This window comes from Alteromonas sp. KUL42, assembly GCF_006538325.1.
GTDB lineage: Bacteria > Pseudomonadota > Gammaproteobacteria > Enterobacterales > Alteromonadaceae > Alteromonas.
This window is the reverse complement of the sequence record NZ_BJKK01000019.1, coordinates 1-57,671: the sequence shown is the minus strand read 5'-3', so window position 1 is coordinate 57,671 and position 57,671 is coordinate 1. Positions and strand designations below refer to the sequence as shown.

The window sequence follows — 57,671 nt, the reverse complement described above, 5'->3', positions numbered from 1 at the left end:
ACAACAACACCCACAGGTACAACACGTAACGTTTTCACCACGCGTTCATGTACGGTATGATCACTCATTATGTGTTACTGCCCTTTTTGCAATAATTTCACAAAGTATCTCTACTATGCGCGCTTACTGTGAACAATGCCACTATCCAATAAATACATGCGTCTGTAAGCATATCAAAAACATTTCAGTCCCTTTGAATGTCATTATCATTCAACACCCAAAAGAAGCCACTCACGCTAAGAATACCGCGCGGCTTGTGACTATGTGTATTCCTTCAGCATGTGTTGTTTTGTCAGATAATGCTGACGCCATGCACACACTTGCGCAATCTTCTTGTAAACAAACCACCGCGTTGATTTACCCAAGCGAAAACAGTACTGCGCTAGAAGACTTGCCTAGAACACAAAAACAACACTATAGAACACTAATTCTCATTGATGGCAGCTGGAAGCAAGCTTTCGGTATAGTAAAGCGATCTCCTTGGTTACAAACGTTACCGTCTTATCATTTTTCTAATGCAACACCTTCTCAATACGCCATTCGCCATACTTCATTACCCCATGCGCTTTCTACACTAGAGGCGGCGGCACATAGCATTTCATGTATCTGCCAACGTGATATGTCTGCACTCTACGACTTACAAACTGCTATGCAGGAACACTGGCAAGGACCGATATCTCATCGAAGAAAGACCTGAGTATTACCAGTACTAGCTTTCCATAGGAACAAACCCATTTTGCTCCCGTATTAAGCTAAGCCAATTCCGAACAGCAGGGTAGGCAGACAAATCAAAGCCTCCTTCATGCGCAACATGGGTGTATGCAAACAATGAAATATCGGCTAAAGACAATCTGTCGCCAAGTAGAAAAGGCGTTTGTTTTAGTTGTTGTTCCATAACAGCAAGTGCGCGGTAACCACCAGCTTGCTTAGATTCAAACTCTTGTTTTCTGTCTTCGGGCAAACCTAAATACACATTAATGTATCGGGCAACCGCGATATAGGGCTCGTGACTGTATTGTTCAAAGAACTGCCATTGCAAAAGCTTCGCATGAGAAAAAGAAGAGGATGGAATTAGTGGGGTGCTATCAGCCACATAGTGCATAATGGCATTTGATTCACTAAGCGTCCTGCCGTCATCTAACTCCAGTATAGGAATTTTACCGTTTGGAGACTTTTCTAGAAATGCCGCAGTTCTTGTCTCACCTTTCATAATATCGATATCAACCCACTCACAGTTCTTATCCAGTAAAGCCAGTAATAACTGAAGTTTGTAGCAATTACCTGAGCGTTTGTCGCCGTATATTCTCACAATGAAACCTAAAGTCTGAATTGTAGACAATTACCTTATCAGTGCTTTTCATTCTGAACAATATTATTCATCGTACTGAACCAGCCGTCGCTTTAGCTAGTTTAAGAAAGCTTACCACAACACTCTTTAGCAACACTTAATAAGACTATTTAAAAGGGAGTGGTTTATAGAAGGCACACACAGGTACGTACTAATGATAGAGGGGAAATTGAATTATCCATTCAATAATTATCAGTACTACCCAAGAGATTGGTATAAGTAAGACACACGCAGCCACTCTCGCTTTATCTTTTAGCGCAAATGCACTACGTGTAATCTGGGAAATTCGTTCTTTCTCGGTTTCCATACTCTCAAGAGAACTGCTTGATGCCGAAGTTATGTTCTTGGCATATTGTTTAATGCCTTTGTTAATATCTTCTTCTAAGTGCTCAAGCGCCAGTTGTTGTTCAGTAATTAGAAGACCTCTCAATTTGAAAACTGGAAGAAATAGATACAGAGCAACTACGCCCGTAAAGAATGTGACGACGAGAACATCAATAGAAGGGATATCCTTTTTAAGCCAAAAAATGGGGAATATCGCTAACGCCCCCATCGCAAAAATGCTATTAGTAGTGCCTAATTTGAGTATCGTCATAATCGACTTTAATCTATCACTGTCACTAACAGCGCTGGGTAAAACATTTTTGGTTAGGTAATTAATGTTAGATGAAATCTGAAACAAGAATAAGAATATGAGAAACCAAAATGGCACAGCAGTAGCGGTAAGAAACAACACGTGAACTTCTTGCTTCGTCGCAATTAAACCTTCAATGACGCAATAAACAACCGTTACCATAATAGAGATTATCATGGCATTAAAAATATGATGTTTAAATTGCGCAGAGAGCTGCTGACGGTGCGCAGTAAATTGACTTAACTGATTGGCCTTTACCAGCAACGAAATAAGTGTACTAGCTACATTTTGATGCATAAGACGCAAAGCAAACCAGAAATAACCTGTTATAACTGACATACCTACAGCCGAATTAAAATCTCGCTGAGCTCGTATATCGCCAACATCCGGCCATGTAAGCGCACCTGTAAAGTAGTGCACTGACAATAATATCAATGTGGTAAGTAGTGGGAGAAATCCAACAGCAGCACCTTTGTGCATATTGGAATAGGCATTAAACGTCATTATTCTCTTCGTTTACGCAATGACTGAGGCGCATCAAATCGTAAAGCTGAATCGTCATCGTTGTTTCAAACTGCCTAACCATAAGCTATTAGATGGTTAATAAGCAATACTATTAAACGTAAGAAGATGTGAATGAGTGTTTTTCGCACTTAAAATAAAAAACCCGCTGAAAGGCGGGTTTTTTCAAATTAGCTGCTCGCTTATTTACGTAACTTCTGAATAAGACGAAGTTGCGCAATTGCTTCGGCAAGCTCAAGAGCTGCTTCTGCATAATTAAAGTCAGCGCCTGGGTTGGCGATGTGCTCTTCAGCACGTCGTTTGGCTTCTTCTGCCGCCTGCTCGTCAAGATCTTCAGCTCGAACCGCAGTATCAGCAAGAACGGTGACGTTACCAGGTTGTACTTCTAGTACACCACCAGCAACATAGATCATTTCTTCTTCACCGTGCTGTTTAACCAAACGCACCATACCAGGTTTAATAGCAGAGATAAGTGGCGCATGGCCTGGGTGAATACCCAGTTCACCTTCGCTACCTGTAACTTGAATCGATTCAACGCGACCTGAGAAGATTTGCTTCTCTGCGCTTACTACGTCCAAATGTACTGTCATTGCCATGTGAACCTCCTGATTAGGTACGTTAGCATGATGGAAGGCTAGCTAGTGCTAGCCCTTTCATTATGCTTTCTTGGCTTTCTCTAGCGCTTCGTCAATTGAACCAACCATGTAGAAGGCTTGCTCTGGAAGGTGATCATACTCACCGTCTAGAATGCCTTTAAAGCCACTGATTGTATCTTTAAGCGCAACGTATTTACCTGGCGCACCAGTAAATACTTCTGCTACGAAGAACGGCTGAGAAAGGAAACGCTGAATTTTACGAGCACGTGATACCACTTGCTTGTCTTCTTCAGACAATTCATCCATACCTAGGATCGCGATGATGTCTTTAAGTTCTTTATAACGCTGAAGAACTGTCTGTACACCACGAGCTACGTCATAGTGCTCTTGACCAATTACTAGAGGGTCAAGCTGACGAGACGTTGAATCTAGAGGGTCTACCGCAGGGTAGATACCAAGAGACGCGATATCACGAGAAAGTACAACTGTTGCATCTAAGTGAGCAAACGTTGTAGCAGGTGATGGGTCAGTCAAGTCATCCGCAGGTACGTATACCGCTTGGATTGAAGTGATTGAACCAGTCTTCGTTGACGTAATACGTTCCTGAAGTACACCCATTTCTTCTGCAAGTGTTGGCTGATAACCTACCGCAGATGGCATACGACCTAGAAGTGCAGATACTTCAGTACCCGCTAGCGTGTAACGATAGATGTTATCTACGAAAAATAGTACATCACGACCTTCGTCACGGAACTTCTCAGCCATTGTTAGACCAGTAAGAGCAACACGTAGACGGTTGCCCGGTGGCTCGTTCATCTGACCGTAAACAAGCGATACTTTATCAAGTACGTTTGAGTCGTTCATTTCATGATAGAAGTCGTTACCTTCACGAGTACGCTCACCAACACCAGCGAATACAGAGAAACCACTGTGTTCGATAGCGATGTTACGGATAAGCTCCATCATGTTTACTGTTTTACCTACACCGGCACCACCGAATAGACCAACTTTACCACCTTTAGCAAACGGGCATACCAAGTCGATTACTTTGATACCTGTTTCTAGTAGTTCTACTGAGCTAGACTGATCTTCGTAGCTTGGCGCTTCACGGTGAATAGACATACGCTCTTCTTCACCAATTGGGCCCGCTTCGTCGATTGGGTTGCCCAATACGTCCATGATACGACCTAGTGTCTTCGTACCAACTGGAACCATGATTGGGTTACCGGTATTTTCTACTGCAAGACCACGTTGTAGTCCGTCTGTAGTACCTAGTGCGATGCCGCGAACAACACCGCCACCTAATTGCTGTTGCACTTCCAGGGTTAGACCTGACAAGTCACCTTGGGTAACTCGTAGTGCGTCATAAACTCTTGGTACCGCATCTTGTGGAAACTCAATGTCCACAACGGCGCCAATGATTTGGACGACCTTACCTTGACTCATAATTTGTCCTCGTTATCTTTTTTAAACCTTTGCCTACACCGCTGCGGCACCGCCAACAATCTCACTAATTTCTTGTGTGATTGCAGCTTGACGCGCTTTGTTATATACCAGTTGTAACTCATCAATAAGGTTACCGGCATTGTCGGTTGCTGCCTTCATGGCAACCATTCGCGCAGCTTGTTCTGACGCCGCGTTTTCTACAACACCCTGATATACCTGAGACTCAATGTAACGAACCATTAGTGCTTCCAAAATTTCTTTTGGATCTGGCTCGTAGATGTAGTCCCAACGATGCTTGTATTCTTCGTCTTGAGACTTTGGCAAAGGCAATAACTGATTGATCACAGGTTTCTGTGTCATGGTGTTAACGAAGTCATTGAATACCAAGAAAACTCGGTCAATTTTACCTTCGTCATACGCATTAAGCATAACGCGCACAACACCTACTACATCGCTCACAGTCGGCTTGTCACCTAAACCTGATTCAGCAGCTAACAAAGAGCCACCAAAACGGTTGAAGAACGAGCACGCTTTCGAACCTAATGCAGCAAAATCCACTTCTACACCCTGATCACGCCATTTTTTGACGTCTTGGGTGACAAGCTTAAATTCGTTGGTGTTCAAACCACCACATAAGCCTCGGTCAGTGGAAATCACGATGTAACCGACTCGCTTGACTTCACGCTCTTCCAAATAAGGGTGGCGATATTCAAGGTTACCGTTTGCAATGTGACCAATCACTTTAAGCATATTTTGTGCGTATGGACGACCAGAGGCCATGCGTTCCTGCGCCTTTTTCATTTTAGACGCAGCAACCATTTCCATCGCACTGGTAATTTTTTGAGTATTTTTGATACTCCCAATCTTACCTTTTATTTCTTTACCGCTGGCCATGACTATCTCTCCGATTACTCAACGTATTGCGCTGGTGGTTAAACACCAGCGCCATTGATTACCAAGTTTGTGTCGCTTTAAATTTAGTTAAAGCGTCGCTCAACTGAGAGGCAATCTCGTCGTTGTAGTTACCTGATTCGTTGATAGTCTTCATCAGCTCAGCATGTTCACTGTTCATGTAAGAGTGAAGAGCAGCTTCAAAATCTAGGATTTTTGGAAGCTCGATATCCTTAAGGAACCCTTTCTCAACAGCAAACAATGAAACACCCATGTCAGCGATTGATAGTGGCGTGTACTGTTTCTGCTTCATAAGCTCAGTTACGCGCTCACCGTGTTCTAGCTGTTCACGAGTTGCATCATCAAGGTCAGACGCAAACTGCGAGAACGCCGCTAGTTCACGATACTGAGCAAGGGCTAGACGGATACCGCCACCCAACTTCTTGATGATTTTAGTTTGTGCAGCACCACCAACACGAGATACCGAGATACCAGCGTTAACCGCTGGACGGATACCTGCGTTGAACAAGTCAGTTTCTAGGAAGATCTGACCGTCAGTAATCGAGATTACGTTAGTAGGTACGAATGCTGATACGTCACCTGCTTGCGTTTCGATAATTGGAAGCGCAGTAAGTGAACCAGTTTGACCTTTAACTTCACCGTTAGTGTAACGCTCAACGTATTGCTCGTTTACACGTGCAGCACGTTCTAGTAGACGCGAGTGAAGATAGAAAACGTCACCTGGGTAAGCTTCACGGCCTGGTGGACGCTTAAGTAGTAGTGAGATTTGACGGTAAGCAACAGCTTGCTTAGACAAATCATCATATACGATTAGTGCATCTTCACCGCGGTCACGGAAGTATTCACCCATAGTACAACCAGAGTAAGGCGCTAGGTATTGAAGCGCTGCAGACTCAGAAGCAGAAGCAGCCACAACGATTGTGTGTGCAAGTGCACCGTGCTCTTCTAGCTTACGTACTACGTTAGCGATAGTAGACGCTTTCTGACCAACCGCTACGTACACACACTTAATGCCTGTACCTTTTTGGTTGATGATAGCGTCAACAGCCATAGCTGTTTTACCACACTGACGGTCACCGATGATAAGCTCACGCTGACCACGACCTACTGGGATCATGGCATCAACTGACTTATAACCAGTTTGGATTGGTTGATCTACTGATTGACGCTCGATTACACCAGGTGCAATTTTTTCAACTGGTTCGAAACCAGCAGCGTCGATAGAACCCTTACCATCGATAGGCTCACCAAGGGTGTTTACAACACGTCCTAGTAGAGCGTTACCAACTGGTACTTCAAGGATACGACCCGTAGATTGTACTTTTACGCCTTCTTGTAGGTCAGCGTATGGACCCATTACAACTGCACCTACTGAGTCTCGCTCAAGGTTTAGTGCAATTGCGTAACGGCTTCCAGGAAGCTCGATCATCTCACCTTGCATTACATCTGCAAGGCCATGAATGCGGATAATACCGTCAGTTACTGCGACGATAGTACCTTCATTGCGTGCTTCACTGGTTACATTGAACTGTTCAATTCTTTTCTTGATCAGTTCAGCTATTTCAGTGGAATTAAGTTGCATGCTCTTATCCCCGTTATGCTTGCAACGCGTCTGCTAGACGGTTCAATTTCGACTTTACGGAACCATCAATGACTGTATCGCCGGCTTTAATAACCATTCCAGCGATAAGGGCAGGGTCCACGTTACAATTAAGCTTCACTTTACGTGCCAAACGTTTTTCCAAAGATGCAACCAACTCATTTTGTTGTGCATCTGTCAGCGTAGATGCTGAGGTTACGTCCACTTCTACTTCTTTGTCGTACTCTGCTTTAAAAGCATCGAACAAAGTAGAAATTTCAGGCAACGCGGCTAAACGTTTATTTTCGGCCAATACCTTTACTAGGTTTTGACCGTGTTCATCGAGTTGCTCACCACAAACATTGTTAAAAATGTCGGCGAGAGTATCGGCTGCAACAGCACCAGATAATAACTGGTGCATGTCTTCATTCGCAGCTACCGCACCCGCGAAGGTGAGCATTTCTTGCCATTTCGCAATGGCGTCTTTCTCGACAGCAAAATCGAAAGCAGCTTTAGCATAAGGACGAGCAACGGTTGTCAATTCAGACATGGCTCTTCTCCCTATTAAAGCTCAGCGACAAGTTTTTCAACAATGTCGTTTTGTGCATTAGCATCGATTTCACGTTGTAAGATTTGCTGTGCGCCAGCTACTGCAAGAGCAGAAACCTGCTTGCGCAAATCTTCTTTGGCACGATTGCGTTCAGCTTCAATCTCGGCATAACCAGAAGCGACGATTTTCTCGCGTTCCGCATGGCCTTTTTGCGTTTCTTCGTCAACCAATTGGTTGGCACGCTTTTTAGCCTGCTCGATAATTTCAGCTGCTTGCGCTTTCGCATCTTTAAGCTGCTCAGTGGCTTTCGCTTGAGCTAGCTCTAGGTCTTTCTCTGCACGTTCAGAAGCTTCAAGGCCATCGGCAATCTTCTTCTGACGTTCTTCAATCGCTGCAATCAGCGGCGGCCACACAAATTTCATGCAGAACACCACGAACACAGCGAAGGCGATCAATTGACCAATAAAAGTGGCGTTAATATTCACTATCGCCTCTCCTCATAAAAGTTCGCTAGAGTATGAATTAAAGTAGGTACTGAGGTGGAGCGAACAATAGGAATAGTGCGATACCAACACCGATCATCGCGATAGCATCGATTAGACCTGCTACGATGAACATTTTAACTTGTAGTTGTGGTGCAAGTTCTGGTTGACGAGCAGCAGACTCTAGGAATTTACCACCTAGAAGACCGAAGCCGATAGCGGTACCAAGAGCACCCATACCAATTAGGATAGCAACTGCGATTGCAAGCATGTTTAAATCTCCGATTTAAAGTTTAGTTAAGGTTAATGTTTAAAATAAAACTCGGTTAAAAACGGTACCGACTTTACTGACATCGGTACCCGTTGATTCCTAGTGATCTTCAGCTGCAAGGCTTAAGTACACGATGGTTAGCATCATGAAAATAAACGCTTGAAGTGGAAGAACCAAAATATGGAACACAGCCCACATAAAGTGCAGTGGAAGCTGGAAGTAGCCAATCGTCGCGATAAGGATAAAGATTAGCTCACTCGCGTAAAGGTTACCGAACAAACGCAGTGCTAGTGAAAGCGGACGCGCAAGCAATGTAACCGTCTCAAGAATGAAGTTCACAGGGATAAACAGTGGGTGACCAAAAGGCTGCATAGTCAGCTCTTTAGTGAAACCACCAATGCCTTTCATCTTGATAGAGTAGAAAAGAATTAGGATGAACACACCTGCAGCTAGTGCAAATGTTAAGTTAAGGTCAGTGGTTGGCACTGCCTTCATGTATACATCATGCGGGTCCATACCAAACGCAGAAGAACCAATAAGACCAGCAATAGTAGGTAGTACGTCAACTGGGATAAGGTCCATCAAGTTCATTAGCAATACCCATACGAAAATAGTCAGTGCTAATGGTGCGATAAGCGCGCTTTTACCGTGGAAAGTGCTTTTCACGTTGTCGTCAACAAACTCAACGATAAGCTCAACAAACGCCTGCATTTTGCCAGGAACGCCTGTAGTTGCTTTTTTAGCTACGCTTCTAAAAATGAAAAGGAATAAAAGACCAAGACCAATAGACCACGCAAGCGTGTCTACATGCCATGCCCAAAAACCAGCATCAGAACACGCTTTGTTAAACGCAATTCCGTTGTCAGTTGAGCACATAGTGGCATTGGTCAAGTGGTGCTTGATGTATTCTGAGGTAGTGTATTCAGATGCCATTGTTTAACCCAAGTTGTAAAGTGTAAAAATTTGGTGACTGGTTTTCCCGGATCACTTGGTCGTTTTTTTCGTTAATGCGATGTTTTCATCGTCTTTATTTTTTCGAACCATAGTGAAACATGGCTAGCGCATGGCTAGCAGTTGTAATCACGAACGCAGCGAATATTTCAAGCGGCGTAGCGTTTAAGCCTTTAAACGCAATTACAAATAAAATAATTGTCAGTGCCAGCTTCATTTTAGAGCCTTGGCTAAAACTACGTGCAACAAGGTCGTTTTTACTTGCGCCTACATAACGAAACGCGAAAGCAGTAAATACAACGGTGGGCAGTATGCTAATTAGTGCACCTGCGGCGGCCGACATTGCGGAGTGTCCTCCGGCGGCAGCACCTGCAATACTTGTAACGACCAGGGCGGTTATTGCCTGAAAAAGTAGCCCTTTTTTCGCGAGGTCTAAACCTCGTTTTGCTAGCCTATTCGTCACTTTTTCTCGCAGCTTGTTCACGTCTTACAAAAAGCGTCAGAAGTATACTGTTTTACCGATAATTTTCAACAGTACATCGCTTTTTGAAAGTTATTCTGAAAATTTTCTATTCCTATAACCGGAAAGGAGAGTGTCCGATGCAAACATCAGACGACATGTCATTTGCGGGTAGGCAAAAATGGAAATACTAAAACCATTATTATAAGTTATTGTATTTTAGATATAATCCCATCTAATTGTTCTAAATCACTGAAACTAATTGTAAGCTTTCCTTTGCCTTTGGCATTGTGGTCAATGCTCACTGGCGCACCCAAATTTTCTGAAAGTCGGGTCATAAGGTTTTGTACATCGGGATCAACTTTCTTGTCTTCTTTAGGTTTTGCAGGCTCTAATAGCTTTTTCACTAACTTTTCAGTGTCGCGAACCGTTAACCCTTTTCCAGAGACAATCTGGGCAGCTTCTGATTGTGATTCTCCCTCTAAAGCAAGTAACGCTCTAGCATGACCCATTTCAATATCGCCGTGCTCGACTAACAACTTAACATCGTCGTTAAGGTTATTGAGACGCAGTAAATTTGTCACAGTTGTACGGGATTTCCCTACTGCTTCAGCTACTTCCTGATGAGTAAGGGAAAATTCATTCATTAAACGATCAAGGGCTTGCGCCTCTTCCATTGCATTTAAATCTTCCCGTTGGATATTTTCAATAAGAGCAATAGCAACGGCAGCTTCATCTGGTACGTTTTTGACCAAACAAGGAACTTCGTCTAACTGGGCCAGTTGAGAAGCACGCCAACGACGTTCACCAGCGATAATTTCGTAACGATGTTCATCAACTTTGCGAACAACGATAGGCTGAATGATGCCTTGGGCACGAATAGACGATGCTAATTCTTCCAGCGCTTCAGGAGACATGTCTTTCCGAGGTTGATACTTACCTGGCACTAGATATTCAATAGGAAGCTTGCTTAGCTCTCCATTGGTTTGAATTACCTCGGCGGCATCTTGTTCTCGTTGAGCAGATGATTGGCTAGTAGCGAGTAGCGCATCTAAGCCACGGCCAAGGCCTCTTTTACGTGCAGACATAGTTTCCTCTATGACATTAACTGATAAAAATCAGCGTCTTCTCAATTAACTTGCTTTTGCCTGTGCAGGCGTTGATTTATCTCTTCGGCGCAGAATTTCACCCGCTAAAGCCAAATACGCTTTTGCACCGGTTGATGATTTATCGTAATACATAGCAGGTGTACCAAAACTTGGCGCTTCGGCGAGGCGAACGTTACGCGGGATAACCGTGCGATACACTTGTTCACCAAAATGGCGCTTTAATTGCTCTGAAACATCATTTGCTAGTCGATTTCGCGGGTCGTACATAGTACGCAATACGCCTTCAATCTTCAATTCAGGATTAACTACAGACGCTAATTTTTGAATAGTATCCATTAGCGCAGTCAAACCTTCTAATGCATAGTATTCACACTGCATTGGTACCATAACAGAATCGGCTGCAGCTAGCGCATTAACAGTAAGTTGGTTAAGAGATGGTGGGCAGTCAATGAAAATAAAATCGTAATAGTCGATAACAGGTTTTAAGGCATTGCGCAGACGCACTTCGCGGGCAAACATTTCCATTAATTTAATTTCAGCAGCGGTTACATCACCATTTGCCGCAATAAGATCATACTTTCCGCAGGTACTTTTTACGATGACGTCATTGATGGGCTTTTCTTCGATCAACAGTTCAAATGCCGTAGACTCAACCTCGTATTTGTCGACACCGCTACCCATGGTTGCGTTACCTTGAGGATCAAGATCGATAAGCAATACTTTTCGTTTCGTGGCAGCCATTGATGCTGCTACGTTAACCGCGGTGGTTGTTTTACCCACACCACCTTTTTGATTCGCGATCGCGATTACCTTAGCCACGTTAGATCCCATTATTTCTTCTTCAGCCAAACCAAATGTCTCTCGCCCACAAGATTAGGCACTGTAAGGTTTTCCGTTCTGATAACATGGAAGTAATCACTTACTTCATCTATTTCGTCTTGAGGAAACTGACCCTTTAGCGCCAAAAACTGCCCTTCTGAATCTACCAGATGCTGACACCAGTGCAACATATCTTTTAAAGACGCAAAAGCGCGGCTAAGCACAACATCGTAAGGAACTTCACCACTGTGCGCTTCTACGCGACTTTGAACAGGTGTTACATTTTCTAGTTTTAGGGTGTGTACGCATTGTGTCATAAAGCGAACGCGTTTGCCTAATGAGTCCAGTAAGGTGAATTTTTTCTCTGGAAATGCAATTGCTAGCGGCATGCCAGGCAAGCCAGGCCCCGTACCTACATCAATGATATTGTCACCAGTTAAATGGGGCACAATGGCAAGCGAGTCAAGGATATGCTTAACCATCATTTGTTTTGGATCGCGCACTGACGTTAAGTTGTACGCCTTGTTCCACTTATCAATAAGCATTACATAATCAACAAGTTGCTGTTGCTGCAAATCACTCAGATCAAGCGAGAGGGCTTCAAGGCCTGAGGCCAAAATCGTATGCAAATCTTGCTGTATGGTCATTGATAATTCTATTTTAACTAATTGAACAATGGAGCTTTTACCGACGTTACACGAAAAGTGTAGAAGGGCTTAAAGCGCTTAGCCCCTAATGATACGCGAAGATCCGCGAAAAGCTAAGCGCTAGATATGTGCGTTTAAAGCAAACGGATGTTTTACGCGCTAATTTTGTCTTGCTTACGCAACATGCCATGCTTTTTAAGGTAAACCAAGAGCAAAGAAATAGCCGCTGGTGTAATGCCAGAAATACGCGAAGCTTTGCCAATAGTTTCAGGACGCGCATCAGTCAACTTTGCCACCACTTCATTGGATAAACCCGATATTTTACTAAAGTCCATATCCACAGGAAGTAGAGTATTTTCATGGCGTTGCGTTTTCGCAATTTCATCCATTTGGCGAGCAATGTAACCTGCATACTTAATTTGGATTTCTACTTGCTCAGCGGCAATAGGATCTTCTAAACCCGGACCTACCGATTCGATTTCCATTAGCTGGTCATACGTCATCTCTGGGCGACGAATGAGTTCTTCAAGAGAGTGTTCGCGACTAACCGGATTTTTAAGCATGGTGTTGAGTTGCGGTGTAGCAGCGTGATCAGGATGGATCCATTGACCGCGAAGACGCTGAAGTTCAGCTTCCACGGCTTCCATCTTGTCATTGAATTTCGTCCAACGCGCATCATCAACCAAACCAATCTCTCTGCCTAGTTCCGTCAAACGACTATCCGCATTGTCTTCACGGAGCAACAGGCGATATTCAGCGCGGCTGGTAAACATGCGATACGGCTCTTTGGTTCCCATGGTAGCAAGATCGTCAATCAATACACCCATGTATGCTTGATCGCGACGCAACATCAATGGATCTTTTTGTTGAACTTGCAGTGCAGCATTTGCACCTGCCACTAAACCTTGCGCACCGGCTTCTTCGTAGCCTGTAGTACCGTTAATTTGACCAGCAAAAAACAGGCCTTGGATGAACTTAGTTTCCAAGGTTTGTTTTAAATCTCTAGGATCGAAGAAGTCGTATTCGATGGCATAGCCTGGGCGCACAATATGCGCATTTTCGAAGCCTTTAATGGAACGAACAAGGTTCATTTGAACGTCAAAAGGCAAGCTGGTTGAAATGCCATTTGGATAAACTTCTATGCTGTTTAGTCCTTCTGGCTCAACAAAAATTTGGTGAGACGATTTATCAGCAAATCGCGTGATCTTATCTTCGATACTTGGGCAATAGCGCGGACCAATACCTTCAATGACACCAGTAAACATTGGCGAGCGATCAAGACCACCGCGAATAATGTCGTGAGTTTTCTCATTGGTATGCGTGATATAACACGGAATCTGGGTTGGATGCATAGTGCGATCGCCCATAAACGAGAAAACAGGCGTGGGTGAATCACCAGGCTGTGGCTGCATTACAGAGAAATCTAATGAACGCGCGTCTAGTCTTGCGGGTGTTCCCGTTTTTAAACGGTCAACACGGAATGGCAAGGCACGAAGTCTATCAGCTAATGCAATTGACGGCGGATCGCCAGCGCGGCCACCACGGTAATTTTCCAAACCAATGTGAATGGTGCCGCCCAAGAAAGTACCTACCGTAAGAACAACCGTTTTTGCCTTAAATTTAAGGCCCATTTGGGTAACAACACCACACACACGATCGTTTTCTACAATGAGATCATCAACGCTTTGTTGGAATAACGTAAGGTTTTCTTGGTTCTCTACAATGTTGCGAATGGCATTTTTGTAAAGTGTTCTATCGGCTTGAGCACGGGTCGCTCGAACTGCGGGTCCTTTGCTTGAATTCAACGTTCTAAATTGAATACCGCCTTGGTCAATAGCCAAGGCCATTGCACCACCTAAAGCGTCAATTTCTTTAACCAAGTGTCCTTTACCGATCCCACCAATAGCAGGGTTACAAGACATTTGGCCTATCGTTTCAATATTGTGAGTAAGTAATAGTGTATTGGCACCCATGCGAGCAGCAGCAAGTGCAGCTTCCGTACCTGCATGTCCACCACCGACAACGATGACATCAAATGCTTCAGCATAAAACATGGATAAACCTCACTATTGAACAATCAATTACGATTTCTAAAATTTAACGACCTTAGATCAGATTCTGCTGAAAAAAGGGCGCATATTTTATCTGAGTTATGGGATAAAGAAAATGATTAAATTTTCCTCAAAACCTTTTATTTGAAAAGCCTGATCGACAAATAAGATCTTAAGATCTCTTTTAGATCTGTTTATTTTTACTTTTATTAGGATCATCAAGATCTGTGAGTAACCGATCAAAGAACATAAAGATCATCAAGTTACGCGATCAATAAGTTTGGGAAACACCGATCCATAACCCCCTCCTGAACTTGTGTATAAATAGCCTTTTTATCCACATGCCGACTTGACTGAAAAGTTATTCTTTTTTCGATCAGAGCTTATACACAGTGGTTTGTAGGATCCTATCCACAGGGGTGATCAAGATGTGATCCAGTTGGGGATAAAATGTTTGCTATTTATGTATAGTGATCAGAAGATCGCGTAACAACAAGCCTTACACGGCGATCTTGCTGTGGAGGAGATCTTTGCAGAATCCTGTGATTAGATCGCATGATCGTCCCTCTCCTAAAACTCATTAAATCTATTATCAAAAAAAATTTAAGAAAAAACGGCTTTTCTAACGAAGGTCTTTCATTAATTCTTCTTTGTTTTTTCACAATTACTCATGCTCCAGTACTATCGTTTTGGTTAAATTACATTCAATTGAAAACCCTTCATCATGAGTTACAAGTATAAAGCCCCCTTGATATTGATTGAGCGCAATTGCTAATACGGACTTAGCGTCAATGTCTAAATGGTTGTCGGGCTCGTCAAGTAATAGCATGGGCAAGGTAGGTTGGTTTGCCGCAATAAGCATAGCTACTTTCATTTTTTCTCCACCACTAAGCGTATGTGCATTTTGAAAAACCTTGTCGTTTCTAATACCAATGCCTGCCAATAGTGTTCTTGCTTTAACGACACTAAGATTTGCACATTGTGTGATGATATTGTCCAAAACTGACAGGTTTGGCTGAACCAATGAAAAGTGCTGATCGACATAAAACAAAGGGGTGTTAGTAGTTAACTCTCCAGATTTTAATGTGTATTCTTTTATTATCGTTTTTAACAGTGTTGATTTGCCTACACCGTTTCGTCCTTTAAGGTGCACTTTGTCGTTTGCGTTTATAAATAGTGTTATGGGCACTGATGAGCCCTTTGGCAGTACGCCATCTATTAGGGATATAACTCTATTTGCTTTCGATTGGACATCTGCAAACACAATGCTCTGTGGCGTGTTTTGTTGCTGCTTATTTTTGAGTTCTTGTTCTCTTTTGTTTATTTGGTTTTGTCGCTGCTGTTCATTTCTAATTCGACCAGCGGTACTAGCTGTTGCACTATCTTTCTTTTTATCGAGTAACACTTTTGCTTGGCTACCTGAATGTCGTAACTTGTTGCCTTGACTTGCCCTACGAGCTGCTTTTTCTATGTTTTTTTGACTCTGTTGTTCAATGTTGCGCTTTTGTTTTATAACCGCTGCAAGTTGTTTGTCGGTTGCATGTTTCTCTATATTCAATTGATCTAAATAGTTATCAAAGTTGCCCCCATATATTTTCATTCCTGTGCTGCTAAGGGCCCAAATTTCCTCCATGTTATTAAGTAATATACGATCATGGCTGATGATCAGGACGTGACCGCGATATTGTCTAATGCGCGTTAATAGCCACTCTTTACTGTCACTGTCTAAATGGTTGCTTGGCTCGTCGAGAATGAGTAAAGCCGCATTTGAATTAAAAGTTTTCCAAAGCCTGAGTTTGGTAAATTGGCCTCCACTTAGCTGTTTACACGGCAAGAATGGCTCATCAGGTAAACCGATATCTTTTAGTTGTCGGCTTAATTGGTTTTTAAGGTCCCAAGCATCTCCCACAAGGTCAAATAGCAGCGGCGAACAGTCGCCTTTTTCAATACGTTCAATGGCATTAAGTACATCGAAGCTATCAAGGAAATGCGCCACTGTGTATGTGTCATCATCTAACACTTCACTTTGTTGATGAAAGTATGCGAGGCTATTTGTTGTTGAAACTGTGCCTTTGGTTGGTGCAGTTTGACCTGCCAATATTGATGCCAGTAGTGATTTACCTACACCGTTTCTGCCAACAAGCCCAATTCGACTTTTAGTCAAAGTAAAAGAGACATTATCAAATAGGACACGACCATTATCGAGTTGGTATGTAATGTTATTAGCGTTAAGAATGGGCATATATTGCTTCCTGTTAAAGCAGGGCAACAGCCGTAATTTTACTATTTGAGCAACAATGAAAACGCGATATCTAAAAGCCAATGGCCCTAAACAATTGTGTTATCAATGTGTAGGAAATAGAAAAGACCACGCCTACTAACCCTGTAAATCCAAAAAAAGTGAGAACTGGATAACAGGTTTAGTTGTTCATGATGGCGTGAGCTCCAATAAGATAAGTGGTGCGAAAATAGACAATATTGATCAGAAAGTCAATGTTAGTGTGTTTATTACAACGTTAAATCTGTACTAAGACTGCGGAGCTATGGCTTACCACTTTGCTCCGCAACTATCTGTATTACAATGTTTTTCTGATGAATTTATATTAACGTACTTGATTCGGTTGATAACGGGGTGGGGTATTTGTATCTTCTAGATCTTGTTGATCCAGGGTTAAGCCTTCACGCCTACTTGGACCTTGAAAACGCACTTTATAAGTGTCGTACTCTTTTATAGATTCGAAACAATAGCGCCCCAGCGCATTTTCGAGCTCGGCTAAGTTGTGGTTAGTAATTAATATACAGTTCTTTTTATTCACCAAGCGTTGTCGAAGTAAATTGCCAAACCAACTTTGTGCGTTCTTTTTAAGTGCACTTTCGTTAACACATACCTCGTCTAAGATAAGTAAATCAACATCTAGCAATTCTTGGTTAATTTCTCTGAATCGTTGGCTGGCATTATCGGTAGCTGAAAAGTCGAAAGAGAAGTTACGCATTTCAAGCAAGGTTGAAAGCTGGCGATAAAGCACCGAGATCTCATATTGCTCAATGAGTTGATGGGCAATCGCACCAGCAATATGTGATTTCCCGCGTCCGTAATCACCGTAGAAGATCATCATGTGCGATCCACTTTCTCGCCACGCTGGATCATCATGAGCAGCAATGAACGATTGTGCAATTGATACAGCTTCAATTACGTCATCACTGTCTTCAACTAGATTGGCAAATGTCCACTTAGGGTTGAGGTCCGAACGTCCGTGTATGGCGTCTACGCGGGCTTTTTTAGTTCGTTGTTGAAGTTGACATATTTCTGCATTGGCCTGTGCTTCGTATTGCTTGCGCAGCGTTTTATAGTCGATATATTCATTGTTCGGATCGACGTTTTTATTTAACGCTTTCGCTAAGTTGGCAATTTTGTCAGTGATACGATCCATAATGCTTTAACTCTTCTTTGATGCGGCGTATTTTTCCACCAGCTTTCTAGCATTATCATCTGCTTCTATACCGGCTGCAACTTTGACTTGCTGTGTGCCGACAATTTTTGTTGGTGTGTTTGCAGAACCATAGCCAGAAGCTAAACGCTTACGCTTGATATTGTTCGCGAATTTCTGTGTCCATTGAAATTCACTGAATACGGAACTTGGTCTACCTAACCAATAGGCGACAAACTCTCCAATATCATTGTCTTCATACGTTTTGTCGATAATCCCCAGTAGCGCAGCCATTTCTTCAAATAGGGATTTATTGGGTGTCCACGACGCGTGCATTGAACAATGACGTTGGTGAAGTTGCTCAAAATCAGATTTGGGCTCAGTGATAAGAGGTAACAGTAACGACTTGCCATTAATTGTGTGTTCAATGTCTAGGTCCACAGGTAACGACACCAATCCCACTTGTTCAAGTTGCTTTATCAAGCTATTGATTTGTCTGCCTCGCTGATAGGGCTCTTCTTTATTGTCGCCATTCAGTAAATTAAGTAGTTGTTTATAGTCTACTGGCGCCGTTGATGTTGTAGCACTATTGGCAGATACACGAAGCCCAAGCAAGTATAAGACGCGGCAGTCGTTAGACAGTGGCGACTGCAAAGCAGCGAGTTCGGCTTGGGTAAGTGTACTCATAGTTAATTCGCTAAGACCTGTTCAAACCATTCCACAGCGACATCTTCTGGAATAGGGTGCTCTAGCACGTCTATAAATAGCGCATCAGCTAACAGTGTCCCGCCATTGTCAGTAATTTGCTTTTCCATTTGTTTCGCGCCAAAGCAAAAGGTGTCGTAACTGGTATCACCTAAACCAATAACATAGGCTTGTACTGGTGCTAGCGACACGTCTTTTATTTGGCTGGCAAAAGGTTGAATATTATCAGGTAATTCACCAGCTCCGTGTGTAGAGGTACACACAACCCAGGTTGATTGTGTTTTGATGTCGTCGAGATTGGGCTCAGGGTGAATAGTATAGCTATGCCCAAGTGCAGAAAGTTTTTCTGCAATAGCATCGGCAACGTATTCTGAAGCGCCTAACATGGTTCCAACTATAATTTCGAAATGCTTACTCATAGTATTGAAAAATCTCGTGTTATTGGTGCTATTTACCAATACAAAATGATGAAAATATCTTACCTAACAGGTCATCTGAGGTGAATTCACCCGTTATCTCACAAAGTGCCTGATGTGCCAAACGCAACTCTTCAGCTAGCAGTTCACCGGCCATTGCGTCGTGGAGTTGTCGTTCACCAGTACTCACGTAATTAAAGGCCTGATCAAGCGCATCAATATGGCGTCGCCGCGCAATAAATTGCCCTTCGGTAGTGGTATCAAACCCCATTGTTTTGGCTAAATGTGCTTTGAGTGTGTCTACGCCATCACCTTGCTTAGCAGATAAATTAATAACTGAAATGTCACCTTGCTGGGTATTTACAGCGCTTTGGCCTATATCAAGGGTACTTAAATCGGCTTTATTGCGTATTACCGTAACGGGAATACCGCTTGGTAATCTCGCCATAAACTCTGGCCATATCTCGAATGGGTCAATAACACTTGTGGCCGTTGAATCGACCACAAACAGTACGTGATCGGCTTCATTGATCGCTTGCCAAGCTCTTTCAATTCCAATTTGCTCAACTTTATCAGGGCTTTCTCGAAGCCCCGCAGTATCAATAATATGCACGGGCATACCATCAATGTGGATATGTTCTTTGAGAACGTCTCGCGTTGTACCTGCAATGTCTGTCACAATGGCACTGTCACGACCTGCAAGTGCATTGAGTAAGCTAGATTTTCCGGCATTGGGACGGCCTGCGATGACAACTTGCATACCTTCGCGTAATAAAGTGCCTTGCTTTGCTTGTTCGCGCACTTTGCTTAGGCTTTGCATGATCACGCTTAAATCACCCGAAACTTTTCCATCAGATAGAAAATCAATTTCTTCTTCGGGAAAATCGATTGCCGCTTCCACATACATGCGTAGGTGAATTATTTGTTCTGATAACGCTTGAATCTGTGTAGAAAACTCACCCTGTAGCGACCTAAGTGCACTTTTAGCTGCTTGTTGTGAACTGGCATCAATTAAGTCGGCAATGGCTTCAGCTTGTGCTAAATCGAGTTTGTCGTTTAAGAAAGCTTGTTCACTGAATTCGCCAGGATTAGCCAGTCGTGCATTACCTGTTGCCAATACGGCATCAATCAGCATGTCCATAACTACTTGACCACCGTGGCCTTGCAGTTCCAGTACATCCTCACCAGTAAAGGAATTCGGGCCCTTAAAAAACAATGCAATACCTTGGTCGATAACATTGTTATTGCTATCTACAAAAGGGGTATAGGTAGCCATGCGCGGTGTGAGTGCTGTGGGAACTAACACCTCGGCAATTTGCTTCGCCTTTGGGCCGGAAACACGAACAATACCAACGCCACCACGTCCTGGCGCAGTAGCTTGTGCAGTGATGGTGTCAGTAGAAAGGGTGAGTGAGTCCATAATTAATCGCGGAAGTTTTTAAATTGGAAAGGCTGGCCAAGATCCGACTCTTTTACCAACGCAATAACTTGCTGAAGGTCGTCACGCTTTTTGCCCGTAATGCGCAATTCTTCACCTTGAATGGCTGTTTGAACCTTAATTTTTGCATCTTTAACCAGCTTAACAATTTTCTTTGCCATTGGCTGTTCAATACCTTCCTTGAAAGTAATGGTCTGACGATATGTTTTGCCATGGGCGTCATAAGGTTTCACGTCCATTGATGATGTATCGACGTTGCGCTTAGACATCGCCGTTCTGAACATGCTTTCCATTTGTTGTAACTGGAATTCCGCTTCGGCTTTCATTACAACGGTTTTATCTTTGTATTCGAAAGTCGCGTCAATACCGCGAAAATCAAAGCGAGTAGACAGTTCACGACTTGCGTTTTCAGTTGCGTTGCGAACTTCTTCCATGTTGATTTCTGAAACAATATCGAATGATGGCACTTTGTAATCCTCTTAAGACAAAACAGCCCGCGAAGGCGGGCTGTTAAATATTTATATCAACGTGTTATTTACTGTTGATGCCCCGCTTCTCCATAGAAGCATAAATCATTTTGGCTTGAACCAAGGTAATCACGTTACTGATTAACCAGTATAGTACCAGACCTGCTGGGAACCATAGGAAGAAAACACTCATGGCTACTGGCATCCATTGCATGATTTTCTGCTGCATTGGATCAGTAATGGTGGTTGGCTGCAATTTTTGCAATAGGTACATACTCGCACCCGTTAGCACAGGCAGTACAAAATAAGGATCTTTTACTGATAAGTCAGTAATCCACAATACGAAGTCAGCATGACGCAATTCCACACTTTCCATTAGCACCCAGTATAGCGCTAGGAAAATCGGCATCTGAAGCACCAGTGGCAAACAACCGCCCATTGGGTTTACTTTTTCTTTGCGGTAAAGCTCCATCATGGCTTGTGACATCTTTTGTCTATCGTCGCCGAAACGGTCTTTTAGTTGTTGCATTTTAGGGGCAAGGTTGCGCATACGCGCCATTGACTCGTATTGCTTCTTCGTTAACCAGTACATTGCACCTTTCACGATAACCGTGATGAGAATAATTGCGACACCCCAGTTGTTAACCAAGCTATGTAAGAATTGAAGTAGTGCAAATAGATACTTTGAAATCCACCACAAGAAACCATAGTCAACGGTAAGGTCTAAGCCGCGTGCAATCTCAGCCAAGCTGTCTTGATCTTTCGGACCCATATACAAGGTAGAGGAAACCGTTTTAGTTTCACCGACATTGATTGACTCAGCAGGCGATAGCACACCAATAACAGCAAATTGATTATTCAAGTTGCGAGAGTAAAGGGTATTGGTTTGTTCTTGCGAAGGTACCCATGCTGAAACAAAGTAGTGCTCTAGCATGCCAACCCAACCCGCTTTAGTGGTTTCGCGCAGGTTGTCGTCTTCTATTTCATCGAAAGTATATTTCTGGTATCTGTCATCTTCAGTTGAATATGCTGCACCGCGATATGTAGGCATGAACATATTGCTATTGTCTTCAAACGCCATAACCTGCTTAAGTTGTGCATAAGGCTGAACCGTCGCAGCTGTACCTGTGCCATTCTCGATGGTGTAAGTAACATCTACATCGTAATGACCTTTGGTGAAGGTAAAGGTTTTTGTAACAGATAGGCCTTGATTGTTTTTCCAAGTAAGAGGAACAACTAAGGTATCGCCAGTCATTTCAAAGAAGGTTTCTGACGCGTTATAAACAGGGCGGCCGCTACTACTAGCATCTGGGCCCTGTGCGCCAATGAGACCACTTTGTGCTACGTATAAACCATTACCAGAACGCAATAGGCTGTAAGGGATTTCTGAGCCTTGTTTTACTGGAAATTTCAACAAATCAGCAGTAACCACGTCGCCACCGAGTAAATCAATTCGCAAATCTAGCGTATCTGTTTTTACTTCAATAATGCGGTTGGTGTTTTGCGTAGTTGCAATGGGTTGTGCAGCTGGCACGCTGTCACCACTTGGTACATCTTCACTACTTGCATTTTCAAACGACGGTACACCTTGTGTCGTTTGCTCAGCTTGTTCTTGCGCGACTGGCTGAATAGGCTGTGGTCCATAATCCTTTTGCCATTGCTGCCAAAGCAAAAAGCTAACTAGCGCCAGGCCAATTATCAGAAAACTACGTTGCGATTCCATAGAGGTCTCTTTATTTTGAGTGTTTATTTTGTTGTTTTTCCGGTACTGGATCGTATCCACCGGCATGCAAAGGGTGGCATTTTAATATGCGTTTAATAGATAACCAACCGCCTTTTACCAATCCATGCGTTTTTAATGCGTCTATAGCATACCAAGAACAAGAAGGATGGAAACGACAACGTTGCCCTAAAACAGGCGAAATAAACCATTGATAACACTTTATCAAGGCTAATGGGACTGCAATTAAGAGTTGTTGCAACGCTTGTTTAATTTTTTCCATAGCTTGTCTAAAGTTGCGAAAACTTCTTGGTTGCTAAGGTTATCAGCTCCTGACTTACCTATCACGATAATATCGACGTTTGGTAAATTGTGCTGCTTGTGTCGAAAGCTTTCACGAACTAATCGCTTTAGGCGATTCCTGTCATGTGCTTTACGAATACGCTTTTTCGCGAGTGTAATACCCAGACGTGGAGTAGTAAGTGTGTTTTTTCGAGCTAAGATTGTAAAAGAGGGAGATACTGCTGGGGTTGCGTTATCAAACACAAAGGTAAAGTGGGAGGGAGTTAACAGACGTAACTCCCTAGAAAAATTATTCTCGCCCACTTTGGCGTCTTTCTAATTAAGCAGAAAGACGAGCGCGGCCTTTTGCACGGCGAGCTGCTAGTACTTTACGACCGTTTTTAGTCGCCATACGAGCACGAAAACCGTGAGAACGCTTGCGCTTAAGATTGCTCGGTTGAAATGTTCTTTTCATGACCAAAGTCTCACTTATATTTAGTTAAACATAGGCGTTTTTGGTAACACAAAATTCTGTTGCCAGAACAATGTGGTGTTTTCACCAGAAAAGCCCATCGAAAAAGGACGCTGAATTCTAGAGATCTCGGGGGCTACTGTCAATGTCTAATCTCTCTTTTTGGACGAATAAGTGAACAATTTTTGCTGTTTTTTAATCGATAGGTCACTTTTAAGCACAAAAAAGCTGTGAATAACGCTAATAGCACACTGAGGTTATCCACAGTATGTTGTGAAAAACTGTTAGTTTAAGTAAAAAAGCAAGGGGATCTATCGCATTTTTTATCGTAATTTAGAACAATTGTCACGCATGCTATTGTGATTTGATCTAAAAGAAAAGTTTCATATATTCAATATATTACAATTTTGATCGTCATGATCGTGTGGGATCGTCATTTACTTTTTGTTGATAAAGTAAGATAATCCACAGCGATTAAAACGATAACTATTTTCTCGCTGTTACCCAACATCCCCATCGCTATTATATTAATGGTGCTTTATGGTTTCTTTTTGATGCCAGCATTTTTGTGCTGACGTCTCGAGTTGGTCGTTTACGCGAGTTACGGGAGCTAACAACGTACCATGTCATTATGGAACCAATGTCTTGAAAGGCTACGTCAGGAATTACCGACGCAGCAGTTTAGTATGTGGATTCGACCACTTGTTTGTGAAGAGCAGGATGGTTACGTTGCCTTATATGCCCCTAATCGTTTTGTTCTCGATTGGGTAAGAGATAAATACCTTAACAATATTACCGCGTTGCTACGTGAGTTTGCAGGTGCAGATGCACCTCAACTTCATCTAGAAGTTATGAGTCGTCAAAGTTTAAACCGTTCGGCTCCTGCAGCAACGCAACAATCAAGTCAATCTACCGTTAATACGCCTAGCCGTTATAACGCAGGTAATACTAGTACTCCTTCTGCAGCGCCGCATAACGCATCTCAACCATCTGCAAATAATGTGGCAATGGGTAGGGATGGCCAGTCGAGAATGCCAACTCAAGCGAGCCCTAACTATAGTCAAAATAATGGTAGTTTTGGGTATCAGCAGAACGATCACAATATGGAATCGGCACGCTCTGATCACTACGATCGAGCTACTAATAACGGTAATAGTTACGGACAACCGCCGCGATCGCACACACCGCCTAAAGTGATCCCGATCCCTGAAGCAATGAAGCACAAGAGTAATATCAACCCAACCTATCAATTTGATAACTTCGTAGAAGGTAAATCAAACCAACTAGCGAGGGCAGCTGCAACGCAAGTAGCAAATAACCCAGGTGGTTCTTATAACCCACTGTTTATATACGGTGGAACGGGTTTAGGTAAGACTCACTTATTACATGCTGTAGGTAACGGCATAGTAGCAAATAACGGTGATGCGAAAATTGTTTACATGCACTCAGAGCGTTTTGTGCAGGATATGGTTAAAGCACTTCAAAACAATGCGATTGAAGATTTTAAACGTTTCTATCGCAGTGTAGATGCGTTGCTTATTGATGATATTCAGTTCTTTGCAAACAAAGAACGTTCACAGGAAGAATTTTTTCATACCTTTAATGCGCTGTTAGAAGGTAATCAACAGATAATTCTGACGTCTGATAGATACCCAAAAGAGATTGACGGGGTAGAGGATAGGCTAAAATCTCGTTTTGGATGGGGTTTGACGATAGCCATTGAACCTCCTGAATTAGAAACCCGTGTTGCTATTTTGATGCGTAAAGCTGCGGAAAATAGAATTCATCTGCCTAACGAAGTCGCGTTTTTCATTGCTAAACGCTTGCGCTCGAATGTACGTGAGTTAGAAGGGGCATTAAACCGGGTTATCGCTAATGCTAATTTTACCGGTAGACCCATTACCATTGATTTTGTTCGCGAGGCGCTTCGCGATTTGCTGGCATTACAAGAAAAGCTTGTAACGGTAGATAATATTCAGAAAACAGTGGCAGATTATTATAAGATAAAAGTAGCTGATATTTTGTCTAAGCGAAGAAGCCGCAGTGTTGCTCGTCCTCGTCAGGTTGCCATGGCATTGGCCAAAGAGCTGACTAACCATAGTTTACCGGAGTTAGGTAACGCATTTGGTGGTAGGGATCACACCACAGTATTGCACGCATGTAGAAAAATAGAGCAGCTAAGAGAAGAAAGTCATGATATAAAAGAGGACTATAAGAACCTCATTAGGACTTTATCTTCCTAACAACACGACTTTAGAGGCGAGATAGCACCGCAATGAAATTTACTATAAGCCGCGAACAATTTTTACAGCCACTTCAATTAGTGTCAGGTGCAGTAGAGCGCCGACACACACTGCCTATACTTTCAAACGTTCTCATAAAAGTTAGTGAGGACGCACTATGGCTAACAGGTACAGATTTAGAAGTTGAGCTTATCTCTAGTGTTAAATTAGAAGGTGAGTTTACGGAAGGCGAAATTACCGTTCCAGCTAAAAAGTTGTTCGATATAATTCGCGGTATTTCTGAAGGTACGGATATCCATTTCTCTATCGACGGCAGTAAAGCGTTAATTCGTGCTGGTCGTGGTCGTTATACCTTGTCGACGCTATCTGCCAATGATTATCCTAATTTAGAAGATTGGGAAGGCGAGGTTGAGTTTGAATTAACTTGCAGTGACTTAAAACGTCTTATTGATTCTACTAGTTTTTCAATGGCTCAGCAGGATGTTCGTTATTACCTAAATGGTATGTCGTTAGAAACAGAAGAGAATGTAATTCGCACAGTGGCTACCGATGGTCACCGTCTGGCCCTTTGTCGTCTAAATTACGAAACTGCCTTACCTTCACGCCAAGTTATAATTCCTCGTAAAGGTGTCTTAGAAATTTCTCGTTTGATTAGTGAAGACGATAAATCTTTGAAAGTACAAATAGGCGCTAACCATTTACGTATTTTTTCAAATGATTTCATTTTTACTTCAAAACTTGTAGACGGTCGTTTTCCAGACTATCGCCGCGTTTTACCTCAAAATGGTGATAAAGAAGTTATAGCAAGTAAAGCGGTACTTAAAGAAGCATTCTCTCGCGCTGCAATTCTTTCTAATGAAAAGTTTCGTGGTGTTCGCCTAAATTTGTCATCGGGTGAGTTGAAGATTACTGCCAATAACCCTGAGCAAGAAGAAGCAGAAGAAATTGTGGATGTTCAGTATCAGGGCGATGACTTAGAAATAGGTTTTAACGTCGCTTATTTAATTGACGTATTGAATGCGTTGGGTACCGATAGCGTCAAAGTAAGCTTGTCTGACTCAAATGCTAGTGCGTTAATTGAAGACAGCGCTGATGATTCTGCGTTGTATGTCATAATGCCAATGCGTTTGTAGTTCGACTAGTTATTAACACATTCATCATTCCATACACCAAGGTGTATTCCAATATTTTTAAGGGGCGATGTACAACAAGTATATCGCTTCTTTGTTTTATCAGTGTGGCACTATGAAACTTGACCGTGTACAGATTACTCGGTTTCGTAACCTATCTTCTGTTTCTTTTTCTCCATCACCATCGCTTACAATAATACAAGGCGTAAACGGCAGTGGAAAATCCTCGTTATTAGAAGCGCTCTATTATTTGGGGTTTGGTCGTTCCTTTCGCACCAATAAACACGGTTCAGTGATTCAGCATGATGAGGACGCATTCAGTGTTTTTAGTTCATGTAAGAATGACGATGGTGACGTATTAAAGTTGGGGATTCAGCGAAGTCGCAATGAGAGCTTCACTTGTAGCATCAATGGTCAACATTCTACGAAGCTTTCCGATTTAGTTAGCCTTGTGCCTATTCAGCTTTTTACACCTCAAAGTACTGACCTTATTATAGGGTCTCCTGCGGAACGTCGTCGATTTTGTGACTGGGGATTGTTTCACGTGAAACATCAGTTCCAGTTGCTTTCTGCTCAGTATGCAAAGTTTTTAAAACACAGAAATGCGTTATTAAAGCAACAAGCGAATTTAATGGCGCCTGCAAATCAGTATTGGGAAAGTCAATTCTCTGAACTCGGTGAAAGGCTGACTGAGACTAGGGAAGAATACGTAAGCGGTATCGTTCCAATCTTTAGAGAGTACGCTAAGGAATTTCTTCCCAACTTTGAAGTTGATTTGAGTTATTATAAAGGATGGGAAAAAGATCTCTCTTTATCTGAAAGCCTAGTTAAAAAGCGCGATTATGATGGTAAAATAGGGCATACATCTTCTGGCCCTCACAAAGCAGATTTAAGGCTAAAAGTGAATGGGGTAAATGCTCAGGAGCTTTTATCTAGAGGACAGCTTAGAATGGCTGTAGCTGCGCTACAAATGTCTCAAACTAGGTTGTTCAATACTGCCACCCAACGTAAAAGTATTTTTTTACTTGATGATGTTGGGGCAGAGTTAGATGCAGATAAAAGAGAACAATTTATTGACGGGTTGCTAGATATGGATACGCAGGTTTTCGTTACTGCCATTGAATCCTCGCAACTTGCATTTATACAAAAATACAACGAAAAGAAAATGTTTCACGTGGAACATGGAAGCGTGAAAGAGGAGTAAAAGCTAGTATGTCATCAGAGAACAACTACGACTCGTCCAGTATTAAAGTACTTAAAGGATTAGACGCCGTAAGAAAGCGCCCGGGTATGTATATCGGTGATACCGATGATGGAACCGGATTGCACCACATGGTTTTTGAGGTGGTCGATAACTCTATCGATGAAGCACTTGCTGGACATTGTTCTGAGATTACTGTGCTAATTCACAGTGATGGTTCAGTATCTGTATCAGATGATGGTCGTGGTATTCCTACGGAATTGCACCCTGAAGAAGGCGTTTCAGCAGCAGAAGTTATTATGACAGTGTTACACGCCGGCGGTAAATTCGACGATAATTCATATAAGGTATCTGGTGGTCTACACGGTGTAGGTGTTTCGGTAGTGAATGCGCTATCTAGCCGTTTAAAGCTTCGTATCCGTCGTGGCGGTAAAGCTCATGAACAAGAATACCAACATGGTGTTCCACAAGCGCCATTAGCAGTTACAGGTGATACTGATAAAACCGGAACCATGATCCGCTTCTGGCCAAGTTCTGATACGTTTACTGATACGCTTTATCACTATGAAATTCTAGCGAAGAGGTTACGTGAACTTTCTTTCTTAAACTCGGGTGTGTCTATTCGTCTTAAAGATGAGAGAGATGGGAAAGAAGACCACTTTATGTATGAAGGTGGTATTCAAGCATTCGTTGAATACTTGAATGAAAAGAAGACACCTGTACATCAAAAAGTATTTCATTTTGCCAGTGAGCAAGAAGATGGCATCGCGGTTGAAGTTGCGATGCAGTGGAATGATAGCTTCCAAGAAAACGTATTCTGTTTTACCAATAATATTCCACAGCGCGACGGTGGAACGCATTTGGCGGGTTTCCGTGGCGCGTTAACACGTACATTAAACAACTACATGGAAAAGGAAGGGCTTAACAAGAAAGCCAAAACTAATGCCAGTGGTGATGATGCTCGTGAAGGACTAACTGCCGTAATCTCAGTAAAAGTTCCTGATCCTAAATTTAGTTCTCAGACAAAAGATAAATTGGTTTCATCTGAAGTTCGCCCAGCTGTTGAATCGGCTATGAACGAAAAGCTTGCTGATTTCCTTTTAGAGAACCCATCTGAAAGTAAGATTATCGCTGGGAAAATTATTGATGCCGCCCGTGCTCGTGAAGCTGCACGTAAAGCGCGTGAAATGACACGACGTAAAGGTGCATTAGATCTTGCTGGGCTTCCTGGTAAGTTGGCTGATTGCCAAGAAAAAGACCCCGCTCTTAGTGAACTTTATATAGTGGAGGGTGACTCTGCTGGCGGTTCAGCTAAGCAGGGACGTAATCGTAAGAACCAAGCTATCCTACCGCTCAAAGGTAAAATCCTTAACGTAGAAAAAGCGCGTTTTGATAAGATGCTGTCATCTCAAGAAGTAGCTACGCTTATCACCGCTCTTGGCTGTGGTATTGGTCGAGATGAATATAACCCTGAAAAGTTACGTTACCATAGTATTATCATTATGACCGATGCTGATGTTGATGGTTCTCATATTCGTACTCTGCTACTTACTTTCTTCTATCGTCAAATGCCAGAAATCATTGAACGTGGCTACGTCTATATTGCACAACCACCGTTGTATAAAGTGAAGAAAGGTAAGCAAGAACAGTATCTAAAAGACGATGATGCGCTAACGAATTACCTTACTTCAATTGCAATCGACGGAGCATCGCTTCATACAAGCAGTGATGACCCTGGTATTAGTGGTGTAGGGCTTGAGAACTTAGTTAAGCAATATCAATCTGTAGAAAAGATGATTGCACGCATGAAGCGTATTATGCCGCAATCAATTTTATACAGAATGCTGTATACACCTACGCTGAACCTTTCTGATCTAAAAGACGAAGCAACCCTAGCAAACGTAGCTGAACACTTCGTAGCGCAGCTTACAGAGCGTGAGAATGACGGCGCTACTTATCGTTATGAAATTCGTCATGATGCCGAACTAAGCGAATACTTTATTACGATTATCATGCGTATGCATGGTATTGATTATGAGTACATCATAGATCATGAGTTTATTGAGTCGTCTGAATATCAGCGTTTAAAAGAGTTGAATCTTGCTATTAACGATATGATGGGCGCTGATGCATACATACAACGTGGTGAGCGTAAGCAACCTGTAGAGTCATTTAAAGCTGCACTAGAATGGCTAATGGGCGAAGCGAAACGTGGACAGTACATTCAACGTTATAAAGGGTTGGGTGAAATGAACCCTGAACAATTGTGGGAAACTACAATGGACCCTAATAGCCGTCGTATGCTTCAAGTTACTATTGAAGACGCTATTGGCTGCGACCAGTTGTTCACCACGCTGATGGGTGACCAGGTTGAACCTCGTCGTGAATTTATCGAGGCGAACGCGTTAAAAGTAGAAAATCTGGACGTTTAGTTTCCTGCTCTTTGTGTTTAAATGATAAAAAGGCGATTAATTAAAATCGCCTTTTTTGTCCGAGAAATTCAATGCATCTATTTCTCGAAGCATGCATATATTGAATTGTTAAACCACCAATAAGTTCGAAACCTAAAAATACATTGGATCAGGATGACTACAAATATAGGGATTTATAAATGACTAACGTAAAATATTTCGCTTTTGTATCAATAGCGCTATTAACAACAGCACTAACGTCATGCAGCAAAACGCAAAGCCTAACAGAATCAGAAATACGTTTTAAAAAAGCACTCACCGATCAGTCTCTACTAATACAACAAGCAGATAGTGTTCTAGATACGAAACTGACTGGTAATCTTCTAAGCGACCTCAATCACATCACTTACGCTAGCGAATTAGTTATTCATGCAGAACATGTCTTCAAAGAAGCAAAAATAGTGGGTATTGAAAGTGAAGCGCTACGATCACTTAAAACACGCTTTTTAACCTATGAAAAAAGTGCTGGTGAAGAAGCCGTAGCACTTTTATTACGCTCCATAGATAGAACAGTCGCTTTTAAGAAAAGTGTAGACGAAATCCCAATTCCACCCTTGCTTAGCGAAGTAAGTTCAACAAGCGATAATATGGTTAGATTCCTTGGTGAACAATATAACGAAGATCTAAAAGAGTGCTGCCTTTCAGACCTTCGAAACATCTCAATATTTCTTGGACAAACCAACGCGACAGCGCATTATGAACTGAGAAAGGAAATAGCAAATATCGAAAAAAATCTAGAAGGCTTTCTAAATGAACCTAACAAGATAGCAGAATATAGAGAAAAGCTGAGAGATATTGAAATTCAATACAAATAGAAAACGTCGCTCAGATGCCACTATTTAATAGCCAAATATACCGAGCTACGCAGTCTGGTATTTAGACTAAGAAAACAAACTTAACGATAGAGTAAAGAGAAGGGACGTTCCATCCCTCCTTGATTGTAGCGGCTATTATAGCTTCGATACGGTTAGTACAATTTCTCCCGCACTTGCCGGGTTTATAGCAAAGCGATACGTACCCGTTGAAGAAGGGGTAAACTGAAGGTTCTCTGACGCTTGTTCACAAATCAAATAAACATTTGCCGCTAACATGACAGGTTGCCCTTTATATTTTCCACCGCAGCTTTGTGAGGGTGTCCACTTATCATCTGACAACCTAAAGTCATATGGCTGACCATCAGCGATTAGCTCAACATCAACAATCCAGCCAGAGTTAGCGCGCTTAAATTTGTAGTTTGGGTCGGCTTCCCACCAATTGAATACACCTCGTAAAAACATATTTTCAAATTGAATACGTGGCACACTGGGTCCAATTTCAGGAATATTGAAGCTGCCGCTACTTGAACATGCTGACAATAAAATACAAAAAGACAGAATACTGATTAACTTCTTCACAGTGACTCCAGTTAAAAAAAAGCCCAACGTTAATGTTGGGCCTTTTTAATTACGACGTGGCATTAGCTACGTTAATTATAACCCTAAGACTTCGCCAGAATTGATATATCTGCGGTTGTTAGGAAAAGTTGCCTTAAAAGTGATAACAACGCAAGTCTGTTTTGTTTAACAGCTTCGTCTTCCGCCATTACCATGACGTTGTCAAAGAAAGCATCAATCACTTCTCGAAGAGTAGCCAGTGTAGTTAATATGCGTTGATAATCTTGTGATACCAAGGCTTCATTAACTTGTTTTTGTGCTGCTTCAAGGGCGGTATACAGTGCTTTTTCAGCATCTTCAGTTAATAAATCAACTGAAATACTTACTTCATTTGTTTCTGCAACGTTTTGCTTTGCCAGAATGTTAGCTACACGCTTATTCGCTGCTGCAAGGGCCTCAGATTCATCTAACGCTTTAAATGCAGCTACCGCGTTAACACGGGCTAAATAATCAGCTGGCATTGTTGGACGACGCGCTGCTACAGCCTGAATAACATCAATAGCAATGTTTTGATCTTGAAGTAAAGCGGTAAAACGACCTAGTACAAAATCAACAACCTGTGACTGCGCATCTTGGTTTGATAATTTGTCACCATAAACCTCAGCTGCTTTTGCTACCAATGTATTTAAATCAAGCGGCAACGACAGTTCTGTAATGATTCGAAGTACCCCAATAGCGGCACGACGAAGTGCAAACGGATCTTTATCGCCTTTAGGTAATTGGCCAATTCCAAATATACCCACAAGCGTGTCTAGCTTATCAGCAAGCGCTACCGATGCACTTACACCTGAACTTGGCAAAGCGTCACCAGCAAAGCGTGGCATATACTGTTCATAAAGCGCTTCGGCAACAGGTGCTTCTTCACCGTCGTTCAAGGCATAGTATTTACCCATAACACCTTGCACATCAGGGAACTCCATTACCATGTTTGACATTAAGTCAGTTTTGGCAAGTAACCCAGCACGCGCTGCCTGTGTTTCATTAGCGTTTATTTGCGTTGCGATAAAACCGGCAAGGGCTGATATACGCTCAGATTTTTCTTTTAGCGTACCAAGTTGCTTTTGAAACAATACTGATTCAAGGCTTTCTAAACGGCTTTCTAGCGTCGCCTTTTTATCGCTATTAAAGAAGAACTCAGCATCCGCTAGGCGAGGGCGTATTACTTTTTCGTTCCCTGATATTACCTGTGACGCATCTTGGCTTTCTATGTTACTTACAAACAAGAACGTATTCGACAAATTGCCGTCTGCATCAAGTAAAGGAACATATTTTTGGTCATCCTTCATGGTATAAATAAGCGCTTCTTTTGGAACATCCAAAAACGCCTTATCAAAACCTGCCTGAAGTACAACTGGCCACTCTACTAATGATGCGATCTCTTCTAACAAGTCTTCGCTGTAATCTGGTGTTAAAGACAGGCCTTTTGCTGCGTCTTCTAGTTGCTGACGAACTTTATCTTTACGCGCTTCAAAGTCAGCTAATACGTATTGCTGCTCAAGTGCCGCTGCATAGTTGTCTGCATGATCTAGCTCAAAGCGAGCTTCGCCATGGAAGCGATGGCCCTGAACTGTACGCCCGCTTGCAAGGCCAAGTACAGAAACGTTAACCACTTCACTGCCATAAAGCACACACAGTGTATGTACTGGTCGAATAAACTGAGTTGTGTAGTTTCCCCAACGCATTGGCTTAGGAATTGGCAGTTTACTGACTGCTTGATTGATTAAGTCTTCTAGTAATTCGGCAATAGTTTTACCTGGAACATGGGCTTTATGTAAAAGCCACTCGCCTTTATCGGTTACCAGGCGCTCTGCGTCTGAAACCTCAATGCCATTACCTCTAGCCCAACCTTGTGCTGCCTTTGTTGGATTACCGTCTGCGTCGAAGGCAGCTGAAACTGCAGGGCCGCGCTTCTCTACTACTTTGTCTGCTTGCCCTTCCGCTAATGCTGATACATAAACCGCAAGACGACGTGGTGCTGCAAACCAGCTTACTGAGTCGAAACTTATATCAGCTTGCGTTAGCGCAGCTTCAAACTGTGTGGCGAAGGCTTCACCCAAAGATTTAAGCGCTTTTGGTGGTAACTCTTCAGTACCTAATTCAACTAAACAATTTTCTGTACGCACGCTTATGCCTCCTTGTTACATAGCGGGAAGCCTAGTGCTTCACGTGCTTGGTAATAGCTCTCTGCACATGCTTTGGCCAGCGTTCGAACGCGAAGAATATAGCGCTGGCGTTCAGTCACTGAGATAGCATGACGAGCATCAAGCAAGTTAAATGCGTGTGAGGCCTTCATCACCTGCTCATAGGCAGGAAGTGGAAGGTTGTTTTCGATAAGCTTTTGGCTTTCTGCTTCACATTCGTCGAAGGTTCTAAACAAAGCTTCAACGTTGGCATGTTCGAAGTTATACGTAGATTGTTCAACTTCATTTTGATGAAACACATCACGGTAGGTAACTTTACCCATTGGGCCATCGGTCCAAACTAGGTCATAGATACTATCTACGCCTTGAACATACATAGCCAAACGTTCAAGACCATAAGTGATTTCACCTGTAACAGGCTTACATTCAAGACCGCCAACTTGCTGAAAGTAAGTGAACTGAGTTACTTCCATGCCGTTTAACCATACTTCCCAACCAAGTCCCCAAGCACCAAGAGTAGGGGATTCCCAGTTGTCTTCTACAAAACGAATGTCATGAACAAGCGGATCGAAACCTAATTCTTTCAAAGAGCCCAAATACAATTCCTGAATATTGTCAGGAGATGGCTTAAGCATTACTTGGAATTGATAGTAATGTTGTAAGCGATTTGGGTTTTCGCCGTAACGACCATCTGTTGGTCGACGACATGGTTGAACATAGGCGCTACTCATTGGCTCTGGACCTAAAGAACGTAGAAATGTCATTGGGTGGAATGTACCTGCACCCACTTCCATATCCAGAGGCTGAATAATAACGCAGCCCTGACGCGCCCAATAATCTTGAAGCGCAAGGATCAACCCTTGAAAGGTCTTAATATCGTATTTCTGCATACATCCGCTGCTTATTAGTTATCTGACTAAAATAAAGGTGGGATAGTATACAATTTGTGGGGCATAGTATGTAGGTGTAAAGGGTGAAAAAACGTCACGAATAGTGGTTAATACAAGAAGGAATAGCGATTTTATGGTGCCAGATCAACTAAATCGATGTGGGTGGGTTGGAAATGACCCTATATATCAAGCTTACCACGACAATGAGTGGGGAATTCCTGAGACGAATAGTCAGGCGCTATTTGCGAAACTATGTCTTGATGGTCAACAAGCCGGCTTATCTTGGATAACCATTTTAAAGAAACAACAAAACTACGAAAACGCTTTTCATCAGTTCGACCCTGTGAAAATTGTTGAGATGACCGAAGACGATATTTCACGTCTTATGCAAAACAAGGGGATTGTTAGAAACAAGCTAAAGATTGAGTCAATTATTCGCAATGCAAAAGGGTTTTTGGAAATCGAAAAATCACAACCTTTTAGCGAGTATATTTGGCAATTTACTCAAGGTAAAACCACAGTAAACCAATGGCAACACTATACAGAGGCGCCTACGTCTACAGAAGCATCTAAAGCTATGTCAAAGGCGCTAAAGAAGTACGGTTTTAACTTTGTGGGTGAAACCATTTGTTATGCATTTATGCAAGCGGTCGGTATGGTAAACGACCACGAAGTGGGATGTCATTGTTATGAAAAAGCGTGTAAAGCAGCAATTAAGTAACTTCAAAGTTAACAAGGGAAAAGCGCTCTAATTGTAAAAAACAAAAAAGCTGCCACAACCAAAATGGTTCAATGACAGCTTTTAAATACACGCTTGAATATTAAACCAACGTCTCGCAATAAGCTTGTAAAGCAGGAAGCTCGGCAAGTACCTTTGACTCGTACTCAGATTCAATTTGCTCTCGAGCCAGATCTTGTTTACGTCTCTCTACTTTCGTTAGCTTTTGACGTGCCTCTAAGATAGCAAAGCCACTTACTTCAATGAATAGGCTATGAATATGTGGATACTGCGCTTTGTAGTTAGGCGGCTCTACCAGGGGTAACGCGTTTAACAAGTTGACTATACGAATGACACCCTCAGAAAGCTCGCACTGTTGTTGCTCCATGGCCTTTGCAATTAATGCAATACTCTCTGAGATACTCTTTACACGTCCGTTACGCGTGGCTTCTTGTTGTGCTTTTTGCTGCTTCAAAAGGAAAAGCAACTTACCAGCATAAAAACCTAAGCCAATAATGATCAGTAATGCAATGCCTGAAAGTACTGCCCAAAGCATAACCTAGTCCTATGTCTTTTTAGTCTTTAAAGTCGTTTATGTTAATAGCATCTAAGTCGGCAAATGGATCGATATCATCATCTTCGTCATCGTCCTCTACAATACCAAGTAGATCACAAAGAATGCGGTGGCGTGCCATCTTTTCATCAACATAAGCTTGTTGCTCACGAGACAATGACTGGTCGTTATCCAGTTTGTCGAGTAAATCAGACAAGCGCTGATCTGCTTCTAACGCTGCGAGTTCTTGCGCTGGCGTAGCATACTTTTTCTTTTGTTCAGGAGTCGGTGTTACTGCCTTAACTAGTTGGATAGGCTTTTTGCTACCGTGACGCGGATCTTTATTTACGGTGCCTTTCTTAGCTGACACCTTTTTCTGTTCAACGTTGTGGCGGCTACCCGCTGGTTTGCCCTTTTGCTTCTTAGGGCGAGGGGTATCCGACTTGCGGTTTTCACTTGGCTTAAAGTCTGGGTCCTTACGAACGCCAATAAGGCCTACTTTACGAGTTTTCTTTGAACGTCCCATAGTTTCCAAATAACAATAATGAGTAAAAAACAGCGCTATTATAGCGCGAATTAGCTAAACCTTCTTCAACAAAACGACATCATTGGTTGGAAATGATACATCGTAGTTTTCTTTGTTTGCCAAGTAACGAAAGGTTGCTTCACTAAAAAAGCAAACATGCGTAATGTCATTCTTGTAATGCCAATTAGCAAATCGTGCTTTGTCGAGGTGCCGTTTTGTCATGATGGCTATAACACCGCCATCCTTAAGCATGCGGTTAAACAACGACCATTCTCTATGTGGAGTATGGAAGTGTTCGATTGCCTCTGTACAAGTGATAAGGTCATAGCGATGACTCAATACCTCTGTATTATTGGCAAAGAAGGGATCGAATACAGACATCTCTACACCTTCTTCTGTAAGCATATGTGCAAGCACAGGTGCTGGGCCACAGCCAAAGTCGAGTCCATTTAAACGAGATTTACCACGTTGCGATATGAATTGTGAAAGTGGGGTTAAAACCTTTCCCAAAAACTTTCTATAACCTTCGTCTTCAAAATCATTCTCGTGTAAATCGTATTCTTGCTTTTCCCTTTGCGGTAGAGGCAAATACTCAGGCGACACAAATACGAGATCACACTCTCCACAATGTAAGTAATCGCGTTTTTTGTCGCTGTGGTATTCGCTAATAGCTTCGGTGTTAAGGCAAAGAGGGCAGTGCATAATGAAAGTTACGTTGAGGATGGTGAAGTGGGATAGTAACAGGCCATATCCCAAAAAGAAAAAAGGTGATGGCTTACACCATCACCTTACATTGAATGAGTGTCAGATGACACCTCTCCCGTTATACACATCTATGTGTAGATGGCTTCCCTAGCTGTGCTCCCCTTATTTTTATTGTTGGCAGAGCGCTATTGTTGTTTTTGGCCCTCGTGGCACTTTATCCTGTCTTCCATGCTGTATTTTTATTATTATTCTTGTTATTCAGCTTGTAGATTTTCAAAGGCACCTACAAACTACGCCGTTAGATTACACGAATATTTTTAAAATACAACTTTTTTGATAACAAAAAATTAACAATAGGGCCTAAAAACGGCGTTTATTAATGTAAGCCCGCGATATATTGAGATAAAATTTCAATGTCTTCGTCTGTTAATTTCATTGCGATATCGCGCATCATGCCGTTCATATCATTGTGACGCTGGCCAGAACGGAATGCTTTCAATTGCGCCGCAGTGTATGTAGCGTGTTGTCCACTGATATCAGGGAATCCTGCTAGACCCATACCGTCACCTTTCGGGCCGTGACAAGCGATACATGCAGTAACACCACGAGACTCATCACCACCTTGGTACAAAGCACGACCCGCTTCTACGTATTGCTCAGGTGTTTCACCTGATTTTTGCTCTTGGCTTGAGAAGTAAGCCGCTAAATCTTTAATGTCTTGCTCTGAAAGTGGCGCAGCCATGCCATTCATCACAGCGTTGTTACGGCCTTCTTCACCACCAGTTTGTGATGCTAGCTTAAATTCAGTAAGTTGCTTAACCAGATACTTTTCGTGCTGGCCTGCAATTTTAGGGTTCATATCAATCATGCTGTTGCCATCAGGGCCATGACAGGCTGCACATACTGCAGACTTTGCTTTACCAGCCTCGGCATCGCCTTCTGCCATAGCAGTTGCGGTTAAACCTAAAGACATACATACCAACAAACACAATTTTTTCATAATAAATCTCTTAAATGGATCCAACGGCTCGCGTGATATACGTGATATCATGCGTATTTTACACATTTAACGCGTCAGAAAAACCTATTCCATGATAAAACTATGGTTTTAGTTGGTTTATTTATTAAAAAACTGTAAACCCAAGGTTGTGACGCATGTGGAGATTAGTCTAGATGTCGTATTACACCAAAGCAAAATTCTTTACTAGTGCACCAGATATTCGTCACTTAAAGAATGACACCGGAATAGAAGTGGCGTTTGCTGGCCGCTCAAACGCAGGGAAATCCAGTGCGTTAAATACACTAACACGTCAAAAAAACTTGGCGCGTACCAGTAAAACACCAGGCCGGACACAGCTTATTAATGTCTTTGAGCTGGAAGAGGATTTGCGTCTTGTCGATTTGCCAGGCTATGGCTTTGCAAAAGTGCCTATTGCAATGAAGAAAAAATGGCAGGCATCACTTGGCGAGTATCTACAAAAACGGAAATCGCTAAAAGGGTTAGTTGTTTTAATGGACATTCGTCATCCGTTTAAAGATATTGACCAAGATCTTATTCAGTGGGCAGTCGACTCAAACATTCCTGTGTTAGCACTTTTGACCAAAGCAGATAAATTTAAATCTGGGAAGCGAAAGGCTCAATTACTGATGGCAAGAGAAGCGGCTCTTGCGTTTATGGGTGATGTAACAGTACAAACCTTTTCATCACTAAATAAGCATGGTTTACCAGAGTTAGAACACGTTCTTAATGGGTGGTTTGGTTTACATAAAGCCGATGAAGATGCTGATTCAATTGATGATGCGACAAACGAAGAAGGGAATGACTAAGCTGACATTGAGCGAATAACGGCATTATCTTTTCAGCAGATAAAAGAACGCCCCGCAATAGCGGGGCGTAAACTGAGAGAAAACACATAAAAACCGATAGTAAGAGTACGCTGAGGCAGGGAAGTTCAACAAAAAGTAAATAAAAATTGATTTTATTTTTAACTCATTGATTTTTATCAATTGTTTATTTTCTTTAAGCATAAAAAAACCCCGACAAAACTGTCGGGGTTAAAGCAAAGGTTTGAAAACAGCTTTCTCACCTCTGTACCCTACATGCGTAATATTACAACAACGCATGAAAAAGGCAAGAGTAAGCTGTAATTTAATTACCAAAATTCACCGGTTTTCTACATAAATTATTAAAAAACCTGTAATCTAATTACTAAATGCAGTGACACTTTCTTAGTGTGCTTCATCCCAGTTTTCACCTACACCTACTTCAACCTCTAGAGGTACATGAAGGGTCGCAGCACGTTCCATCAGTGATTTAATCGTAGCAATATGGGTGTCGACTTTATCTTGTTTTATTTCAAACACGAGTTCATCGTGTACTTGCATCATCATAGTTACTTCGTCAGAAGCGTTGTTATGTATCCAATCATCAACCTTAATCATAGCCATTTTTATGATGTCAGCTGCCGTACCTTGCATAGGAGCATTAATTGCTGCTCGCTCTGCGCCTTTCCTGCGGGCACCATTACTGGCTTTGATGTCTGGTAAATACAAACGTCGACCAAATACAGTTTCAACATAGCCTTTTTCTTTTGCGCCTTCGCGGGTTGAATTCATATAGGTTAAAACACCAGGGTAGCGCTCAAAATATAAATCCATGTACTTTTGCGCTTCATTACGCGGAATGTTCAACTGCTTAGACAATCCAAATGCACTCATGCCGTAAATAAGGCCAAAGTTAATGGCTTTAGCACTTCTGCGTTGTTCAGTGGTAACTTCTGACAAGGGAACCCCAAATACCTCGGCAGCGGTTGCTTTGTGAATATCTTTACCTTGCGCGAATGCATCAAGTAAGCCTTTGTCACCCGATAAATGCGCCATTATTCTAAGTTCAATTTGAGAATAATCGGCTGCTACAATTCTATTACCTTCGCGCGGAACAAAGGCTTGTCGAACACGACGACCTTCTTCATTGCGAATAGGAATATTCTGAAGGTTTGGATCGGTGGACGACAAACGGCCCGTCGCGGTTACGGCTTGATGATACGAAGTGTGAACGCGACCCGTACGATGGTTTATCATCTTAGGCAGCTTATCGGTGTAGGTGTTTTTTAGCTTAGTTAAACCACGGTATTCCATAATCTTTTGTGGAAGTGGGTATTCTAAAGCGAGTTCTTGAAGCACATCTTCAGATGTAGAAGGGGCACCTTTTGGCGTTTTCTTAATGACCGGAAGTGACATTTTTTCAAATAGAATGTGCTGTAACTGCTTAGTAGAGCCCAAGTTAAAAGGCTCTCCAGCTTCTTCATGCACTTCTTTTTCTAGTTCAGCAATACGCGTTGCTAAATCTTGGCTCTGCTGTCTTAGCTTTTGACTATCGATGAGTACACCTTCTTGCTCCATACGTGACAACACGCAAGCAAGGGGTACTTCAACATCAATTAATAAGCGTTTGAGTTCTGGTATCTCACTCAACTTTTCCCAAATGGCCTGATGAAGGCGAAGCGTTATATCTGCGTCTTCCGCAGCATAAGGGCCTGCCTCTTCTAAAGCGATTTGGTTAAACGTTAACTGCTTAGCACCTTTGCCGGCAATTTCTTCAAAATGGATAGTTTTGTGACCCAAATAAGCAAGTGCCAGCGAGTCCATGTCATGGCGCTGAGCCGTACTATTTAATACATAACTCTCAAGCATGGTGTCAAAACCAATGCCATTAAGTGTAATACCGTAGTTGGCAAGTACGTTTTTGTCGTACTTAATGTGTTGTCCAACCTTTATCGCATCGTTGGATTCGAGTATTGGCTTAAGTGCGTCTAAAACGTAGTCGCGAGATAGCTGTACTGGTGCATCAGGGTAATCATGCGCAACAGGAACATAAGCTGCTTTACCTGCTTCTATGCAAAATGAAACGCCAACAAGTTCAGCATCCATGTAATCAAGGCTGGTGGTTTCTGTATCAAAAGCGAAGAGAGCAGCGCTTTCAAGCGCGCTGATCCATTCTTTAAAACGTGCTTCATCAAGTACAGTTTCATAGTTCGACTTATCAATAGCAATACTTTCAGACTGTGTTTTGTCATCGCTACTGTCAGTATTGTCTACTGTCGATGAGGATTGCTCACTATTTTTCGTGGCGTTATGCTCACTGCCCGTACTTTCAATGCCTAGCTGTGCGCTAACTTCAGTATGCCAACGCTTGAATTCGTACTCTGCAAAAAGATCGCGAAGTTGTTCATTATCTGCCTTTGAAGGCATCAGTGCTTCTACGTCGTAATCTAATTCTAGGTCGATGCTAATCGTGGCTAGTGTGTAAGAAAGGCGGGCTTGCTCTTCATATTCTTGCATTTTAGCAGCCATGGTTTTACTGCCTCTAAATGAAAGATCCGCAATTTTATCCAGGTTGTCATAGATAGCATCAATTCCACCAATTCCATTGAGAAGCGCTTGCGCACTTTTATCACCTACGCCAGGAACGCCAGGGATGTTGTCGACTTTATCTCCCTTAAGTGCGAGGAAGTCGATAACCAATTCAGGTGGAATACCGAATTTCGTTTTTACACCTTCGATATCCATGACTTGGTTTGTCATGGTATTGATTAAAGTAACGTGTTCATTTACCAGCTGAGCCATGTCTTTATCGCCAGTACTGATAACGGTCTCTATACCTTTTGCAGTGGCGTGAGTCGCGAGCGTGCCAATAACGTCGTCGGCTTCTACCCCCGATTCAACAATTACCGGTAGCCCCATTGCTTTTATAATGGCGTGAAGCGGCTCAATTTGGCTTCTGAGTTCTTCCGGCATTGGTGGGCGATTCGCTTTATACTCTTGATAAATATCGTCGCGAAATGTTTTGCCTTTTGCATCAAAAATTACAGCCATGTGTGTAGGGTTATATTGCTTAATTAAACTCTTAAGCATGTTCACAACACCGTAGATCGCCCCAGTGTCTTGCCCTTTTGAATTGGTTAAAGGAGGCAAACCATGAAACGCTCTAAATAAATAGGACGATCCATCAACAAGAATAAATGGCGGCTTTTTAGAATCAGGCATACAGAACAAATTTCCACGATAAAATATGTGCGCAAGGATGCCACAGCCCGCGTTAGATCGCCACATTGAGACGAACCAATGCTGAGATTTTTACTCAGTAATACACTGTGGATAACTTTGTGATCTAATTGAACCAAGCACAAGATCGATAAAATCGTGATCGACTTAACGATCTCACTTGAGATCAAGAAAAATAAGGGGATAAAGACAAGGTGTGTTTTCTATACACCTACTACAAGGCTTTTCTCTTTATGTGGATAACTTAGTGTGCTTTTATAACAGGCTTAACCAAGTTGGTCATTTAATGTAGCATAATCATTTACAATTTATACATGTATTATTAAGAACGTTTTTTTTAAATGCTGTGTGTTTTATAGCCAGTTTTCGCATAAGTAGATGGCATAACGCCTAGGAGGGTAAAATGAAACAAGTAGCGGTAATTTTAAGTGGAAGTGGTGTTTTCGATGGCGCAGAGCTTCATGAAGCAGTTTTAACCTTACTTGCCATTGAATTAGAAGGAGCGAAGTATCAATGTTTTGCACCAGACGTTGAACAACTACATGTGGTTAATCATTTAACAGGTGAGGTGTCTGAGGGTGAGTCGCGCAACGTTCTTGTGGAATCTGCGCGTATTGCGCGAGGTGATATAAAACCGCTGACAGAATGCAATGTAGACGCTTTTGACGCGCTCATTCTTCCGGGCGGTTTTGGCGCTGCAAAAAACTTGTGCACCTTTGCTGTTGATGGCAGTGAATGTGCATTTAATGACGACTTGTTAGATGTTTGCCAGCGCTTTGCTAAAGCGAGAAAGCCAGCTGCATATGCGTGTATCGCACCAGTACTTGCCGCTAAGGTATATGGTAATAACGTTAAGCTAACTATTGGGAATGACCAGGCTACTGCTGAAGGCGTTAATGCATTAGGTGCATCCCATGTTAACTGTGCGGTTGATGATGTTGTCATAGACAATGAAGTCAAACTTGTTACAACTCCCGCATACATGTTGGCCACCAGTATTTCTGAGGCGCACAAAAGCATCAGCAAAATGGTTCAAACCGTATTGGCGATGAAATAATCCCAAACATTGCGGTTATTCATACATAATGAGGGGAAACAAAGGTTTCCCCTCATGCGGTATGGTCCTATAATCAAATTCCTGAAACAAACCCAATTGCTATTATAAAAACAAAGGCATAACCCATTATGCACTACCGCGCCATCATACGAATTCTAGGGCTGCTCATTGCGCTGTTTAGCGTCACAATGATCCCACCAGCAGTTGTGTCGTTGATATACCAAGACGGTAGTGGACTTCCCTTTACCATGGCATTTGTGCTGTGTGTTATTGGTGGTATGGCATTGTGGTATCCGAATAGACAAGAAAAGCAAGACTTACGTGCGCGAGAAGGCTTCTTAATTGTTGCACTATTTTGGTCTGTACTGGCTAGTGTGGGTGCGATTCCTCTTATTCTGTTAGAACAGCCAAGTATGTCGGTAACCGACGCTTTTTTTGAATCCTTCTCTGGGCTTACAACAACAGGGGCTACTGTCATAGAGGGTATAGACTTCTTACCCCACTCGGTTCAATTTTATCGTCAGCAACTTCAATGGCTAGGTGGCATGGGTATCATTGTTCTCGCGGTAGCCATTCTTCCCATACTTGGTGTTGGGGGAATGCAGCTATACCGCGCTGAAACTCCGGGCCCGGTTAAAGACAACAAAATGACGCCCCGTATTGCCGATACTGCTAAACATTTGTGGTACATCTATTTGTCTATCACTATCGCTTGTGCCGGTGCCTATTGGCTTGCTGGAATGAATGTGTTTGACGCGATATGTCATGCATTCTCGACGGTAGCAATTGGTGGGTTCTCCAATCACGATGCTAGCCTAGGGTATTTTAATAGCCCGATGGTGAATGTGGTTTGTACGGTATTCTTACTTATAGCTGCACTTAACTTTTCACTTCACTACGCAGCAGTGAGTTCTCGTTCGCTGCGCGGGTATTTTTACGATCCAGAATTCAAAGCATTCTTTATCATTCAAGCGTCGCTTATTGGCATCTGCTTTTTTGTACTCACACTATCTGGGTATTACACGTCTGCAGAGCAGGCGCTTGATCAAGCGATGATCCAAGCCGTGTCTATTAGCACTACGGCGGGCTTTGCCACCACTGACTTTTCCGTATGGCCTACATTCCTTCCAATAATGTTGATTTTCTCTAGCTTCATAGGTGGCTGTGCAAGCTCAACGGGTGGTGGCTTGAAAGTAGTTAGGGTGTGTTTATTGTTCTTACAAGGTAAGCGCGAAGTTGACAGGCTTATCCACCCCAAAGCGGTATATAGCGTTAAGTTTGGCGATAGAGCCATGCCAGATAGAGTGGTTGAAGCAGTATGGGGGGTTCTTCTCTGCCTATGCTGTGGTATTTGTTGTCATTATGATAGGACTAATTGCAACAGGGCTAGATAATTTAAGTGCATTTACTGCAACAGCAGCCATGCTGAACAATTTAGGGCCTGGTTTGGGTAGCGTAGCTGCAAACTACGCAGACGTAACTGACTCTGGTAAATGGCTCTTAGTGGTTGCAATGGTCTTTGGACGATTAGAAGTCTTTTCTCTTTTGGTACTGTTTTCACCTACATTCTGGCGTAGTTAAGGTTTTTAAACCCAATAACTATATAAACATTAATTACATAAAAAAGAATGCGCTAGGTTGGAAGAGCTTTTCAACATCGTTGATGTATTTCTTATCAACCAAAAACAAAATAACGTGATCGTTGGCTTCAATTTTAGTGTCACTGTGAGCAATGATAACTTGGTCATCGCGCACTATCGCACCAATCGTTGTACCTGGTGGTAACTTGATATCGCCAATTTGTTTGCCCACCACTTTTGATGTGTTCTCGTCACCATGGGCAATAGCTTCAATAGCCTCAGCAGCACCACGTCGCAGTGAATATACGTTAACAATATCTCCACGGCGTACGTGGGTGAGTAGTGCTGAAATCGTGGCTTGCTGAGGTGAAAACGCGATATCAATCTCGCCACCTTGCACTAAGTCGACATAAGCACTGCGCTGTATTAGCACCATGGCTTTTTGTGCACCCATGCGTTTGGCCAGCATAGCCGACATAATGTTAGCTTCGTCGTCATTGGTTACCGCAATAAATGCGTCTACTTGTTCGACGTTCTCTTCGCTTAATAGCTCTGGATCAGACGCATCACCGCTAAATACAATGGTTTTATCCAAATGCGCAGACAAGTACTTCGCTCGCTCGGGGCTGTATTCAATCAGCTTTACATTATGGTTGTGTTCAAGCTGCTTGGCGAGACCCGCCCCTATTAAGCCGCCGCCTGCGATCATAATGCGCTTATAACTAGATTCTAGCTTTTGTAGTTCGCTCATTACGGCGCGAATGTGTTTAGTTGCAGCGATGAAAAACACTTCGTCATCAGCTTCAATAACCGTAGTTCCAAGAGGGCGGATAGGGCGGCCACGTCGATAAATAGCGGCTACCCGAGTTTCTACATTGGGCATGTGATCTTTCAACGCTGACAGCGCATGGCCCACCAGCAAACCACCGTAATAGGCTTTAACGGCTACTAGGCTGGCCTTACCTTCGGCGAATTCAACCACTTGCAATGCACCGGGGTAATCAATAAGTCGCTTAATCGCCTTGGTGACTAACTGTTCTGGCGCAATGATATGATCAACGGGAATATCTTGCTGCTTGTAGAGTTGCTCTTGATAGATGATGTATTGTTCTGAACGAACACGGGCAATTTTTGTAGGTGTTTTAAATAAACTATAGGCAACCTGACAGGCCAGCATATTACTTTCATCACTGTTTGTTACAGCAATGAGCATGTCAGCGTCTTCTGCACCTGCTTTTCTAAGAACATCGGGATGCGAGCCTACGCCCGTTACCACTTGAAGATCTAGTCGGTCTTGAAGATTGCGTAGAATACCGGCGTCAGAGTCAATAACGGTTATTTCGTTATTTTCTCCTACCAAGTTTTCAGCCAATGTGCCACCCACTTGGCCGGCGCCCAATATGATGATTTTCATCGTTATTATTTAGCCTTGCGATTCTTATTGCTATACATCAACACGCTATTTAAGCGCTTGTTCTAAAACTAACTAGAGGGTTGCTCCACTCTGATATTAGCTTTTTGACTTTACCAGCCTCGCATAATAGAAACCATCCATTTGTTGCTCACTAGGTAGAATTTGGCGACCTGGATTGTCTACAGTTTCTGTTTTTATAAGAGGGAGTAAGCTTGCCTCTGGCGTATCTTTCAAAAACTGCTGTATTTGCAGTTTGTTCTCTTGGGGCAATATAGAGCAGGTGGCATACAGCAATGTGCCACCGGGCGCTAACAATGCCCACAGTGCATCTAGAATTTGACGTTGTAGGGTGACTAGATTGGTAATGTCACTTGCTTTGCGCAACCAGCGAATGTCTGGGTGTCTGCGAATAACACCCGTTGCTGAACAGGGTGCATCAAGCAAAATTCTGTCAAATAACTTACCATCCCACCAAGTACTGGGGTTTGCAGCGTCCCCTTGTTTGATATCGACGGTATGCTTTAGGCGAGCCATGTTTTCTTCCACACGCTTCAGCCTGCCTGCGTCCATGTCTAATGCAAGTAGGTAAGATAGCTTCGGTGTTAGCTCGGCAATATGACCGGTCTTACCGCCTGGTGCTGCGCAGCAATCTAGAATACGTTCATTGGGTTTAGCTTGAAGATAATGAGCAGCTAGTTGCGCTGCGCCATCCTGAACAGCAAACTCGCCATTTTCAAAACCCGGCAGCGCTGTAATGTCTTCACGTTTTTCTAAAATAATCGCTTCAGGGTGCGCTTCACTCAACGCATAGCTAACATTTACGCTATCTAGCGCTTGCTTGTAGTTGTCGACACTGGTTTGCTGCGTATTTACTCTTAGCCAAATTGGCGCCATGCCATTGGTTGCTTCACGCACTGCATTAGCATCAAAGCCATAGGCTTCATCTACCGCTTTGTATAGCCATTTAGGAAGACCGCTATTAATTATTGGGTCGTTGATAGGCTGCTCTGCCAGACCATCGCGCTGAAAGTTGCGTAAAACGGCATTCACCAACCCCTTTAAACCCGCACCGCCCAAATAGGGGGCTGCGGCGACGGTTTCCCCAACCGCGGCATGTTGGCTTACGCGAGAGAAACTCAATTGATAGAGACCTAGCAATATAAGGTGCTCAATAACCTTTTTATTCCCTTTCAATGGACGGTCTAACAAGGTGCGAAGCCAGGTTTGTAAAGTAGGAAGGCGACGCATTACGCCAAGAGACATCTCTTGCAGCCACGCATTATCTCGCGGGTTATGTCTGCGCTGAACACGTTCAAGACATTCTCGTGAAGACTTGCCTTGTTCTAGTATTTGATAAATCACCCACGCGCAGTCCGCACGCAGGTTTTTTGTTTTGGTAGGGGAAATGGTTTCACTCTGCGTTCACTTATATGGGGTCACATCTATGCATTCACTTCTGCAAGGCAACGGCCTACTTCAAACCAAGATTGACGGGCATTGATAACATCTGCTGCAGGAAGTGCTTTTTTACCCGGAATTTGTAGTGACGTGATGCACAACGCGCCTTGTCCTGTTGCAATAGTAATACCTTCTTTATTGGCGCTTATTACTGTGCCAGGAGCCACAGCTCTATCACAGGTAGTTACACTCGCAGACCATACTTTGACGTTCTGATCGTCAATTCGCATCCACGCTACTGGCCACGGGTTAAAGGCTCGAATATTTCGCTCTATTTGCGCTGCATCGTCTTGCCAATTAATTAACGCTTCTTCTTTTGATAACTTTTTCGCGTAAGTGGCCAGTGCGTCGTCTTGTTTCTCTGGTGTATAACTGTCTATATTGTCTAATACATTAACCAGCGCCTTAGGTCCAAGCTCAGCTAATTTGGTGTAAAGCGTAGCACTAGTATCGTCTTTCTCTATAGGGAGTGTGGCAATGTGAAGCATATCGCCGGTATCCAAGCCTTCGTCCATTTGCATAATGGTAACGCCTGTTTCAGCATCACCTGCCCAAATGGCGCGTTGAATAGGCGCTGCACCACGCCATTTTGGTAAAATAGAGCCGTGAACGTTAATGCAACCTCGCGAAGGTGCAGACAACACCGGTGTGGGTAGTATCAGGCCGTAGGCCACAACAACCATAATGTCAGCTTCAATAGCAAACAAAGCATCTTGTGCCTCTTGTTGCCTAAGTGATTCGGGCTGGTAAACGGGAATGGCATGTTCTAATGCCAACGATTTAACTGGGCTAGCGGTTAACTTTTTACCGCGACCAGCTGGGCGATCGGGCTGTGTATATACAGCCACTACATCGTGCTTGCTCTCTAATAACGCCAACAAATGTTGAGCAGCGAAATCCGGAGTACCGGCAAAAATTACTTTTAATGGGGTTGTCACGGTATTCCTTACGCTTTGGCGGCTAAACGTGCTTCTTTCTCAAGCTTCTTGCGAATGCGTTGACGCTTTAACGGAGAAAGGTAATCAATAAACAGTTTGCCCTTCAGATGGTCGAGTTCATGTTGGATACATATGGCCAATAAACCTTCTGCTTCCAATTCAAACGTCTCGCCATGTTCGTTCAATGCTTTTACCGTGATAGACTCAGCACGTTCTACTTTTGCGTAGTTACCTGGAACGGAAAGGCAACCTTCTTCGCTGATAGTCGAGCCGTTTTTATGCGTAATTTCAGGGTTAATAAATACGCGTGGCTCGTTTTGGTCTTCCGACACGTCCATCACAACAACTTGTACGTGACGGTCTACTTGCGTTGCAGCAAGGCCAATGCCGTTTTCGTCTTTCATGGTTTCAAACATGTCTGACACAAGCTGTTTAATTTCGTCGTTAACTTCTGATACAGGTTTTGCAACTGTACGCAGGCGTTCATCTGGAAAACTTAATACGTCTAAAATTGCCATTTCTCGCTTACTTCACCTTTTCGCTGTATAAATTCATATACGATCTAATTACCAGCACACTTTACAGTGCTTATTAAGTTACTATTCTAACGTATATCAGGGGCAATCGCGTAGTTTTTTGCCGATAGCCTATAACTATACGAGTTAATGCCGATATGGTGCTATTGTATGAAAAAGCAACAGTAAATGGCAGTGATTATTTTGCAGGTGGTTAATTTGAAAAAGCGATTAAACAACACATGTCGAATTGTAATATTAGCCATATGTGCATTTTGGGCATTTCCTTCTTTTTCTTTTCAATTAAAGGATGACGCGCCTAAAACCTACACGGTACAAAAAGGTGACACACTGTGGGGAATAGCCAGTGTGTTCTTAAATGAGCCTTGGTTGTGGCCTGAACTTTGGCGCACCAATACACAAATTGATAACCCACACCTTATTTATCCTGGTGACGTTATCATTGTGGGGTATACCAACGGCAAACCTACTTTAACGGTGCAACGAGATAAGCCGTCAATGACGCTCTCTCCAACAACACACAAACGTATCAAGCAATCTGCTATCGATGTACTTGCGTGGGAAACCATTGCGCCTTTTATTAAGCAGCACACATTTATTGACCAGCAGCAATTCGAAGCGCTGCCAAAGTTACTTGGCAACCAAGATGGTAATGTTCGATTTGCTTCAGATGAATTGGTGCTTGGGCAGCAAAAATTCAGTACCAATAGTCAGTACCGTGTTGTTAGAAAGCACGCTACGATCACTAACCTCAATAACGATGTGTTAGGTGTACAGCTAACTCATGTGTCTAACGCTTCTGTAATACCTGAAGGGCAATCTGATGAAACCATGTTGTTATATATTGATGAAGCTAATCAAGAAGCGAAACGTGGCGACAGGTTGTTAGAAGGTGGCTTTGAACACCCTCAAAGTTTTGAATTAAAAGCGGCTTCGCAGCAACATGGCACAGTGGTTGGTGATCTTCACGACCATGAATTGCTGGGTAAATACGATGTGGTCATTGTCGATTTAGGCAGTACTGATATAACACCCGGCACGGTGATGGGGCTCTATGTTCAGGGGCCTGCCATTATTGATGATGACGCACCGCGCTATGTAAACGAACCTGGCGTAAGAGCTGGTGGTCAATGGTTCAATGACGCATTGGCACAACCGGCACTAAAAGTGGGTGAGGTTGTTATTTTTAAAAGCTTCAACGCAGTCAGTTATGGGTTGATTACGCGAGCAAATCAAGGAATAAAACGCGGTTTTATTGTCGCTAAGCCTTAACTTAGTCCTATTGCCGCTTACACCAAGGAGCGGTAATGCCTACTTTCAAATCTACACTTTCCTCTACATATAGTGCTAATGACATTGCTTGGTTATCACTTGCTTCAGCGCAGCGTGTTGCGACAAAACATTGGTTGAACGTACTGTCTACGCTAACACTTTCACCAGAGCAGTTAACTAACTCGTCTCAGCACCACACCAGTGAAGTCTCAACATTATTTCAGCAAGTGAGTACATCGCTTGTTGAAAAAGCAATGCAATGGCTAAAAAGTGAATCTGGACGTTGTTTAATCACCATAGAGTCACCTCACTACCCCAGTGCGCTAAAGCAATTACAAAACCCACCATTGGTGCTCTTTGGTCTTGGTGATCCTACTCTATTAAATAGTCATCAAATTGCGATTGTTGGAAGTCGAAGGGCAAGTCATCAAGGAAAGCAAATAGCACAGTCTCTTGCGAGGGACCTCTCGGTTAATGGCATCACAATTACAAGTGGGCTTGCGATGGGAATTGATAGCGCTGCACACAAAGGGGGCCTAGAAGGCGTGGGGAAAACCATAGCAGTAGTGGGGACAGGCCCTGACAAGGTTTATCCTGCAAAAAACAGTCTGCTACTAAACGAAATTGTTAGCGATGGCGGGTTGTGTGTTTCCGAGTTCTTTCCCGGGCAGGGACCAAAGCAGTGGCACTTTCCAAGACGAAATCGCATTATTGCTGCGCTGACGCTTGGAACGCTAGTTGTAGAAGCAAAAATTCGCAGTGGCACCTTGATAACTGCCAATTTGGCCGCAGATCTAGGCAAAGAAGTATTTGCAGTGCCTGGAAGTATATTCCATGCGTATTCTGAAGGATGTCATTGGTTAATTCAGCAAGGTGCCAAGTTAGTCACAAATGCAAATGACATATTCGATGAAATTGCTATTCGCCCGCAGCAATTATTAATAGAAGTAGGCGATGAAGACGAAAAAAGTAAAGTGAATAGCTTGGCAACCGATAAATTATTAGCTAGTGTGGATTATGACATCACCGCTATTGATGTTATAGCCCAGCGCAATGCCAAAACGGTATCTGAAGTTATGGCATCATTATTAGAATATGAATTGCGTGGTTTAGTGGCCGCTGTCCCAGGTGGCTACGTTAAATTGAGGGGAAAATAATATGTTCGATATCCTCATGTATCTGTTCGAAAACTTCATTCACAGTGAAACTGAAATTCGCGTTGACCAAGATGAGTTAACCGAAGAGCTTGTTCGCGCCGGTTTTCATCACGATGAAATATACAAAGCCCTCGCATGGTTAGAGAAGCTTGCTGCACTGCAAGAAACCGACATTAAACCTTACTTCTGTAAGGGCATCAGCACAAGCTTAAGTCGTATTTATACGCACGAAGAGCAAATGCGCTTAGATGTAGAGTGTCGTGGTTTCTTAATGTTCTTAGAGCAAGTTAATGTTCTTGATGCTTCAACGCGAGAAATGGTGATTGACCGCGTTATGGAAATTGACTCAAATGAGTTTTGCTTAGAAGACTTGAAATGGGTTGTGTTAATGGTGCTGTTTAACGTGCCAGGTAAAGAAAAGGCCTATGCACAAATGGAAGACTTGCTCTTTGAAGAGCCCGATGGTGTCTTGCATTAGTGTATGAGGGCCTAATGAACAACAGAAGTTCAGCTCGTTACACCAGCGCACCTCGTAATGTTCTTTACGCTTACTAAGTACACAGCGCCAACGCTGTGTACTTAAGGTTATTATGTCCAAAATAGATCACTCATTATTTTCCGCCCATGAGCATGCACTTGATGACAATTTTGGTGATTGCCCAGAGTGCGGGAAACCACTACATATCAAGAACAGTAAATCTGGCCCCTTTATCGGATGCACCGGATATCCCGATTGTCACTTTAGTAAGCCACTTCACGATAATCAAACAACACTGCTTAAAACCCTAGAAGGCGTGGCATGTCCAGAATGTGCGTCAGAGCTTGCTATTAAAAAGGGGCGCTTTGGCATGTTTATCGGTTGCACAAACTTTCCAAACTGCCATTACATTGCACCTATTAAGCAGCAAGAAGACACCTTGGTAGATTGCCCTAAGTGCAAAAAAGGGCATTTGATTTCTCGTACCAACAAATATGGTAAGCAGTTTTTCGCTTGTAATCATTATCCGCAATGTCGTTATGTGCTAAATTTCACGCCAGTTAATGAACGCTGCCCAGAATGTGGTTGGGGAGTACTAATCGATAAAAAGGGGCAATTGCAGTGCCCACAACCTGCTTGTAGTTATAAAAAATAACCTTTACGTAGAGATTGAATAGCAATGTCTGATTTCCAAAATGGGGATGTAAAAACCTTTACCCCTAATGATGTCAATTCAGCAGACGTCGACCCAATTGTTACCGCGTTTGAAGAAGGAAAGTTATTGGTTTATCCCACAGAGGCGGTTATGGGGATTGGTTGTGATCCTGATAATGAAGCTGCGGTTAACCTGTTACTTGATGTAAAGCAGCGCGCAGTTGAGAAAGGCGTTATCTTAATAGCAGCGAACTACAGTCAGTTACTTCCCTATGTTAACGACAACGCCATTCGTCCAGATAGACGCACTGATATTTTTTCTAGTTGGCCCGGTCCTAACACGTGGTTACTGCCTAAGTCGGCCACTGCACCACGTTGGATAACAGGCAAGCATGATAAAATCGCGGTAAGAGTAACGAATCACCCTGTTGTGGTAGCGCTGTGTAACAAGTTGAACAAACCTCTTGTTTCTACCAGTGCTAACCTGACAGGGCAAGCGCCCGCAAAAACAATTGAAGAAGCTAAAGCTGTATTTGCTGACTCTGTTGTTTACGTTGATGGTGAAGTTGGTGGGGCAGATAAGCCCAGTACGATACGTGATGGTGATACAGCAGAGGTAATTAGAGCATGATGTCTCAAGAGTTGTTGGATGGAAAAAATGCCATGGAAGTCATTGAGCAGGTAAAAGCCTATCTGTTGAATCTACAAGATAAGATATGTCAAACCCTCGAGTTGGCCGACGGTAAAGGGCAGTTTGTAGAAGATTCTTGGCAACGGGAAGAAGGCGGCGGTGGTCGTTCGCGAGTGCTAAAAAATGGCGGTGTAATAGAACAGGGCGGTGTAAACTTCTCACACGTATTTGGTTCTCAAATGCCTGCATCGGCAACGGCCAATAGACCGGAACTGGCTGGGCGTAATTTCCAGGCAATGGGTGTTTCTTTGGTTATTCACCCACACAACCCGTATATACCCACATCGCATGCTAATGTGCGCTTTTTTATTGCTGAAAAAGAAGGTGAAGCACCTATTTGGTGGTTTGGTGGAGGCTTCGACCTTACACCTTTTTACCCTTTTAAAGATGACGTTGTACATTGGCATGAAACGGCAAAGAAACTGTGTAAACCATTTGGTGATGACGTTTATCCAAAATACAAAAAGTGGTGCGATGACTACTTCTTCTTAAAACACAGAAATGAAACTCGCGGCGTTGGCGGTTTATTTTTTGATGATTTGAATGAGTGGGGATTCGAGCAATCATTTGCATTCATGCAAGCAGTGGGCAACGGTTATATAGATGCTTATGTTCCGATTGTCGAAAAGCGTAAACAAACGCCATACGGTGAACGAGAGCGAGATTTTCAGCTATATCGTCGTGGTCGTTATGTAGAGTTTAATTTGGTGTTCGATCGCGGCACCTTGTTCGGTCTGCAAACCGGCGGGCGTACAGAGTCGATATTGATGTCTATGCCGCCGCTAGCGCGTTGGGAATATTGCTACACACCTGCGCCGGGTAGCGCAGAGGCTAAATTATCAGATTGGCTCAAGCCATTACCTTGGTAAAAAAGCTATAGGCTAGGGCGTTTCGGTGTGTAATTGAAATGTTTTAGAAAACAAAATACTTACCTCTAAGTTCAACATCCTCAATTAAAACGCCGCACTTAATGAAGCACATTTCATTACAGCGGCGTTTCTTTTTGATCTACATCAATGAGTAATACCAACGGTCATCTAGTTACTTGGGAACTTTGCGCTGGATCAACGTTTTACAAGGCCAAAGGCGTACAGTGGCGTCATCTTAGTTAAACACACGAGACACACACTATGCGTAAATATACTCTTTCAGCTATTTGTCTTGCCCTTGCGGCCGTTTCTCCACTAGCAGCAGCTCACCAGCAAGGTGACTGGATTGTACGTGGTGGCTTAACTACTGTTGCACCAGATGAGTCTTCTTCTAATATTCTTGCCGGCGGCGCGGATTTAGGTGTTGCTCTTACTGTTGATAACAATACTCAACTAGGCCTAAACGTAGCGTATTTTGTTACTGATAATATTAATATCGAATTACTCGCGGCAACGCCATTCAAGCACGATGTTAACTTTTCTGTCGCTGATCCACTAGGTACAGGTAACCGTTTAGGTGAAGTAACTCATCTACCACCTACACTAACTGCGAACTATTACTTTAATGACGCAAGTTCAGCTTTTCAGCCTTATGTTGGTGCGGGTATTAACTACACTATTTTCTTTGATGAATCATTCACTGGTGCAAACAGCAATGCGGGCCTAAGTGATCTATCACTTGATAATTCATTCGGTTTGTCTGCGCAAGTTGGTATGGACTATCAAATTGATAAGAAGTGGCACGTAAATGCGTCTGTACGTTTTATCGATATCGAGACTGAAGCATCGTTCAAAGTAGGTGAAGCAGATGGAAAAGTTAACAGTATTGATATAGATCCTTGGGTTTACACGTTATCAGTAGGTTACACCTTCTAACTGGTACGAACTCAACCACAATTTCACAATTGCACTACTTATACGCCAATAGAGCGTAAAATAGGGGATTTGCGCGCCATGAGATTTTCTTATCGGCGCGCCTTTTTATTTTGAATTAATCATATGCTCGGCAAGTTGGTCTAGTGCCGCTAACAGTTGCTGCGCTAATGCGATGTCCTCTACGGTTTTAAACATGGCTTTACGCATGCAATACATCCACTGATCTTTAAGTGCAGGCGTAACGGTAAAAGGTAAGTGCCTAGCACGAAGGCGTGGGTGTCCAAATTGCTTTTGAAAATCATCAGGCCCACCTAGCCACAAACTCAAATACAAAAAGAACACATGACGAATTCTGTCTAGCGGTTGTGGATGTATTTTGAGTAATTCTGATGCGATAGGATCACTCTCCATTACGTCATAGAATGCATTGGCTAGATCGCGAACTTTCTCCTCTCCACCTAATCGATAATATGGTGTACCCTGCGTAGCATCGTTAACGCTTTTTTGTTTTGTCTTAAATAAGTCTCGTATTCCCATGAAAAAATTCGCCGTATTTGGAAATCCTATTGCCCAGAGTTTATCACCAACCATACATCAAATGTTTGCTGAACAAACTGGACAAGTGATTTCTTATGAAAAAATCCTCGCACCTGAAGATGGATTTAAAGAAGCTGCTAAGGCGTTTTTCGCACAGGAAGGTGCGCTGGGTTGCAATGTCACTATGCCGTTCAAGCTAGATGCTTTTGAATTGGCTAAGGTTGACGATCAAGCTGCGAAAGACGCAAAAGCAGTAAATACAATAATGTTAAGTGACGATGGAACGCTTAAAGGTTTTAACACCGATGGCGTTGGGTTGGTGAATGATTTACTTAATAATGGGGTTAAGTTGAATAACCAACGCGTGTTGTTACTTGGTGCTGGTGGTGCAGCGCGTGGTGTTATTTCTCCTTTGTTCGATGCAGGCATTACAACACTGACTATTGCTAATAGAACCCTTGAGCGCGCTCAACAAGTGGCCGGTGAAAGCACGCATAGCAGTAACATCAATGTAGTGAGCTTGGATGAGGTGAAAAGCACAAAGCCAAACATTATTATTAATTCTACGGCTACAAGTTTACATGGCACTTTACCGTGTGAAGTTAATGCAACACTTTTAAGCGAATGTGCTGCTGTATATGACATGGTTTATAAAAACTCGCCTACACCCTTCATGCAGAGTGCATCTAAAATGGGTGTACCTCAATGTATAGACGGACTCGGCATGTTAGTAGAACAAGCCGCAGCTGCTTTCACTATATGGACAGGGGTAAAACCCAATACAAAAAGTGTAGTGGAATACGTTAGACAATCTATTAACCAGAGTTAACTCAAATTAACAGTAAGTGATGGCGAGAAAATAGCAGCGCATTAATTGCTGCTATCTTCTTGTGTTAAATATTCGTCTTTTAATAGGACATAATTAACTGCTGATTGTTTTAGGAAGGCTATTTCACTTTCTTTTAATGGGCGCTTCTTCTGCATTGGGTTACCAACATAAAGATAGCCGCTCTCTAATTGCTTATTCGGCGGCACCAATGTACCAGCTCCAATAAAGACATCATCTTCTACAATAACACCGTCCATAATAATGGCGCCCATACCAACTAATATACGATTACCTAATTCGCAGCCATGTAACATACATTTATGACCAACGGTAACATCTTCGCCGATAATAAGCGGAAAGCCATTGGGGTTTTGAGCTGACTTTCTTGTTACGTGCAAGACCGTTCCGTCTTGCACATTACTGCGCTTACCTATGCGTATGTGATTGACATCCCCTCTTGCTGCAACTAATGGCCAAATGCTGGCGTCATCATCCAGAATGACATCCCCTGCAATAACAGAAGACTCGTCAACATAACAGCGTTCACCTAACGTAGGTGCTATTGATTTGTAAGTACGTAAAGGCAAGTTACTTTCCTTCTATATAGCGTGGCAAATATCTATAGGGTAGTTATATTTCTGTAAATATTGTTATTTGCCATGGCTGATTCAATAAATAAGGCTTATTTTTTACCATGGTACAGGTAAATAAACGCGTTTATGAACTGACATTTCAATAGAAAGGGAACATTTTTGCGTGAATAATGCGTTTTTAACGTTAGCGCCGCTCCATCATTAATGTGGAAATCTGACAGTAATAGCTAGGATTTAGGCCGTTAAATAAACGTTGTGGGGGTTATTTGAGCAAACAAATCGAATATGACAC

Annotated in this window: 57 protein-coding genes and 1 pseudogene (1 of these 58 running past the window's edge); 18 read left to right on the top strand and 40 right to left on the bottom strand. The window is 42.8% G+C overall.

Going from position 1 to position 57,671, the window contains the following annotated elements; all coding sequences use genetic code 11:
* Window positions 1–68 carry the beginning of an MGMT family protein gene (locus EYR97_RS18695; protein WP_131095282.1) on the bottom strand. 271 nt of this gene lie to the left of the window's left edge, so only the first 68 of its 339 coding nucleotides appear in the window; the start codon lies at window positions 66–68; its stop codon lies beyond the left edge, outside the window.
* A 47-nt stretch (window positions 69–115) separates the two neighbouring features.
* Here EYR97_RS18695 and EYR97_RS18690 point away from each other — a divergent pair, with 47 nt between their 5' ends.
* A complete protein-coding gene (locus tag EYR97_RS18690; protein WP_131095281.1) occupies window positions 116–697 on the top strand; it encodes a tRNA-uridine aminocarboxypropyltransferase in 582 nt (193 codons plus the stop codon).
* A 12-nt stretch (window positions 698–709) separates the two neighbouring features.
* Here EYR97_RS18690 and EYR97_RS18685 read toward each other — a convergent pair whose 3' ends face one another.
* The 25 genes from EYR97_RS18685 to rpmH all read right to left on the bottom strand — a co-directional run bounded on the left by EYR97_RS18685 (window position 710) and on the right by rpmH (window position 23,308).
* Window positions 710–1,309, bottom strand: a complete 600-nt coding sequence (locus EYR97_RS18685) for a glutathione S-transferase family protein (protein WP_131095280.1) — start codon at window positions 1,307–1,309, stop codon at window positions 710–712.
* A 190-nt stretch (window positions 1,310–1,499) separates the two neighbouring features.
* Window positions 1,500–2,486, bottom strand: coding sequence for a hypothetical protein (locus EYR97_RS18680; protein WP_131095279.1), 987 nt, complete (start codon window positions 2,484–2,486; stop codon window positions 1,500–1,502).
* Window positions 2,487–2,686: 200 nt separating this feature from the next.
* The gene (locus EYR97_RS18675; protein WP_131095278.1) at window positions 2,687–3,100 is read right to left on the bottom strand and encodes a F0F1 ATP synthase subunit epsilon; all 414 of its coding nucleotides are present in this window, start codon (window positions 3,098–3,100) and stop codon (window positions 2,687–2,689) included.
* Window positions 3,101–3,160: 60 nt separating this feature from the next.
* Complete coding sequence (gene atpD, locus EYR97_RS18670; protein WP_131095277.1) at window positions 3,161–4,546, bottom strand: F0F1 ATP synthase subunit beta; 1,386 nt, start codon at window positions 4,544–4,546, stop codon at window positions 3,161–3,163.
* A gap of 33 nt (window positions 4,547–4,579) precedes the next feature.
* Window positions 4,580–5,440 carry a F0F1 ATP synthase subunit gamma gene (gene atpG / locus EYR97_RS18665; protein ID WP_131095276.1) on the bottom strand — a complete coding sequence of 287 codons (861 nt, stop codon included), beginning with the start codon at window positions 5,438–5,440 and terminating at the stop codon, window positions 4,580–4,582.
* A 58-nt stretch (window positions 5,441–5,498) separates the two neighbouring features.
* Window positions 5,499–7,040, bottom strand: coding sequence for a F0F1 ATP synthase subunit alpha (atpA, locus tag EYR97_RS18660; protein WP_131095275.1), 1,542 nt, complete (start codon window positions 7,038–7,040; stop codon window positions 5,499–5,501).
* A gap of 13 nt (window positions 7,041–7,053) precedes the next feature.
* Window positions 7,054–7,587 carry a F0F1 ATP synthase subunit delta gene (gene atpH / locus EYR97_RS18655; protein ID WP_131095274.1) on the bottom strand — a complete coding sequence of 178 codons (534 nt, stop codon included), beginning with the start codon at window positions 7,585–7,587 and terminating at the stop codon, window positions 7,054–7,056.
* A gap of 14 nt (window positions 7,588–7,601) precedes the next feature.
* The gene (gene atpF, locus EYR97_RS18650) at window positions 7,602–8,072 is read right to left on the bottom strand and encodes a F0F1 ATP synthase subunit B (RefSeq protein ID WP_131095273.1); all 471 of its coding nucleotides are present in this window, start codon (window positions 8,070–8,072) and stop codon (window positions 7,602–7,604) included.
* A gap of 37 nt (window positions 8,073–8,109) precedes the next feature.
* Window positions 8,110–8,340: a F0F1 ATP synthase subunit C gene (atpE, locus tag EYR97_RS18645; protein WP_075177146.1), complete on the bottom strand. Its 231-nt coding sequence runs from the start codon at window positions 8,338–8,340 to the stop codon at window positions 8,110–8,112.
* A gap of 99 nt (window positions 8,341–8,439) precedes the next feature.
* The gene (gene atpB / locus EYR97_RS18640) at window positions 8,440–9,273 is read right to left on the bottom strand and encodes a F0F1 ATP synthase subunit A (protein WP_131095272.1); all 834 of its coding nucleotides are present in this window, start codon (window positions 9,271–9,273) and stop codon (window positions 8,440–8,442) included.
* Window positions 9,274–9,367: 94 nt separating this feature from the next.
* On the bottom strand, window positions 9,368–9,754 hold the full coding sequence (locus EYR97_RS18635; RefSeq protein ID WP_131095271.1) for an ATP synthase subunit I: 387 nt from the start codon (window positions 9,752–9,754) through the stop codon (window positions 9,368–9,370).
* Between the two features lie 206 nt (window positions 9,755–9,960).
* The gene (locus tag EYR97_RS18630) at window positions 9,961–10,839 is read right to left on the bottom strand and encodes a ParB/RepB/Spo0J family partition protein (protein ID WP_131095270.1); all 879 of its coding nucleotides are present in this window, start codon (window positions 10,837–10,839) and stop codon (window positions 9,961–9,963) included.
* Between the two features lie 45 nt (window positions 10,840–10,884).
* Window positions 10,885–11,679 (bottom strand): ParA family protein, encoded by a 795-nt coding sequence (locus tag EYR97_RS18625; protein ID WP_131095269.1) that lies wholly within the window; start codon window positions 11,677–11,679, stop codon window positions 10,885–10,887.
* Between the two features lie 11 nt (window positions 11,680–11,690).
* Window positions 11,691–12,326 (bottom strand): 16S rRNA (guanine(527)-N(7))-methyltransferase RsmG, encoded by a 636-nt coding sequence (gene rsmG / locus EYR97_RS18620; RefSeq protein ID WP_131095268.1) that lies wholly within the window; start codon window positions 12,324–12,326, stop codon window positions 11,691–11,693.
* A gap of 152 nt (window positions 12,327–12,478) precedes the next feature.
* Window positions 12,479–14,380, bottom strand: coding sequence for a tRNA uridine-5-carboxymethylaminomethyl(34) synthesis enzyme MnmG (gene mnmG / locus EYR97_RS18615; RefSeq protein WP_131095267.1), 1,902 nt, complete (start codon window positions 14,378–14,380; stop codon window positions 12,479–12,481).
* Between the two features lie 661 nt (window positions 14,381–15,041).
* A complete protein-coding gene (locus tag EYR97_RS18610; RefSeq protein ID WP_131095266.1) occupies window positions 15,042–16,619 on the bottom strand; it encodes an ATP-binding cassette domain-containing protein in 1,578 nt (525 codons plus the stop codon).
* A 361-nt stretch (window positions 16,620–16,980) separates the two neighbouring features.
* Window positions 16,981–17,808: an ATP-binding protein gene (locus EYR97_RS18605; protein WP_131095265.1), complete on the bottom strand. Its 828-nt coding sequence runs from the start codon at window positions 17,806–17,808 to the stop codon at window positions 16,981–16,983.
* Window positions 17,809–17,814: 6 nt separating this feature from the next.
* Entirely contained in the window at window positions 17,815–18,492 is a 678-nt protein-coding gene (locus EYR97_RS18600) for a DnaT-like ssDNA-binding domain-containing protein (RefSeq protein ID WP_131095264.1), read from the bottom strand.
* Between the two features lie 2 nt (window positions 18,493–18,494).
* Window positions 18,495–18,929, bottom strand: coding sequence for an FMN-binding protein MioC (gene mioC / locus EYR97_RS18595; RefSeq protein WP_131095263.1), 435 nt, complete (start codon window positions 18,927–18,929; stop codon window positions 18,495–18,497).
* A 28-nt stretch (window positions 18,930–18,957) separates the two neighbouring features.
* The gene (gene mnmE / locus EYR97_RS18590; RefSeq protein WP_131095262.1) at window positions 18,958–20,346 is read right to left on the bottom strand and encodes a tRNA uridine-5-carboxymethylaminomethyl(34) synthesis GTPase MnmE; all 1,389 of its coding nucleotides are present in this window, start codon (window positions 20,344–20,346) and stop codon (window positions 18,958–18,960) included.
* Between the two features lie 2 nt (window positions 20,347–20,348).
* The gene (locus EYR97_RS18585; RefSeq protein WP_131095261.1) at window positions 20,349–20,831 is read right to left on the bottom strand and encodes a YajQ family cyclic di-GMP-binding protein; all 483 of its coding nucleotides are present in this window, start codon (window positions 20,829–20,831) and stop codon (window positions 20,349–20,351) included.
* A gap of 64 nt (window positions 20,832–20,895) precedes the next feature.
* Window positions 20,896–22,554, bottom strand: a complete 1,659-nt coding sequence (gene yidC / locus EYR97_RS18580; RefSeq protein WP_131095260.1) for a membrane protein insertase YidC — start codon at window positions 22,552–22,554, stop codon at window positions 20,896–20,898.
* Between the two features lie 10 nt (window positions 22,555–22,564).
* Complete coding sequence (gene yidD / locus EYR97_RS18575) at window positions 22,565–22,813, bottom strand: membrane protein insertion efficiency factor YidD (protein ID WP_207308071.1); 249 nt, start codon at window positions 22,811–22,813, stop codon at window positions 22,565–22,567.
* Window positions 22,798–23,157 carry a ribonuclease P protein component gene (gene rnpA / locus EYR97_RS18570; RefSeq protein ID WP_131095258.1) on the bottom strand — a complete coding sequence of 120 codons (360 nt, stop codon included), beginning with the start codon at window positions 23,155–23,157 and terminating at the stop codon, window positions 22,798–22,800. Before rnpA ends, yidD begins: the two co-directional genes overlap by 16 nt.
* Before the next feature lie 16 nt (window positions 23,158–23,173).
* Window positions 23,174–23,308 carry a 50S ribosomal protein L34 gene (rpmH, locus tag EYR97_RS18565; RefSeq protein WP_014290886.1) on the bottom strand — a complete coding sequence of 45 codons (135 nt, stop codon included), beginning with the start codon at window positions 23,306–23,308 and terminating at the stop codon, window positions 23,174–23,176.
* Between the two features lie 620 nt (window positions 23,309–23,928).
* Between rpmH and dnaA the strand changes: the two genes are divergently transcribed.
* From dnaA to EYR97_RS18540, 5 genes are all read left to right on the top strand, one after another.
* Window positions 23,929–25,548: a chromosomal replication initiator protein DnaA gene (dnaA, locus tag EYR97_RS18560; protein WP_131095257.1), complete on the top strand. Its 1,620-nt coding sequence runs from the start codon at window positions 23,929–23,931 to the stop codon at window positions 25,546–25,548.
* A gap of 32 nt (window positions 25,549–25,580) precedes the next feature.
* A complete protein-coding gene (gene dnaN, locus EYR97_RS18555) occupies window positions 25,581–26,681 on the top strand; it encodes a DNA polymerase III subunit beta (RefSeq protein WP_131095256.1) in 1,101 nt (366 codons plus the stop codon).
* A 112-nt stretch (window positions 26,682–26,793) separates the two neighbouring features.
* Entirely contained in the window at window positions 26,794–27,882 is a 1,089-nt protein-coding gene (recF, locus tag EYR97_RS18550) for a DNA replication/repair protein RecF (RefSeq protein ID WP_131095255.1), read from the top strand.
* Window positions 27,883–27,890: 8 nt separating this feature from the next.
* On the top strand, window positions 27,891–30,311 hold the full coding sequence (gene gyrB / locus EYR97_RS18545) for a DNA topoisomerase (ATP-hydrolyzing) subunit B (protein WP_131095254.1): 2,421 nt from the start codon (window positions 27,891–27,893) through the stop codon (window positions 30,309–30,311).
* Between the two features lie 179 nt (window positions 30,312–30,490).
* Window positions 30,491–31,165 carry a hypothetical protein gene (locus EYR97_RS18540; RefSeq protein WP_131095253.1) on the top strand — a complete coding sequence of 225 codons (675 nt, stop codon included), beginning with the start codon at window positions 30,491–30,493 and terminating at the stop codon, window positions 31,163–31,165.
* 135 nt (window positions 31,166–31,300) lie between these two features.
* Here the strand turns inward: EYR97_RS18540 and EYR97_RS18535 are convergent, their stop codons facing one another.
* The 3 genes from EYR97_RS18535 to glyQ all read right to left on the bottom strand — a co-directional run bounded on the left by EYR97_RS18535 (window position 31,301) and on the right by glyQ (window position 34,814).
* Complete coding sequence (locus EYR97_RS18535; RefSeq protein ID WP_131095252.1) at window positions 31,301–31,744, bottom strand: hypothetical protein; 444 nt, start codon at window positions 31,742–31,744, stop codon at window positions 31,301–31,303.
* Window positions 31,745–31,827: 83 nt separating this feature from the next.
* The gene (gene glyS / locus EYR97_RS18530) at window positions 31,828–33,906 is read right to left on the bottom strand and encodes a glycine--tRNA ligase subunit beta (RefSeq protein WP_131095251.1); all 2,079 of its coding nucleotides are present in this window, start codon (window positions 33,904–33,906) and stop codon (window positions 31,828–31,830) included.
* Window positions 33,907–33,908: 2 nt separating this feature from the next.
* Window positions 33,909–34,814: a glycine--tRNA ligase subunit alpha gene (glyQ, locus tag EYR97_RS18525; protein WP_131095250.1), complete on the bottom strand. Its 906-nt coding sequence runs from the start codon at window positions 34,812–34,814 to the stop codon at window positions 33,909–33,911.
* Between the two features lie 133 nt (window positions 34,815–34,947).
* Here glyQ and EYR97_RS18520 point away from each other — a divergent pair, with 133 nt between their 5' ends.
* The gene (locus EYR97_RS18520) at window positions 34,948–35,535 is read left to right on the top strand and encodes a DNA-3-methyladenine glycosylase I (protein ID WP_131095249.1); all 588 of its coding nucleotides are present in this window, start codon (window positions 34,948–34,950) and stop codon (window positions 35,533–35,535) included.
* 100 nt (window positions 35,536–35,635) lie between these two features.
* Here EYR97_RS18520 and EYR97_RS18515 read toward each other — a convergent pair whose 3' ends face one another.
* The 4 genes from EYR97_RS18515 to EYR97_RS18500 all read right to left on the bottom strand — a co-directional run bounded on the left by EYR97_RS18515 (window position 35,636) and on the right by EYR97_RS18500 (window position 38,316).
* Complete coding sequence (locus tag EYR97_RS18515; RefSeq protein ID WP_131095248.1) at window positions 35,636–36,088, bottom strand: DUF2489 domain-containing protein; 453 nt, start codon at window positions 36,086–36,088, stop codon at window positions 35,636–35,638.
* 19 nt (window positions 36,089–36,107) lie between these two features.
* The gene (yihI, locus tag EYR97_RS18510; RefSeq protein WP_131095247.1) at window positions 36,108–36,611 is read right to left on the bottom strand and encodes a Der GTPase-activating protein YihI; all 504 of its coding nucleotides are present in this window, start codon (window positions 36,609–36,611) and stop codon (window positions 36,108–36,110) included.
* A gap of 54 nt (window positions 36,612–36,665) precedes the next feature.
* A complete protein-coding gene (locus EYR97_RS18505; RefSeq protein ID WP_131095246.1) occupies window positions 36,666–37,313 on the bottom strand; it encodes a class I SAM-dependent methyltransferase in 648 nt (215 codons plus the stop codon).
* Between the two features lie 379 nt (window positions 37,314–37,692).
* On the bottom strand, window positions 37,693–38,316 hold the full coding sequence (locus EYR97_RS18500; protein ID WP_131095245.1) for a cytochrome c: 624 nt from the start codon (window positions 38,314–38,316) through the stop codon (window positions 37,693–37,695).
* 173 nt (window positions 38,317–38,489) lie between these two features.
* On the opposite strand from EYR97_RS18500, the gene yihA reads away from it, so the two are divergent.
* On the top strand, window positions 38,490–39,143 hold the full coding sequence (yihA, locus tag EYR97_RS18495) for a ribosome biogenesis GTP-binding protein YihA/YsxC (RefSeq protein ID WP_131095244.1): 654 nt from the start codon (window positions 38,490–38,492) through the stop codon (window positions 39,141–39,143).
* A 402-nt stretch (window positions 39,144–39,545) separates the two neighbouring features.
* On the opposite strand, the gene polA is transcribed toward yihA, so the two are convergent.
* The gene (polA, locus tag EYR97_RS18490; RefSeq protein WP_131095243.1) at window positions 39,546–42,362 is read right to left on the bottom strand and encodes a DNA polymerase I; all 2,817 of its coding nucleotides are present in this window, start codon (window positions 42,360–42,362) and stop codon (window positions 39,546–39,548) included.
* 421 nt (window positions 42,363–42,783) lie between these two features.
* Between polA and elbB the strand changes: the two genes are divergently transcribed.
* Together elbB and EYR97_RS18480 are read left to right on the top strand one after the other, a co-directional pair.
* On the top strand, window positions 42,784–43,437 hold the full coding sequence (gene elbB, locus EYR97_RS18485) for an isoprenoid biosynthesis glyoxalase ElbB (RefSeq protein ID WP_131095242.1): 654 nt from the start codon (window positions 42,784–42,786) through the stop codon (window positions 43,435–43,437).
* A 128-nt stretch (window positions 43,438–43,565) separates the two neighbouring features.
* Window positions 43,566–45,018 (top strand): annotated as a pseudogene (locus EYR97_RS18480) (TrkH family potassium uptake protein).
* 33 nt (window positions 45,019–45,051) lie between these two features.
* Here the strand turns inward: EYR97_RS18480 and trkA are convergent.
* The 4 genes from trkA to def all read right to left on the bottom strand — a co-directional run bounded on the left by trkA (window position 45,052) and on the right by def (window position 49,345).
* A complete protein-coding gene (gene trkA / locus EYR97_RS18475; RefSeq protein ID WP_131095241.1) occupies window positions 45,052–46,431 on the bottom strand; it encodes a Trk system potassium transporter TrkA in 1,380 nt (459 codons plus the stop codon).
* Window positions 46,432–46,527: 96 nt separating this feature from the next.
* On the bottom strand, window positions 46,528–47,793 hold the full coding sequence (gene rsmB / locus EYR97_RS18470) for a 16S rRNA (cytosine(967)-C(5))-methyltransferase RsmB (RefSeq protein WP_242635121.1): 1,266 nt from the start codon (window positions 47,791–47,793) through the stop codon (window positions 46,528–46,530).
* Window positions 47,794–47,873: 80 nt separating this feature from the next.
* Window positions 47,874–48,827: a methionyl-tRNA formyltransferase gene (gene fmt / locus EYR97_RS18465; RefSeq protein WP_131095239.1), complete on the bottom strand. Its 954-nt coding sequence runs from the start codon at window positions 48,825–48,827 to the stop codon at window positions 47,874–47,876.
* A gap of 8 nt (window positions 48,828–48,835) precedes the next feature.
* A complete protein-coding gene (gene def / locus EYR97_RS18460; RefSeq protein ID WP_131095238.1) occupies window positions 48,836–49,345 on the bottom strand; it encodes a peptide deformylase in 510 nt (169 codons plus the stop codon).
* A 186-nt stretch (window positions 49,346–49,531) separates the two neighbouring features.
* On the opposite strand from def, the gene EYR97_RS18455 reads away from it, so the two are divergent.
* The 7 genes from EYR97_RS18455 to EYR97_RS18425 all read left to right on the top strand — a co-directional run bounded on the left by EYR97_RS18455 (window position 49,532) and on the right by EYR97_RS18425 (window position 55,420).
* Entirely contained in the window at window positions 49,532–50,635 is a 1,104-nt protein-coding gene (locus EYR97_RS18455) for a LysM peptidoglycan-binding domain-containing protein (protein WP_242635120.1), read from the top strand.
* Window positions 50,636–50,670: 35 nt separating this feature from the next.
* The gene (dprA, locus tag EYR97_RS18450; protein ID WP_131095237.1) at window positions 50,671–51,792 is read left to right on the top strand and encodes a DNA-processing protein DprA; all 1,122 of its coding nucleotides are present in this window, start codon (window positions 50,671–50,673) and stop codon (window positions 51,790–51,792) included.
* A 1-nt stretch (window position 51,793) separates the two neighbouring features.
* Window positions 51,794–52,270, top strand: coding sequence for a DUF494 family protein (locus EYR97_RS18445; protein WP_014947732.1), 477 nt, complete (start codon window positions 51,794–51,796; stop codon window positions 52,268–52,270).
* 112 nt (window positions 52,271–52,382) lie between these two features.
* Window positions 52,383–52,925 (top strand): type I DNA topoisomerase, encoded by a 543-nt coding sequence (locus tag EYR97_RS18440; RefSeq protein ID WP_131095236.1) that lies wholly within the window; start codon window positions 52,383–52,385, stop codon window positions 52,923–52,925.
* A gap of 24 nt (window positions 52,926–52,949) precedes the next feature.
* A complete protein-coding gene (locus EYR97_RS18435; protein WP_131095235.1) occupies window positions 52,950–53,555 on the top strand; it encodes a Sua5/YciO/YrdC/YwlC family protein in 606 nt (201 codons plus the stop codon).
* Window positions 53,552–54,484, top strand: coding sequence for an oxygen-dependent coproporphyrinogen oxidase (gene hemF, locus EYR97_RS18430; protein WP_131095234.1), 933 nt, complete (start codon window positions 53,552–53,554; stop codon window positions 54,482–54,484). The genes EYR97_RS18435 and hemF overlap by 4 nt, the downstream gene beginning before the upstream one ends.
* Before the next feature lie 261 nt (window positions 54,485–54,745).
* Window positions 54,746–55,420 carry an OmpW family outer membrane protein gene (locus EYR97_RS18425; RefSeq protein WP_131095233.1) on the top strand — a complete coding sequence of 225 codons (675 nt, stop codon included), beginning with the start codon at window positions 54,746–54,748 and terminating at the stop codon, window positions 55,418–55,420.
* A gap of 105 nt (window positions 55,421–55,525) precedes the next feature.
* On the opposite strand, the gene EYR97_RS18420 is transcribed toward EYR97_RS18425, so the two are convergent.
* A complete protein-coding gene (locus tag EYR97_RS18420) occupies window positions 55,526–55,957 on the bottom strand; it encodes a group II truncated hemoglobin (protein WP_131095232.1) in 432 nt (143 codons plus the stop codon).
* Between EYR97_RS18420 and aroE the strand changes: the two genes are divergently transcribed.
* Entirely contained in the window at window positions 55,956–56,786 is an 831-nt protein-coding gene (aroE, locus tag EYR97_RS18415; RefSeq protein WP_131095231.1) for a shikimate dehydrogenase, read from the top strand. The two genes, EYR97_RS18420 and aroE, sit on opposite strands and share 2 nt — an antisense overlap.
* 41 nt (window positions 56,787–56,827) lie before the next feature.
* Here aroE and EYR97_RS18410 read toward each other — a convergent pair whose 3' ends face one another.
* Complete coding sequence (locus EYR97_RS18410; RefSeq protein WP_131095230.1) at window positions 56,828–57,373, bottom strand: gamma carbonic anhydrase family protein; 546 nt, start codon at window positions 57,371–57,373, stop codon at window positions 56,828–56,830.
* Between the last annotated feature and the right edge of the window lie 298 nt (window positions 57,374–57,671).

What these genes read in the sequence shown, in the direction of transcription:
- EYR97_RS18690 (WP_131095281.1), top strand. Translation starts at nt 116, where the DNA reads ATGCGCGCTTACTGTGAACAATGCCACTATCCAATAAATACATGCGTC.
- EYR97_RS18680 (WP_131095279.1), bottom strand. Translation starts at nt 2,486, where the DNA reads ATGACGTTTAATGCCTATTCCAATATGCACAAAGGTGCTGCTGTTGGA.
- EYR97_RS18675 (WP_131095278.1), bottom strand. Translation starts at nt 3,100, where the DNA reads ATGGCAATGACAGTACATTTGGACGTAGTAAGCGCAGAGAAGCAAATC.
- atpD (WP_131095277.1), bottom strand. Translation starts at nt 4,546, where the DNA reads ATGAGTCAAGGTAAGGTCGTCCAAATCATTGGCGCCGTTGTGGACATT.
- atpG (WP_131095276.1), bottom strand. Translation starts at nt 5,440, where the DNA reads ATGGCCAGCGGTAAAGAAATAAAAGGTAAGATTGGGAGTATCAAAAAT.
- atpA (WP_131095275.1), bottom strand. Translation starts at nt 7,040, where the DNA reads ATGCAACTTAATTCCACTGAAATAGCTGAACTGATCAAGAAAAGAATT.
- atpH (WP_131095274.1), bottom strand. Translation starts at nt 7,587, where the DNA reads ATGTCTGAATTGACAACCGTTGCTCGTCCTTATGCTAAAGCTGCTTTC.
- atpE (WP_075177146.1), bottom strand. Translation starts at nt 8,340, where the DNA reads ATGCTTGCAATCGCAGTTGCTATCCTAATTGGTATGGGTGCTCTTGGT.
- atpB (WP_131095272.1), bottom strand. Translation starts at nt 9,273, where the DNA reads ATGGCATCTGAATACACTACCTCAGAATACATCAAGCACCACTTGACC.
- EYR97_RS18630 (WP_131095270.1), bottom strand. Translation starts at nt 10,839, where the DNA reads ATGTCTGCACGTAAAAGAGGCCTTGGCCGTGGCTTAGATGCGCTACTC.
- rsmG (WP_131095268.1), bottom strand. Translation starts at nt 12,326, where the DNA reads ATGACCATACAGCAAGATTTGCATACGATTTTGGCCTCAGGCCTTGAA.
- mnmG (WP_131095267.1), bottom strand. Translation starts at nt 14,380, where the DNA reads ATGTTTTATGCTGAAGCATTTGATGTCATCGTTGTCGGTGGTGGACAT.
- EYR97_RS18610 (WP_131095266.1), bottom strand. Translation starts at nt 16,619, where the DNA reads ATGCCCATTCTTAACGCTAATAACATTACATACCAACTCGATAATGGT.
- EYR97_RS18605 (WP_131095265.1), bottom strand. Translation starts at nt 17,808, where the DNA reads ATGGATCGTATCACTGACAAAATTGCCAACTTAGCGAAAGCGTTAAAT.
- EYR97_RS18600 (WP_131095264.1), bottom strand. Translation starts at nt 18,492, where the DNA reads ATGAGTACACTTACCCAAGCCGAACTCGCTGCTTTGCAGTCGCCACTG.
- mioC (WP_131095263.1), bottom strand. Translation starts at nt 18,929, where the DNA reads ATGAGTAAGCATTTCGAAATTATAGTTGGAACCATGTTAGGCGCTTCA.
- mnmE (WP_131095262.1), bottom strand. Translation starts at nt 20,346, where the DNA reads ATGGACTCACTCACCCTTTCTACTGACACCATCACTGCACAAGCTACT.
- yidC (WP_131095260.1), bottom strand. Translation starts at nt 22,554, where the DNA reads ATGGAATCGCAACGTAGTTTTCTGATAATTGGCCTGGCGCTAGTTAGC.
- rpmH (WP_014290886.1), bottom strand. Translation starts at nt 23,308, where the DNA reads ATGAAAAGAACATTTCAACCGAGCAATCTTAAGCGCAAGCGTTCTCAC.
- dnaA (WP_131095257.1), top strand. Translation starts at nt 23,929, where the DNA reads ATGTCATTATGGAACCAATGTCTTGAAAGGCTACGTCAGGAATTACCG.
- dnaN (WP_131095256.1), top strand. Translation starts at nt 25,581, where the DNA reads ATGAAATTTACTATAAGCCGCGAACAATTTTTACAGCCACTTCAATTA.
- recF (WP_131095255.1), top strand. Translation starts at nt 26,794, where the DNA reads ATGAAACTTGACCGTGTACAGATTACTCGGTTTCGTAACCTATCTTCT.
- gyrB (WP_131095254.1), top strand. Translation starts at nt 27,891, where the DNA reads ATGTCATCAGAGAACAACTACGACTCGTCCAGTATTAAAGTACTTAAA.
- EYR97_RS18540 (WP_131095253.1), top strand. Translation starts at nt 30,491, where the DNA reads ATGACTAACGTAAAATATTTCGCTTTTGTATCAATAGCGCTATTAACA.
- glyQ (WP_131095250.1), bottom strand. Translation starts at nt 34,814, where the DNA reads ATGCAGAAATACGATATTAAGACCTTTCAAGGGTTGATCCTTGCGCTT.
- EYR97_RS18520 (WP_131095249.1), top strand. Translation starts at nt 34,948, where the DNA reads ATGGTGCCAGATCAACTAAATCGATGTGGGTGGGTTGGAAATGACCCT.
- EYR97_RS18515 (WP_131095248.1), bottom strand. Translation starts at nt 36,088, where the DNA reads ATGCTTTGGGCAGTACTTTCAGGCATTGCATTACTGATCATTATTGGC.
- yihI (WP_131095247.1), bottom strand. Translation starts at nt 36,611, where the DNA reads ATGGGACGTTCAAAGAAAACTCGTAAAGTAGGCCTTATTGGCGTTCGT.
- EYR97_RS18505 (WP_131095246.1), bottom strand. Translation starts at nt 37,313, where the DNA reads ATGCACTGCCCTCTTTGCCTTAACACCGAAGCTATTAGCGAATACCAC.
- EYR97_RS18500 (WP_131095245.1), bottom strand. Translation starts at nt 38,316, where the DNA reads ATGAAAAAATTGTGTTTGTTGGTATGTATGTCTTTAGGTTTAACCGCA.
- yihA (WP_131095244.1), top strand. Translation starts at nt 38,490, where the DNA reads ATGTCGTATTACACCAAAGCAAAATTCTTTACTAGTGCACCAGATATT.
- polA (WP_131095243.1), bottom strand. Translation starts at nt 42,362, where the DNA reads ATGCCTGATTCTAAAAAGCCGCCATTTATTCTTGTTGATGGATCGTCC.
- elbB (WP_131095242.1), top strand. Translation starts at nt 42,784, where the DNA reads ATGAAACAAGTAGCGGTAATTTTAAGTGGAAGTGGTGTTTTCGATGGC.
- trkA (WP_131095241.1), bottom strand. Translation starts at nt 46,431, where the DNA reads ATGAAAATCATCATATTGGGCGCCGGCCAAGTGGGTGGCACATTGGCT.
- def (WP_131095238.1), bottom strand. Translation starts at nt 49,345, where the DNA reads ATGGCAATTTTAGACGTATTAAGTTTTCCAGATGAACGCCTGCGTACA.
- EYR97_RS18455 (WP_242635120.1), top strand. Translation starts at nt 49,532, where the DNA reads ATGGCAGTGATTATTTTGCAGGTGGTTAATTTGAAAAAGCGATTAAAC.
- dprA (WP_131095237.1), top strand. Translation starts at nt 50,671, where the DNA reads ATGCCTACTTTCAAATCTACACTTTCCTCTACATATAGTGCTAATGAC.
- EYR97_RS18445 (WP_014947732.1), top strand. Translation starts at nt 51,794, where the DNA reads ATGTTCGATATCCTCATGTATCTGTTCGAAAACTTCATTCACAGTGAA.
- EYR97_RS18440 (WP_131095236.1), top strand. Translation starts at nt 52,383, where the DNA reads ATGTCCAAAATAGATCACTCATTATTTTCCGCCCATGAGCATGCACTT.
- EYR97_RS18435 (WP_131095235.1), top strand. Translation starts at nt 52,950, where the DNA reads ATGTCTGATTTCCAAAATGGGGATGTAAAAACCTTTACCCCTAATGAT.
- hemF (WP_131095234.1), top strand. Translation starts at nt 53,552, where the DNA reads ATGATGTCTCAAGAGTTGTTGGATGGAAAAAATGCCATGGAAGTCATT.
- EYR97_RS18425 (WP_131095233.1), top strand. Translation starts at nt 54,746, where the DNA reads ATGCGTAAATATACTCTTTCAGCTATTTGTCTTGCCCTTGCGGCCGTT.
- aroE (WP_131095231.1), top strand. Translation starts at nt 55,956, where the DNA reads ATGAAAAAATTCGCCGTATTTGGAAATCCTATTGCCCAGAGTTTATCA.
- EYR97_RS18420 (WP_131095232.1), bottom strand. Translation starts at nt 55,957, where the DNA reads ATGGGAATACGAGACTTATTTAAGACAAAACAAAAAAGCGTTAACGAT.